Origin of the sequence: Mesorhizobium sp. B2-4-12 (assembly GCF_006441575.1) — a bacterium.
Lineage (GTDB): Bacteria > Pseudomonadota > Alphaproteobacteria > Rhizobiales > Rhizobiaceae > Mesorhizobium.
Genome location: NZ_VFVC01000037.1, coordinates 1 through 52,780 on the forward strand (window position 1 = coordinate 1; position 52,780 = coordinate 52,780).

General features: G+C 63.4%; 63 protein-coding genes and 2 pseudogenes (1 of these 65 cut by a window edge). 25 read left to right on the forward strand and 40 right to left on the reverse strand.

What is annotated here, in order from left to right; all coding sequences use genetic code 11:
* Positions 1-145 precede the first annotated feature (145 nt).
* Positions 146-1,093: a substrate-binding domain-containing protein gene (locus FJ934_RS20435; protein WP_140611754.1), complete on the reverse strand. Its 948-nt coding sequence runs from the start codon at positions 1,091-1,093 to the stop codon at positions 146-148.
* Between the two features lie 342 nt (positions 1,094-1,435).
* Here FJ934_RS20435 and FJ934_RS20440 point away from each other — a divergent pair, with 342 nt between their 5' ends.
* The 3 genes from FJ934_RS20440 (at position 1,436) to FJ934_RS20450 (ending at position 2,820) form a co-directional block, all read left to right on the forward strand.
* Positions 1,436-1,624 (forward strand): type II toxin-antitoxin system HicA family toxin, encoded by a 189-nt coding sequence (locus FJ934_RS20440; protein ID WP_140611756.1) that lies wholly within the window; start codon positions 1,436-1,438, stop codon positions 1,622-1,624.
* A 5-nt stretch (positions 1,625-1,629) separates the two neighbouring features.
* Positions 1,630-2,031 (forward strand): type II toxin-antitoxin system HicB family antitoxin, encoded by a 402-nt coding sequence (locus FJ934_RS20445; protein WP_140611758.1) that lies wholly within the window; start codon positions 1,630-1,632, stop codon positions 2,029-2,031.
* A gap of 90 nt (positions 2,032-2,121) precedes the next feature.
* On the forward strand, positions 2,122-2,820 hold the full coding sequence (locus FJ934_RS20450; RefSeq protein WP_140611760.1) for a RibD family protein: 699 nt from the start codon (positions 2,122-2,124) through the stop codon (positions 2,818-2,820).
* An 18-nt stretch (positions 2,821-2,838) separates the two neighbouring features.
* Here the strand turns inward: FJ934_RS20450 and FJ934_RS20455 are convergent, their stop codons facing one another.
* Positions 2,839-3,723, reverse strand: coding sequence for an SDR family oxidoreductase (locus FJ934_RS20455; RefSeq protein ID WP_140611762.1), 885 nt, complete (start codon positions 3,721-3,723; stop codon positions 2,839-2,841).
* A 97-nt stretch (positions 3,724-3,820) separates the two neighbouring features.
* Between FJ934_RS20455 and FJ934_RS20460 the strand changes: the two genes are divergently transcribed.
* The 3 genes from FJ934_RS20460 (at position 3,821) to FJ934_RS20470 (ending at position 5,741) form a co-directional block, all read left to right on the forward strand.
* Entirely contained in the window at positions 3,821-4,675 is an 855-nt protein-coding gene (locus tag FJ934_RS20460; protein ID WP_140611764.1) for a helix-turn-helix transcriptional regulator, read from the forward strand.
* Positions 4,676-4,725: 50 nt separating this feature from the next.
* Positions 4,726-5,205, forward strand: coding sequence for a DUF2127 domain-containing protein (locus FJ934_RS20465; RefSeq protein ID WP_140611766.1), 480 nt, complete (start codon positions 4,726-4,728; stop codon positions 5,203-5,205).
* A 152-nt stretch (positions 5,206-5,357) separates the two neighbouring features.
* Complete coding sequence (locus tag FJ934_RS20470; protein WP_140611889.1) at positions 5,358-5,741, forward strand: YkvA family protein; 384 nt, start codon at positions 5,358-5,360, stop codon at positions 5,739-5,741.
* A 25-nt stretch (positions 5,742-5,766) separates the two neighbouring features.
* On the opposite strand, the gene FJ934_RS20475 is transcribed toward FJ934_RS20470, so the two are convergent.
* Entirely contained in the window at positions 5,767-6,537 is a 771-nt protein-coding gene (locus tag FJ934_RS20475; protein WP_140611768.1) for an IclR family transcriptional regulator, read from the reverse strand.
* A 104-nt stretch (positions 6,538-6,641) separates the two neighbouring features.
* On the opposite strand from FJ934_RS20475, the gene FJ934_RS28490 reads away from it, so the two are divergent.
* From FJ934_RS28490 to FJ934_RS20495, 4 genes are read left to right on the forward strand one after another with little or no spacing between them, the layout of a single operon-like run.
* The gene (locus FJ934_RS28490; RefSeq protein WP_246671578.1) at positions 6,642-6,791 is read left to right on the forward strand and encodes a hypothetical protein; all 150 of its coding nucleotides are present in this window, start codon (positions 6,642-6,644) and stop codon (positions 6,789-6,791) included.
* A 38-nt stretch (positions 6,792-6,829) separates the two neighbouring features.
* Positions 6,830-7,726 (forward strand): hypothetical protein, encoded by an 897-nt coding sequence (locus FJ934_RS20485; protein WP_140611770.1) that lies wholly within the window; start codon positions 6,830-6,832, stop codon positions 7,724-7,726.
* Positions 7,723-8,007: a hypothetical protein gene (locus tag FJ934_RS20490; RefSeq protein ID WP_140611772.1), complete on the forward strand. Its 285-nt coding sequence runs from the start codon at positions 7,723-7,725 to the stop codon at positions 8,005-8,007. Before FJ934_RS20485 ends, FJ934_RS20490 begins: the two co-directional genes overlap by 4 nt.
* An 8-nt stretch (positions 8,008-8,015) precedes the next feature.
* Complete coding sequence (locus FJ934_RS20495) at positions 8,016-8,525, forward strand: hypothetical protein (RefSeq protein ID WP_140611774.1); 510 nt, start codon at positions 8,016-8,018, stop codon at positions 8,523-8,525.
* Between the two features lie 134 nt (positions 8,526-8,659).
* On the opposite strand, the gene FJ934_RS28085 is transcribed toward FJ934_RS20495, so the two are convergent.
* The gene (locus FJ934_RS28085; RefSeq protein ID WP_181165700.1) at positions 8,660-8,812 is read right to left on the reverse strand and encodes a hypothetical protein; all 153 of its coding nucleotides are present in this window, start codon (positions 8,810-8,812) and stop codon (positions 8,660-8,662) included.
* A 64-nt stretch (positions 8,813-8,876) separates the two neighbouring features.
* On the opposite strand from FJ934_RS28085, the gene FJ934_RS20500 reads away from it, so the two are divergent.
* Positions 8,877-9,209, forward strand: a complete 333-nt coding sequence (locus FJ934_RS20500) for a hypothetical protein (RefSeq protein WP_140611776.1) — start codon at positions 8,877-8,879, stop codon at positions 9,207-9,209.
* A gap of 64 nt (positions 9,210-9,273) precedes the next feature.
* On the opposite strand, the gene FJ934_RS20505 is transcribed toward FJ934_RS20500, so the two are convergent.
* From FJ934_RS20505 to FJ934_RS20530, 6 genes are all read right to left on the reverse strand, one after another.
* Complete coding sequence (locus FJ934_RS20505; protein WP_140611778.1) at positions 9,274-9,870, reverse strand: class I SAM-dependent methyltransferase; 597 nt, start codon at positions 9,868-9,870, stop codon at positions 9,274-9,276.
* A gap of 120 nt (positions 9,871-9,990) precedes the next feature.
* Positions 9,991-10,413 (reverse strand): arsenate reductase (glutaredoxin), encoded by a 423-nt coding sequence (gene arsC / locus FJ934_RS20510; RefSeq protein WP_140611780.1) that lies wholly within the window; start codon positions 10,411-10,413, stop codon positions 9,991-9,993.
* Positions 10,410-11,096, reverse strand: coding sequence for an MIP/aquaporin family protein (locus FJ934_RS20515; protein WP_140611782.1), 687 nt, complete (start codon positions 11,094-11,096; stop codon positions 10,410-10,412). The genes arsC and FJ934_RS20515 overlap by 4 nt, the downstream gene beginning before the upstream one ends.
* 10 nt (positions 11,097-11,106) lie before the next feature.
* Positions 11,107-11,439 carry a helix-turn-helix transcriptional regulator gene (locus tag FJ934_RS20520; RefSeq protein WP_140611784.1) on the reverse strand — a complete coding sequence of 111 codons (333 nt, stop codon included), beginning with the start codon at positions 11,437-11,439 and terminating at the stop codon, positions 11,107-11,109.
* 61 nt (positions 11,440-11,500) lie between these two features.
* Positions 11,501-13,414 (reverse strand): diguanylate cyclase, encoded by a 1,914-nt coding sequence (locus FJ934_RS20525; protein WP_140611786.1) that lies wholly within the window; start codon positions 13,412-13,414, stop codon positions 11,501-11,503.
* Between the two features lie 131 nt (positions 13,415-13,545).
* Positions 13,546-14,451, reverse strand: a complete 906-nt coding sequence (locus FJ934_RS20530; protein ID WP_140611788.1) for a LysR family transcriptional regulator — start codon at positions 14,449-14,451, stop codon at positions 13,546-13,548.
* Positions 14,452-14,545: 94 nt separating this feature from the next.
* On the opposite strand from FJ934_RS20530, the gene FJ934_RS20535 reads away from it, so the two are divergent.
* Positions 14,546-15,427, forward strand: a complete 882-nt coding sequence (locus tag FJ934_RS20535; protein WP_140611790.1) for an aldo/keto reductase family oxidoreductase — start codon at positions 14,546-14,548, stop codon at positions 15,425-15,427.
* A gap of 105 nt (positions 15,428-15,532) precedes the next feature.
* Entirely contained in the window at positions 15,533-16,321 is a 789-nt protein-coding gene (locus FJ934_RS20540) for a pseudouridine synthase (protein ID WP_140611792.1), read from the forward strand.
* A gap of 58 nt (positions 16,322-16,379) precedes the next feature.
* On the opposite strand, the gene FJ934_RS20545 is transcribed toward FJ934_RS20540, so the two are convergent.
* Complete coding sequence (locus FJ934_RS20545; RefSeq protein WP_140611891.1) at positions 16,380-16,649, reverse strand: cyclase; 270 nt, start codon at positions 16,647-16,649, stop codon at positions 16,380-16,382.
* Between the two features lie 203 nt (positions 16,650-16,852).
* Here FJ934_RS20545 and FJ934_RS20550 point away from each other — a divergent pair, with 203 nt between their 5' ends.
* Positions 16,853-17,254 (forward strand): VOC family protein, encoded by a 402-nt coding sequence (locus FJ934_RS20550; RefSeq protein WP_140611794.1) that lies wholly within the window; start codon positions 16,853-16,855, stop codon positions 17,252-17,254.
* A gap of 6 nt (positions 17,255-17,260) precedes the next feature.
* On the opposite strand, the gene FJ934_RS20555 is transcribed toward FJ934_RS20550, so the two are convergent.
* The 3 genes from FJ934_RS20555 to FJ934_RS20565 all read right to left on the reverse strand — a co-directional run bounded on the left by FJ934_RS20555 (position 17,261) and on the right by FJ934_RS20565 (position 22,254).
* Entirely contained in the window at positions 17,261-17,842 is a 582-nt protein-coding gene (locus FJ934_RS20555) for a histidine phosphatase family protein (RefSeq protein ID WP_140611796.1), read from the reverse strand.
* A gap of 82 nt (positions 17,843-17,924) precedes the next feature.
* On the reverse strand, positions 17,925-21,119 hold the full coding sequence (locus tag FJ934_RS20560; RefSeq protein WP_140611798.1) for an efflux RND transporter permease subunit: 3,195 nt from the start codon (positions 21,117-21,119) through the stop codon (positions 17,925-17,927).
* Positions 21,120-21,123: 4 nt separating this feature from the next.
* The gene (locus FJ934_RS20565; protein ID WP_140611800.1) at positions 21,124-22,254 is read right to left on the reverse strand and encodes an efflux RND transporter periplasmic adaptor subunit; all 1,131 of its coding nucleotides are present in this window, start codon (positions 22,252-22,254) and stop codon (positions 21,124-21,126) included.
* 299 nt (positions 22,255-22,553) lie between these two features.
* Between FJ934_RS20565 and FJ934_RS20570 the strand changes: the two genes are divergently transcribed.
* The gene (locus FJ934_RS20570) at positions 22,554-23,003 is read left to right on the forward strand and encodes a universal stress protein (protein WP_140611802.1); all 450 of its coding nucleotides are present in this window, start codon (positions 22,554-22,556) and stop codon (positions 23,001-23,003) included.
* A gap of 66 nt (positions 23,004-23,069) precedes the next feature.
* Here the strand turns inward: FJ934_RS20570 and FJ934_RS20575 are convergent, their stop codons facing one another.
* From FJ934_RS20575 to FJ934_RS20615, 8 genes are all read right to left on the reverse strand, one after another.
* Positions 23,070-23,546 carry a DUF6314 family protein gene (locus FJ934_RS20575; protein ID WP_140611804.1) on the reverse strand — a complete coding sequence of 159 codons (477 nt, stop codon included), beginning with the start codon at positions 23,544-23,546 and terminating at the stop codon, positions 23,070-23,072.
* The gene (locus FJ934_RS20580; protein ID WP_140611806.1) at positions 23,543-24,241 is read right to left on the reverse strand and encodes an RES family NAD+ phosphorylase; all 699 of its coding nucleotides are present in this window, start codon (positions 24,239-24,241) and stop codon (positions 23,543-23,545) included. The genes FJ934_RS20575 and FJ934_RS20580 overlap by 4 nt, the downstream gene beginning before the upstream one ends.
* Entirely contained in the window at positions 24,235-24,645 is a 411-nt protein-coding gene (locus FJ934_RS20585; RefSeq protein ID WP_140611808.1) for an MbcA/ParS/Xre antitoxin family protein, read from the reverse strand. The genes FJ934_RS20580 and FJ934_RS20585 overlap by 7 nt, the downstream gene beginning before the upstream one ends.
* A 419-nt stretch (positions 24,646-25,064) precedes the next feature.
* Positions 25,065-26,498 carry an aldehyde dehydrogenase family protein gene (locus FJ934_RS20595; protein ID WP_140611813.1) on the reverse strand — a complete coding sequence of 478 codons (1,434 nt, stop codon included), beginning with the start codon at positions 26,496-26,498 and terminating at the stop codon, positions 25,065-25,067.
* 169 nt (positions 26,499-26,667) lie between these two features.
* Positions 26,668-27,132, reverse strand: coding sequence for a GNAT family N-acetyltransferase (locus FJ934_RS20600; RefSeq protein ID WP_140611816.1), 465 nt, complete (start codon positions 27,130-27,132; stop codon positions 26,668-26,670).
* A 267-nt stretch (positions 27,133-27,399) separates the two neighbouring features.
* Positions 27,400-28,389 carry an aldo/keto reductase gene (locus FJ934_RS20605; RefSeq protein ID WP_140611818.1) on the reverse strand — a complete coding sequence of 330 codons (990 nt, stop codon included), beginning with the start codon at positions 28,387-28,389 and terminating at the stop codon, positions 27,400-27,402.
* A gap of 2 nt (positions 28,390-28,391) precedes the next feature.
* Positions 28,392-28,790 (reverse strand): carboxymuconolactone decarboxylase family protein, encoded by a 399-nt coding sequence (locus FJ934_RS20610; protein WP_226890662.1) that lies wholly within the window; start codon positions 28,788-28,790, stop codon positions 28,392-28,394.
* Positions 28,787-29,182: a cupin domain-containing protein gene (locus FJ934_RS20615; protein ID WP_140611820.1), complete on the reverse strand. Its 396-nt coding sequence runs from the start codon at positions 29,180-29,182 to the stop codon at positions 28,787-28,789. Before FJ934_RS20615 ends, FJ934_RS20610 begins: the two co-directional genes overlap by 4 nt.
* Positions 29,183-29,336: 154 nt before the next feature.
* On the opposite strand from FJ934_RS20615, the gene FJ934_RS20620 reads away from it, so the two are divergent.
* From FJ934_RS20620 to FJ934_RS20635, 4 genes and pseudogenes are all read left to right on the forward strand, one after another.
* A complete protein-coding gene (locus tag FJ934_RS20620; protein WP_140611823.1) occupies positions 29,337-30,230 on the forward strand; it encodes a LysR family transcriptional regulator in 894 nt (297 codons plus the stop codon).
* A gap of 80 nt (positions 30,231-30,310) precedes the next feature.
* Positions 30,311-30,687, forward strand: a pseudogene (locus FJ934_RS20625) (ester cyclase).
* Positions 30,688-30,970: 283 nt separating this feature from the next.
* On the forward strand, positions 30,971-31,978 hold the full coding sequence (locus FJ934_RS20630; protein ID WP_140611825.1) for a tetratricopeptide repeat protein: 1,008 nt from the start codon (positions 30,971-30,973) through the stop codon (positions 31,976-31,978).
* Positions 31,979-32,028: 50 nt separating this feature from the next.
* Complete coding sequence (locus tag FJ934_RS20635) at positions 32,029-32,796, forward strand: hypothetical protein (protein WP_140611827.1); 768 nt, start codon at positions 32,029-32,031, stop codon at positions 32,794-32,796.
* A 499-nt stretch (positions 32,797-33,295) separates the two neighbouring features.
* On the opposite strand, the pseudogene FJ934_RS20640 reads toward FJ934_RS20635, so the two are convergent.
* Positions 33,296-34,134 (reverse strand): annotated as a pseudogene (locus tag FJ934_RS20640) (IS1595 family transposase).
* 300 nt (positions 34,135-34,434) lie between these two features.
* Between FJ934_RS20640 and FJ934_RS20645 the strand changes: the two are divergent.
* Positions 34,435-35,499: a YeiH family protein gene (locus FJ934_RS20645; RefSeq protein WP_140611829.1), complete on the forward strand. Its 1,065-nt coding sequence runs from the start codon at positions 34,435-34,437 to the stop codon at positions 35,497-35,499.
* Between the two features lie 7 nt (positions 35,500-35,506).
* On the opposite strand, the gene FJ934_RS20650 is transcribed toward FJ934_RS20645, so the two are convergent.
* From FJ934_RS20650 to FJ934_RS20670, 5 genes are all read right to left on the reverse strand, one after another.
* The gene (locus FJ934_RS20650; RefSeq protein WP_140611832.1) at positions 35,507-36,004 is read right to left on the reverse strand and encodes a GAF domain-containing protein; all 498 of its coding nucleotides are present in this window, start codon (positions 36,002-36,004) and stop codon (positions 35,507-35,509) included.
* Positions 36,005-36,134: 130 nt separating this feature from the next.
* Positions 36,135-36,443, reverse strand: a complete 309-nt coding sequence (locus tag FJ934_RS20655) for a type II toxin-antitoxin system RelE/ParE family toxin (RefSeq protein ID WP_140611834.1) — start codon at positions 36,441-36,443, stop codon at positions 36,135-36,137.
* Entirely contained in the window at positions 36,440-36,697 is a 258-nt protein-coding gene (locus FJ934_RS20660; protein WP_140611895.1) for a CopG family ribbon-helix-helix protein, read from the reverse strand. Before FJ934_RS20660 ends, FJ934_RS20655 begins: the two co-directional genes overlap by 4 nt.
* Before the next feature lie 172 nt (positions 36,698-36,869).
* Positions 36,870-38,108, reverse strand: coding sequence for a CDF family Co(II)/Ni(II) efflux transporter DmeF (gene dmeF / locus FJ934_RS20665; RefSeq protein ID WP_140611836.1), 1,239 nt, complete (start codon positions 38,106-38,108; stop codon positions 36,870-36,872).
* Between the two features lie 8 nt (positions 38,109-38,116).
* On the reverse strand, positions 38,117-38,395 hold the full coding sequence (locus FJ934_RS20670; RefSeq protein ID WP_140611839.1) for a metal/formaldehyde-sensitive transcriptional repressor: 279 nt from the start codon (positions 38,393-38,395) through the stop codon (positions 38,117-38,119).
* A 269-nt stretch (positions 38,396-38,664) separates the two neighbouring features.
* On the opposite strand from FJ934_RS20670, the gene FJ934_RS20675 reads away from it, so the two are divergent.
* A complete protein-coding gene (locus FJ934_RS20675; RefSeq protein WP_140611841.1) occupies positions 38,665-38,898 on the forward strand; it encodes a hypothetical protein in 234 nt (77 codons plus the stop codon).
* A gap of 65 nt (positions 38,899-38,963) precedes the next feature.
* Positions 38,964-39,230, forward strand: coding sequence for a DUF1488 domain-containing protein (locus tag FJ934_RS20680; RefSeq protein ID WP_140611844.1), 267 nt, complete (start codon positions 38,964-38,966; stop codon positions 39,228-39,230).
* Positions 39,231-39,505: 275 nt separating this feature from the next.
* Here FJ934_RS20680 and FJ934_RS20685 read toward each other — a convergent pair whose 3' ends face one another.
* The 10 genes from FJ934_RS20685 to FJ934_RS20735 all read right to left on the reverse strand — a co-directional run bounded on the left by FJ934_RS20685 (position 39,506) and on the right by FJ934_RS20735 (position 46,394).
* Positions 39,506-40,567 carry a sensor domain-containing diguanylate cyclase gene (locus tag FJ934_RS20685; RefSeq protein ID WP_140611846.1) on the reverse strand — a complete coding sequence of 354 codons (1,062 nt, stop codon included), beginning with the start codon at positions 40,565-40,567 and terminating at the stop codon, positions 39,506-39,508.
* A gap of 142 nt (positions 40,568-40,709) precedes the next feature.
* Positions 40,710-41,819 carry an acyltransferase family protein gene (locus tag FJ934_RS20690; protein WP_140611848.1) on the reverse strand — a complete coding sequence of 370 codons (1,110 nt, stop codon included), beginning with the start codon at positions 41,817-41,819 and terminating at the stop codon, positions 40,710-40,712.
* Between the two features lie 372 nt (positions 41,820-42,191).
* Positions 42,192-42,590: a DUF1801 domain-containing protein gene (locus FJ934_RS20700; protein WP_140611850.1), complete on the reverse strand. Its 399-nt coding sequence runs from the start codon at positions 42,588-42,590 to the stop codon at positions 42,192-42,194.
* Between the two features lie 34 nt (positions 42,591-42,624).
* Positions 42,625-43,104, reverse strand: a complete 480-nt coding sequence (locus FJ934_RS20705; protein ID WP_140611852.1) for a DUF1801 domain-containing protein — start codon at positions 43,102-43,104, stop codon at positions 42,625-42,627.
* Between the two features lie 12 nt (positions 43,105-43,116).
* Positions 43,117-43,338: a hypothetical protein gene (locus FJ934_RS20710; protein WP_140611854.1), complete on the reverse strand. Its 222-nt coding sequence runs from the start codon at positions 43,336-43,338 to the stop codon at positions 43,117-43,119.
* Between the two features lie 38 nt (positions 43,339-43,376).
* Positions 43,377-43,769, reverse strand: coding sequence for a VOC family protein (locus FJ934_RS20715; RefSeq protein ID WP_140611856.1), 393 nt, complete (start codon positions 43,767-43,769; stop codon positions 43,377-43,379).
* 75 nt (positions 43,770-43,844) lie between these two features.
* Positions 43,845-44,276 (reverse strand): SRPBCC domain-containing protein, encoded by a 432-nt coding sequence (locus FJ934_RS20720; RefSeq protein WP_140611858.1) that lies wholly within the window; start codon positions 44,274-44,276, stop codon positions 43,845-43,847.
* Positions 44,273-44,596, reverse strand: coding sequence for a metalloregulator ArsR/SmtB family transcription factor (locus FJ934_RS20725; protein WP_140611861.1), 324 nt, complete (start codon positions 44,594-44,596; stop codon positions 44,273-44,275). Before FJ934_RS20725 ends, FJ934_RS20720 begins: the two co-directional genes overlap by 4 nt.
* 414 nt (positions 44,597-45,010) lie before the next feature.
* Positions 45,011-45,742 carry a gamma-glutamylcyclotransferase gene (locus FJ934_RS20730; RefSeq protein WP_140611864.1) on the reverse strand — a complete coding sequence of 244 codons (732 nt, stop codon included), beginning with the start codon at positions 45,740-45,742 and terminating at the stop codon, positions 45,011-45,013.
* A gap of 130 nt (positions 45,743-45,872) precedes the next feature.
* Complete coding sequence (locus FJ934_RS20735; protein ID WP_140611867.1) at positions 45,873-46,394, reverse strand: Hsp20/alpha crystallin family protein; 522 nt, start codon at positions 46,392-46,394, stop codon at positions 45,873-45,875.
* Between the two features lie 580 nt (positions 46,395-46,974).
* On the opposite strand from FJ934_RS20735, the gene FJ934_RS20745 reads away from it, so the two are divergent.
* Complete coding sequence (locus FJ934_RS20745; RefSeq protein ID WP_140611871.1) at positions 46,975-47,667, forward strand: DUF2270 domain-containing protein; 693 nt, start codon at positions 46,975-46,977, stop codon at positions 47,665-47,667.
* A gap of 192 nt (positions 47,668-47,859) precedes the next feature.
* Positions 47,860-50,073: a cation:proton antiporter gene (locus FJ934_RS20750; protein ID WP_140611897.1), complete on the forward strand. Its 2,214-nt coding sequence runs from the start codon at positions 47,860-47,862 to the stop codon at positions 50,071-50,073.
* Between the two features lie 24 nt (positions 50,074-50,097).
* Here FJ934_RS20750 and FJ934_RS20755 read toward each other — a convergent pair whose 3' ends face one another.
* Positions 50,098-50,241 carry a hypothetical protein gene (locus FJ934_RS20755; RefSeq protein WP_140611873.1) on the reverse strand — a complete coding sequence of 48 codons (144 nt, stop codon included), beginning with the start codon at positions 50,239-50,241 and terminating at the stop codon, positions 50,098-50,100.
* Positions 50,242-50,431: 190 nt separating this feature from the next.
* On the reverse strand, positions 50,432-51,877 hold the full coding sequence (locus FJ934_RS20760; RefSeq protein ID WP_140611875.1) for an adenylate/guanylate cyclase domain-containing protein: 1,446 nt from the start codon (positions 51,875-51,877) through the stop codon (positions 50,432-50,434).
* A 245-nt stretch (positions 51,878-52,122) separates the two neighbouring features.
* Here FJ934_RS20760 and FJ934_RS20765 point away from each other — a divergent pair, with 245 nt between their 5' ends.
* A protein-coding gene (locus FJ934_RS20765) for a class I SAM-dependent methyltransferase (protein WP_246671576.1) crosses the window boundary here: on the forward strand, positions 52,123-52,780 show its 5' portion. The gene runs 356 nt beyond the window's last position; 658 of the gene's 1,014 nt are visible here — the first part of the coding sequence; its start codon is at positions 52,123-52,125; the stop codon falls past the right edge of the window.

A 52,780-nucleotide genomic window follows, 5' to 3' on the forward strand; every position in this document is an offset into this window, starting at 1 on the left:
GGGGGCGCCAGCGCAGGAGCTTCTCCCTTCTCCCCGTCACTATACGGGGAGAAGGTGCCGGCAGGCGGATGAGGGGCAGCGCCAATGTCGGCGATTGGTCCTGCTCGCAGGACATCACCTCGCCAGCCTGCCCATTATGGCGCCCCTACTTCGTCTCGTTCAGCCTCTCGGCCTTGTCGAGATTGTCCTTGCCGATGACGATCGGCGTCAGCAGCACCAGTTTCTCCTTCGGCTCGGTCTTGCTCTTGGCGTAGGCGACCGCGATCTGCACGGCGGTGCGCGACTGCTGGCCGGGGAACTGCTCGACCGTGCCGGCGAGCTTGCCGTCGCGCACGGCCACCAGCGCTTCCGGCAGCGCGTCGAAGCCGTAGATCTTGACGTCGGTGAAATTGCGCGCGGCACAGGCTTCGAGCGCGCCGAGCGCCATGTCGTCATTGGCGCAGATGATGGCGTCCGGCTTGCCGTTGGCGGCAAGGCCGGCTTCCGTCACCGACAGCGCCTCGGCGCGGGCGAAGTTGGCGGTCTGCTCGAAGATGATCTGGTACTTGTCCTTCACGGGATCGAGCACATTGTGCACGCCCTTGTTGCGGTCGATCGCCGGGCCCGCGCCCGGCTGGCCCTGCAGGTGGAACAGCTTGGCGCCATTGGGGAATGCCGCCACCACGGCCTGCGCTTCCGCCTCGCCGCCCTTGACGTTGTCGGCGCCGACATGGGCAAGGATGCCCTGGACGCCATCGACGCGGCGGTCGATCGTCACCACGGGAACACCGGCCTTCACCGCTTCCTCGATGGCCGGCGCCAGAGCGTTGACGTCGAGCGGCGAAATGACGATGGCATTGACCTTCTGCACCAGCGCCGCCTCGATATCGGCGGTCTGCTTGGTGGCCGAATTCTGGCCGTCGCTCTCGGTCAGGTTGACCCCTTGAGCCTGCGCCTCGGCCTTGATCTCGTTCAGCATGTGCACGAAGAACGGAAAGCCGAGATTGGGCACCGAGCCCAATATGGTCAGCTTGTCCTCGGCGAACGCCGAACGTGCGGCCAGCACCAAGGCGCCCGCGGCCACGGACGTCATCAGGAATTCACGTCTGTTCATGGGTGATCCTCCTCCACAAGAACGCACGGCCCCGGAAACCGGGACCGGTTTCAGGAAGGATCATGCGTCGGTTCAAAGTGTTGGAGCATCCTCCTTGCGCCCGGTGGCGCATGCCGCTCCAGCCGACCGCCGCTTAAAATTCCTCCGATCGGCGTCAGCAAGAGGATGCTAACCCAGGGTCAACCATCTGTGCAACATCGATATAACAGTGCCCGATCGTGAATTATCGGAATTGTCTGAATTTTGGATTGTGGGGTATCCTTCGGCGGTTCGAGCCGGAAAGCGGGAGTGCCGTTTTCACGCCCTTGTTGAAATCCTGCCTTTCAATGTGTATAAATACACATGACTAGTGCCGAGATTATCCGCCTGCTGCAAGCTGATGGTTGGTTCGAGGTTGCCCGAAAAGGTAGTCATGCGCAGTTCAAACACCGCGACAAGCAAGGGCGGGTCACCGTTCCTCACCCCAAGCGCGATATCCCGACAGGCACTCTGCGCAGCATCGAAAAGCAGGCAGGACTGAAACTGAGGTGACGGACATGAAGCAGTATATCGGACTAATCCATAGGGATGCCGGCAGCGACTTCGGCGTGTCTTTCCCTGACTTCCCGGGCGTGATTACCGCGGGCAAGAATCTGGATGAAGCGCGGCTGATGGCTGAAGAGGCCCTCGCCCTCCATATCGAAGGCTTGATCGAGGATGGCGATGCAATTCCGGAGCCTTCCAGTTTGGAAGCTGTGATGGCGGACGCCGTTAATCGTGACGGTGTTGCAATCCTCGTCGCGGCCAAGACCGAGGCGAGGAAGACCGTGCGTATCAACGTGACGTTGCCGGACGACGTTCTCCAACGGATTGATGCCTTTGCCGAAGCCCATGGCTATACCCGGTCCGGGTTTCTCGCGAAGGCTGCCGAGAAAGTGATGGAGCTTGAGGCGGCTTGAGGTGGTCACTCAAGACGACGAGGCGCAATGCCGACGGGACGCACGACAACAGGACCTGAATTTTCAAAAGCCCATGAGTTGGAGAACTGCATGAAACCGCACATCATCTGCCATATGCTCGCATCGCTTGATGGCAGTCTCCATCCGAGCCGCTACACCACAAGCACGGACGGAACCCGGGCCGAATGGTCAGGCGTCTATGAACAGGTCCACGGGGATCTCGAAGGCGACGCCTGGATCGTCGGCCGTGTCACCATGGCCGAGATGAGCAAGGCCGACGCGCACCCGCCGGCGCATGCCGGCAAAGTCAAGCGGCCGCATCATTTCGCCCGACGCGACGTGGGCCGCTTCGCCGTGGCGTTCGATGCCTCGGGCAAGCTCCACTTTTCCAAGTCGGACATCGGCGGCGACCATGTCGTGGTGCTGCTTGGCCACGGCGTCGCCGACAGCCATCTGGCCGAGCTTGCCGGCGACGGCGTGTCCTATATCGTCTCGGAGACGACGGACATCGATCTCGCCGCCATGACCGACGTGCTCGGGCGTGAATTCGGCATCCGCCGGCTGTTGCTCGAAGGCGGCGCCGGCATCAACGGCTCCTTCTTCGCGGCGGGCCTCGTCGATGAACTCAGCCTTCTCGTTGCCCCCGCGCTCGATGCGCGGGTGGCAAACCAGGGTTTTGTCGAGTTCGGCGGGAGCGGCCTCGCCGGCAAGGTCCAGTTGTCCCTCACCGACTGCAAAGCCCTCGCGCACGGTCTCGTCCATTTGCGCTACGCCGTCACCTCCGGCTGAAGCGGATTTATAAGAGCGTCAGTATCGCATCGCGTCGAGATCGGCGATCAGCGTCGGCCCGGTCGGATGCCAGCCGAGCCGTGCCTGGGTCAGCGCGCTGGAGGCCGGCAGGTCCATGGGGGCAAACATCGCCATCCAGCCGAAATGCTCCGCCGCCTGTTCAGGCGCGATCGAAAAGACCGGCACGTTGAGGCCCCGGCCAAGCGCCTCGGCGATGGCGCGCACCTCGACGCCTTCCTCGCCGACGGCGTGATAGCGGGCGCCGGCCTGCCGCTTTTCCACGGCGAGCCGGAAAAGGCGCGCCGCGTCGAGAACATGGCCCGCGGAGAAGCGGTTGCGGCCTTCGCCGACATAGGCCGAGACGCCTTTCTGGCGTGCGATCTCGATCAGCGGCGTGATCAACCCCTGCTTGACCGTATCGTGGACCTGCGGCAGGCGCACCACGGACACGTTGATGCCGGCCTCCAGCAAGGCGTTGCCGGCGAGTTCCGAGGCGATGCGCGGATTGCCGTGGCTGGGATTGAAGACGTCCTCGACCGCCAGTTCGCCATGTCCGGGACTGCCCATACCGACGCCGGATGTGATCACCAGCGGCCGGTCGGAGCCGGCGAATGCCGCGCCAAGGGCTGCGATGACGCGCCTGTCCTTTTCGCAATTCTCGACAAATCGCGAAAAATCATGGTCGAACGCCGTGTGGATCACCGCTTCCGCCTTCGCCGCGCCGTCGCGCAGGCCGTCGGGATCCTCGAGGGTTCCGCGATGGACCTCCGCGCCTGCCGCGACGAGCGCCTCGGCGCCGGCGTCGGAGCGGGTCACGCCAATCACCTGATGGCCCGCCTGGATGAGTTCGGGAACAAGCGCCGAACCTATGAAGCCGGTCGCGCCGGTGAGAAAGATACGCATGCAAAATCTCCTGCACAGTTGCAGGCGCAGTATCCCCGATCTATTATTCCATTAAAGTAGTGACCTTATCATGGTATAGTTGCTAACAGGCTCGGTCATGCCCATCCATTCCGCCGGTTCGCTCGCAGCCTTCCTGAAAGACCGCCGCACCCGGCTCGATCCGGCATCGTTCGGCTTCTCCGGGCGCAGGCGCACGCCGGGGCTGCGCCGCGAAGAGGTCGCGCAGCGCGCCAACATAAGCCCGACCTGGTATACATGGCTGGAACAGGGCCGCGGCGGCGCGCCCTCGGCCGATGTGCTGAACCGCATCGCCAAGGGGTTGATGCTGACCGAGGCGGAACGCGAACATCTTTTCATGCTCGGGCTGGGGCGCCCGCCGGAGGTCCGTTACATCGGGGCCGACGGCGTCAGCCCTCGCCTCCAGCGCCTGCTCGACACGCTCGATGCCAGCCCCGCTCTCGTCAAGACCGCCACCTGGGATGTCGTTGCCTGGAACCGCGCCGCCGAAGTGGTGCTGACCGACTACGGCGCCCTGCCCGCCGGCCAGCGCAACATCCTGCGCTTCATGTTCCGCAGTCCCACTATCCGCGCCAAGCAGCACGATTGGGAAAACCTCGCCCGTTTCGTGGTGGGCGCGTTCCGGGCCGACGCGGCACGCGCCGGCGCGGTGTCCGAGGTCACCCAGTTGGTCGACGAACTCTGCAGCGTCAGCCCCGAATTCGCCGCCCTGTGGCGGGAAAACGACGTGCTCAGCCACGGCGACGGGACAAAGCGCCTGAAGCACCCGGAACTCGGCGACATCGAATTGGAATACTCGGCTTTCGCGGTCGACGGCCGGCCGGACCTGAGCATGATCGTCTACAACCCGCTGGACGGTGCGGTCGCCGACCGTATCCGCGACCTCGCCCGGCGGCCGAAGCCGCAGAAGCCTGACGATCACCCGGCGCCATGACGCCCGGCTGATTGAACGTCGAAGCGCCACGCAAGGGGACAGGAGACCGCATGAACGAGCAGCGTGTCCACCGGATTTTCGAGGTCAGCCTGCTGCTGAAGGGCGCACATGCGCTGGTCGAATGCGTCGGCGGCCTGCTGCTCGCTTTTGTCAGCACCAGCACGATCGTGTCGCTGGTGAACAGGCTGACACAGGAAGAGCTGACCGAGGACCCGAACGATTTCATCGCCAGCCATCTGATGCACGCGGCGAGCCATTTCTCCGTCGGCACGCAGCATTTCTACGCGTTCTACCTGCTCAGCCACGGCCTCATCAAGCTTGCCCTGGTAGTGGGCCTGCTGAGAGGCAAGCTATGGGCCTATCCGGCCTCGCTTGTCGCCTTGCTGTTGTTCATCGTCTACCAGCTCTACCGCTTCAGCTATACCCATTCGGCGGGGCTGATCGTGCTCACCCTGTTCGATCTCATCGTCATCTGGCTGATCTGGCATGAGTACCGCCTCGTTCGGCGGCACAAGGTGGCAAGCCGATAGAGGCGCCCGCCGGTCATCCGACCACGATCGGCCGTCCGCATCGATAGTGGGGCAATACATCTTGTGCGAATTCGTGCTTCTCTGCGTATTACCTGGCGATAGCCACTACAGCCACCGGCCGCGCGCGGCCCTTGCAAGAAGCGAGCGCTGGTTTGAGGATTTTGAATGCGACCAGACAATGGGCCAAAGCCATCAGGCGTGATGTCGTCGCCCTCTGGCTTGCCGCCCGCGACCCACGGGTACCCTGGCATGCCAAGGCGGTTGCCGGTGCGGTCGCAGCCTACGCGCTGAGCCCCATTGACCTGATCCCCGACTTCATTCCGATCATCGGCTATCTGGACGACCTCATCATTGTGCCGCTGGGGATCATGCTGGCGGTCAAGCTGGTGCCGGTTGATCTGATGCGGGAATTCCGGGATGAAGCGACCCGACGCGCCAAGCCGGTAAGCAAGGCCGGCCTGATATTCATGATCGCGGTCTGGATAGTCGCGGCAGCGGCGTTGCTCTGGCTATTCTGGCCGACTCACCCGGCTTAGATTCAAACTGACCCGTTACCTCCGGTCATTGCGATGGCTCCGGCGCCAGGACCAGCCTGATCTCCTCGGCCGCCTGCGCGGCGTGGCGGCGCACGGTGGCAAGGTCGAGCACGCTGTAGGTGGTCGCCACATAGGGTACGGTGAGTGCCGCGACCGAGTGGCCGAACGGCCCGATGACCGGAAAGGCAAGATCGATGACGCCCGGCTGCAGCCCGTCAGCCATCTCTTCATGGCCGGCGGCTCGGATGCGGGCGAGCGCCTTCAGAACATCGGCCTTTTCATCAACCGTACCAGCGGCTTGCAGCCATTGATTGACTCTGTCCCGCGGCTGGAACGCCATCGGCGTGCGTCCGGTCGCGGTGGTGAACAGCGGAAACTCGGCGCCGACGCGGACGCGAAAACCGAACGCCGCCGGGCTTTCCACCTGCGCCAGGATCAGCACCCTTCCGGCATTGTGGACGCCGAGATTGCAGGATTGCTGGATTGCGTCGGACAGCCGCCGCATCGAAGGCAGCGCCGCCTGGACGAGGCCGCGCAGCGGCTCGTGCCGGTGCGCCAGCTCGAACATGCGCGGCGACAGGAAATAGGGCCCGGCCGGGCGGTCGCGGAAGATATAGCCGCGCCGCTCCAGCGCCTGCAGCACGCGGTATATCTGGTGGATCGAGCGGCCGATCGCCTCGGAAATCTGGCCCTGGTTTAGGCCGTCCTTCTGGTCGGCCAGGAGTTCGATGATGTCGAACGCCTTTTCCAGGGCCGGCACCGAGTAATCCGGCGCTTCCGTGGTCTTGCCAGCCATGCCCCGCAATCCTTCCCGGACCAAAGCAATTCCAGGAAAAGTGTGAAAAAGAATGGGCGGAACGGGCCGCTCGCCACCTGAAGGTTGAGCTAAAGCGCGCTGACCTGACATATGACAAGCTGGCGGAACGGCTCAAAGAACACGGCTTTAATGAGACAAAGGCAAGCATCCCAACAAGCTTGCCCGCGCAACCGTTTCCGCGCATTTCTTTCTCGCGGCCCTTGCGGCCACTGGCAGTGAAGGTGTCAAACTAGAAGATATCTAGTTTCTTCAGGTCGGGGGATCGCTGGGGATGCAGAAGCCTACACCGCTGAGAATAATTGCTGTGCTTGCCGTTGTGAGCACGCTGCTGCTTTTGGCGACCTGGCAGTCAGGTCTTACGGGCCAGATATGCGAAAAAGCAGCAAATCAGCAGAATGAAGACTGCACTTCCTATAACCTTCTCTTTTTCGTCCTCATTAAGCTCAGAGAAATTGTTGACCACAACGATGGGTTTATTACCGCCCTCGCCACGTTGGCCATCGCAGCTTTCACCGCCACACTCTGGAAATCGACCCACGACTTGGGAGTGGCCGGCGAAGAGCAGATGCGCTTGATTGAGGCGAACGCCAAGCAGCAATCCATCGATATGCAGGCTTCCATCAAGGTTACGGAAGATACCGCCAAAAAAGAACTCCGCGCCTACGTTACGGTCGAGCCAGACGGCATCAATCAATTGATCGGCAGGATGGCTGTGATCGGCCAAGTGCGGTTGCGCAACGTTGGTCGGTTGCCAGCCCGCAAAGTGACGCTAATAGTCAAAATGAAAAGGTCCGCTCAACCCGAGGAAGACCCGTCCTGCCGAACGAGGGAGTTCGACGCGTCGGAAGACCGTAGCACCTACTCGGATAGGGTTGTTAACCCCGGAGGAGACATGTTGCAGGGGAGTGAGGACACCCTTCCGATAAGCGATCTCGCCGTTGAGCACTACAACGTCTATGTCTTTGGAATCGCCAAGTACGACAACGGTTATGGCGATCCCTGTTTTACTAGGTTTTGCCACCGATATTCGACGGACGGGAGGCTCAAAGGCCTCGAATTGAAAGAACCGCCGCCAGTTACCAGAAGTGTCATTGGACGCGAAAAGGCCCGCTATCACAACTACGGCAACAGCGCCGAGCTTCCAGATAAGGCGGAAGGTAATACATGATAGACGGCAGGGTAATCGCGATGGCATTTTCCTTGACGCTATGTGGCGTCGCGCAACCCGATCCATGGTGGCTTGAATCATCTCAGCCAACCCATCCACCAATTCAGCAACAAGCCGCCGCCGAAGACGCTACTAAAAACCGCGAAAATGAAGGTGGCGAAACCCTTTGGCAGCGGACGATAAGCGACCCGATCGCGCTCTATACCTTTGTCTTGACTGCCTTCACGGGGATTCTGGGCGTTTTCTTCTCTGGTGGGAAACTAGAAAAGGCGGCGAAATAAACCGGCGCTTGGCTATCGCCGCCGAATTGAGCGCCAAGGCGGCGATTGGGGTCGAACTGCCGATTTTTGCCATAAATGTGGAAGGTTTCGGTTACGGGTCTTCCCTCAATGCTGATGGGACAAGAAACCCATGGTGCACCAATAACCGCCTCATGTTGTTCAACCTCGGAAGGACACAAGCCTTCCCGTTGGAATTGGCTTGCGGATGGGCAGCGGGTGCCGATCTTCCCATGCCGCCAATCTATGCGTTCAGGAAAGAATTTCTTGCCGGGACTATAATTAAGCCCGACAGGAAGGTACCGGCGGTAGTGCACATCAGCGAATGTGCATTCGAGCATCCGTCTGTCACGAGAGAAATAATTTTGGCAGAAGAGGCAAAGCTCTGGTTCTACTGCTCTTTGGTTTACCTTGATTTCATGCAGACCCGACATGAAGCCCGGTTTTGTTGGCGGCGTGATGAAATCACTGGCGGCAGATTCCTCCCCGACCCAACTCCCGCATACAATCAAAAGACCTGATGCAATGCCGGCAAGCCGGCAGAGCTTTTGCCAAGTCCTATTTGAAAGAACGCTCATGCCGGCACCCCGCCAGCATGTGGGCTTAGCCCGTTCCGGCTCCTGTGGCGTTTGCGCCATAATACCGGAAATAAAGTTCAGACGAGCCGCTTGCCGGCGTCACCATCCTCTTTGGTGAACGGGCCGATGTCCGGATTGGAAGGAATCGAGCACCGCCAATCCAATCCGCATCCGAGGATGCCAATGCCGAAATGCGGCATCAGCAGGATCACCGACGGATCAAGCGCCACCGCACGAAATGCATGCGAAGCTGACATTTGAAGGAACATAAATCACGCAAGAAGCTTAGTAGCCATGAGCATGCGTGGCGTTCAACTGTTCACCAAAGCGGCCAGGCGGGATCGCCTATCCGAAGGTCCCGCGAAGAGCGAAGACATCGCCAAAAGAATTTTGAGCACGGCAGAAAAAGTTTCAAATCAAAATACCGGAGCCTCGGCGGTCGAAAATGACTTAACGCGCAACGACATCGGGGACTCTCAGGGGGATCACAAAAAAATCCACCCAATCGTGGCAGTCTTCGACAGCGATTTTTTCCCCGTCCTGCTGCTCCTTGCCATTTATACCCTCGCTGTATTCGCCGCGACGTTCGCCGTGTTTCTTTGGTGGGTGGGCATACTATGGGCGTGATCGAGCACACAATCCGGAGTCTTGGAACAGGCGCCCACCTCGCACTGGGCGGGGAGATTTCGTATCATTCCCTGTGTTCGAACACTGCCCCGTAGTGATACGGCGGTAGATCAACCATTCGCAAAAGCTGGAAACCATTGGCCTCCAAAACCGCCACCACAGCTTCGGGTGACATGCGCATCTCTGTCCCGGGGCCGCGCGGCTTGCCAAGCACGGTCGTCTGCTGTCGCGGCCGCTGATGCCAATTGACGAGCGCAAACAGACCGCGCGGCTTGAGCACACGGGCCACGACTTTGATAAGGGCCGGCTGATCGGACACGCCGTGGAAGGTATTGGCCATCAGCACAAAATCGATTTTTTCAGGCAAAAGTTCCGCAACTTCGCCGGCATCCGCAACAATCCATTTCAGGACCGAAACGCCGCGCTGCTTCACTTCGGCCTTGGCCGCCACGATCATTTCCGGGTCGAGGTCGAGCGCATAGACGCGCCCACCGACGATTTTCGCAAGCGGAGCGGTGAAATAGCCATCGCCGCAGCACAGATCCAGTGCCGTCATGCCGGGCTCGATACCTAACGACAGCAAAAGACCCGACGGCTCTGGCCAAAGCACCTCCCACCAATCTCGGTCAGGCATGGAGGTGGCGGGAAACATTCCAGTCATCGGGCGGAAGCTTTTGAATTGTGCTGCGGAGCAGTGTCGACCGGCAAGCCGCCAAAGGCAATGCCGCCATTGCCGATGGCATCGACTGGCGCAAGTTCCGAGACCGGCCGAAATAGGGACTCAGACAACCCGCTTGCCGCCGGCGTCAACGACGATCTCGCCGTCCTCCTTGGTGAACGGGCCGATGTCGGGGTTGGGCAGGAAATCGAGCACCGCCTCGGACGGCCGGGCCAGGACGACGCCGAGCGGGCTGACCACGATCGGCCGGTTGATCAGGATTGGGTGCGCCAGCATGAAATCGAGGATCTCGTCGTCGCTCCACTTGGGATCGCCGAGGCCGAGTTCGGCATAGGGCGTGCCCTTCTCGCGCAACAACTCGCGTGGCGTCATCGCCATCGCCTCGATCAGTTCGATAAGCCTGTCGCGCGACGGCGGCGTCTTCAGATACTCGATCACCTGCGGCTCCTCGCCGGACTGGCGGATGATCGCCAGCGTATTGCGCGAGGTTCCGCAGTCGGGGTTGTGATAGATCGTGATTGTCATGGCGCGGCTTTCATCGGGATAGGGGTCCTGGGGTCGGCCAGCAGCCAGCCTGCCAGCGACAGCGCAAGCAGCGCACCTGCCAATTCCGCGGCTATGAAGGCCGGGACATCGGATGGCCGGATTCCGGCAAACGTGCTCGAGAAGGCGCGGGCGATGGCCACCGCCGGATTGGCGAACGAGGTCGAGGCCGTGAACCAGTAGGCAGCGGTGATGTAGAGCCCGACCAGCCAGGGGATGGCGTTGTCCCGAAAGCGTAGACCGGCAAGGACGGTGAAGACCAGGCCGAAGGTCGCGACCAGTTCGGCCAGCCACTGCCCATGTCCGCTTCGCACCGTTGCCGAAATCTCCAGCAATGGCAGTTCGAACATGGCATGCGCCACCAGTGTGCCGACGAGGCCGCCGAGGACCTGCACGGCGACGTAAGCCAGCGCCGCGAACCAGTCGATTTCGCGCCGCAGCGCAAACACCAGCGTGACCGCCGGGTTGAAATGGGCGCCGGAGACCGGCCCCAGCGTTGCGATAAGCACCACCAGCATGGCGCCGCTTGGCATCGTGTTGCCAAGCAGCGAAAGCGCGGCGTCACCGGTCAGCCGACTGGCCATGATGCCCGAGCCGACCACCGTGGCAACCAGCATGGCGGTGCCCAGCGCCTCGGCCGCGAGACGGCGTCGAAGGTCGGTCATGGCTCCCACCTCAACATTTGCAGGTCACGGCCTGGATGATCGGCTGGCAAAGCTCCGGCTGGCCGTTGCAGCAATCCTCCATCAGATAGGCCAGGAGGTCGCGAAACCCGGTCATGTCGGCGGTGTAGCGAATGCTGCGCCCCTCGCGTTCGGCATGCACCAGCCCGGCTTGACCGAGGACCTTCAAATGCGCCGACATGGTGTTCTGCACCGCGCCCAGCCGCGTGGCGATCTCGCCTGCCGGCGTCCCCTCGGGCCCGGCGCGAACCAACAGCCGGAACACCTCCAGCCTAGTTTCCTGGCCGAGCGCGGCGAGCGCCAGCAATGCCGCTGTCTTGTCCATCAATCCATTTATCCAGATTTATGGATTAATCGCAGCGGACCATGACAAGCCTGTGACAGCCTCACGGCTTGCGCGCGGAACCGGTCGAGCGTGGCTCGCTGAGATGCGGGCGCCAGCCATGCACGCGGTCCCGTCCCGCGGCCTTGGCCCCGTACAGCGCCTCGTCGGCGCGCCTGATGAGATCGGCGATCTCGATCACCGCGCCGCCCTCGAAGGTACCGACGCCGATGCTGACGGTGACGATGCCCTTTTCGCTGCCGGCATGGGCGAGCGCGAGGTCGCGCACCTTGCTCCTGAGGCTTTCGGCAATGACGAAGGCGCCTCTCGCGTCGGTTTCAGGCAGGATGAGCGCGAACTCCTCGCCGCCATAGCGGGCTGCCGCGTCGACCGGCCGGCGGGCCGTCGCCTCGATGCAGCGGCTGACGGCGCGCAGGCATTCGTCACCCGCCGGATGGCCGTAATGATCGTTGAACCGCTTGAACCAGTCGACGTCGATGATGAGCAGGCTGAGCGGTTTCATGTTGCGCCGGCAGCGGGCGAACTCGCGCGACAGCGCGTCGTTGAAGGCCCGCCGCGTCAAGAGTTCGGTCAGCCCGTCGCGATGCGCCAGCAGATTCAGCTTCTCGTTGGCCTTCAGCAATTCAGCCTCGACTTGCTTGGCCTCGGTGATGTCGGAAAACACGCTGAGGCTTCCGCCGTCCCCGGTCGGCCGGGTCCGCACATCCAGCCAGCGCCCGTCGGCGAGCCGCACCTGGCGGTGGCTGGCAAGCATCTGCGAGGCCATCACGTCGGCGATCCAGTCCTCGACCGCCTCCGGCGGCGTGATCCCTTCGCCGCGCGCCGCCGAGGCGCGCAAGATATCGCGGTAGTCGGCACCAGGCACCCTGATGTCGGCCGTCTTCGGAAACATGGCGCGGTACCGGGCGTTGCACAGCACCAGCATGCCGTCGGGGTCGAACATCACCAGGCCATCGGCCATGTGCGTCAGCGCGTCTCCGAGCCTCGCCTGGCTTTCCGCCAGCTCGGTCTCCAGCTGCTTGCGTATGGTGATGTCACGGTTGTGCGTGATCAGCCCGACGACCGCCCCGGTCTTGTCGCGAAACGGCGCCTTCAGGGTCGCCAGCCAGCCGTCGGTCCCGTCCGCGTGGTGCAGGCGCTGTTCGATGGTGGAGGAGACGCCGGACGCCAGGACGGCAAGCTCGTCCTCGCGGAATTCCTGCGCCGTTTCGCGCGGATAGAAGTCGAAATCCGTCTTGCCGATCAGCGCCCTGGCATCAGGCGCATGCATCAGCTCGGCCGTTGCCGGATTGGCGATGATGAACCGCCCGTCGAGGTCCTTGACGTTGAGGCAGTCGGGCAAGGTCTCCACCACGGCCTTGAAGATGCGCCTGGACTGCAACGCTTCGAGACGACGCCGCTCCTGGTGAAGCGCAAGCCCCGACATCGCCACGGAGACGAAGATGAGCAGGGTGGAAGGCAGCGCCACCTCCGGCAGAACGGTCTGCAGGACGGCTCGCGGCAGGACGGAGAGGCCAAGCAGCGATCCGGCCGCGGCCGCCGCGCCAAGGATCATGATATCGGCCATGGCGGGCGGGCGCCCCCTGAGGGCAAGGTTGCCGGCAATGCCGATCAGCATGGTGGCCGCGATCCCGACCGCGCCGGCAAAGGCACCGATGCCGCCCTCGAAAGTCCGGAAGGCGCCGGCCATGATCCCGGCGACGATGCCGGCGACAGGACCGCCGAAGAAGCCGGCAAGCCCGATCATCGTCGTCCTGAGGTCGACCAGGACACCCGGCTGCAACTGCATGGGGGTCAGCATCAGGATGATGGCACCGGCGCCCATCAGCAGGCCGAAGGCCACCGCCTTCGCCATGGCCGGCCTGCGGTCCAGCCACACATGCGTGTGGATCCAGACCGAAACGAACATCGCAACGACCGCGAGATTGGCCAGCAATTCGGACCAGGGCGAACCCATCGCGCGCCTTTCCTCTTACCGGGCTTTCGCCGTATCGCCTCCTCGATAGACCCTCAATGACAACAAAGTGTTACATCGGGTATTTGACCTCCGGCGGAAGAGACAAGCATGCGGCGGCATGTCCGTTGCACTCACCCCCACCGCATCGTGCCGACGAAATCGATGAAGGCACGCAGGGGCGCCGGGATGAGGCGGCGGCCGGGATAGTAGAGGAACGGGCCTGAAAACTCCTGCCACCAGGGCTCCAGCACCGGTTCCAGCCTGCCGTCGTCGAAATAGGGACGCAGCCAGTCCTCGAACAGCGAGACGATGCCGCCGCCGGCGACCGCCACCTCGAGCGCGAGCGTCATCGCGGTGCCGGTGCTGACCAGCAGCGGGCCGGTCGGGTCGACGCTCACCACCTCGCCGTCGCGCTCGAACTCCCAGGGCGGCGTCACGCCACTGGCGAAGCGGCCGCGCAGGCAGGCGTGATCGAGCAGGTCGCGCGGATGGCCGGGCCGGCCGTGCCGGTCGAGATAGGCTGGCGCGGCGGCGGTGGCGAAACGCTGCCGGCGCGGGCCGATCGGCACGGCAATCATGTCCTGCTCCAGCCGCTCGTCATAGCGGATGCCGGCATCGCAGCCGCTCGCCAGTATGTCGACGAAACTGTCCTCGGCGGTCACTTCCAGCCGAATGTCGGGATAGGCGGCGAGGAAGGGCGGCAACAGGCGCGGCAGTACCAGTTTCGCGGCGACGACCGGCACGTTGAGCCGCAGCGTGCCGGCCGCACGGCCGCGAAAGCCGTTGACCACGTCGAGCGCCGCCTCGACCTCGCCGAGTGCCGGGCCGAGCCGTTCGAGCAGCCGCGCGCCGGCCTCGGTGGGCGCGACGCTGCGCGTGGTGCGGTTGAGGAGCCGCACGCCGAGCCCGCTCTCCAGCCGCCGCACCGTCTCGCTGAGGCTGGAGGCACTGACGCCGCTCACCCGGGCCGCTTCGCGAAAGCCGCCGGCGCGCGCCACCGCCATGAACGCCTGGAGGTCACCGAGATCCGCCGCCATTGTTCGCTCTTCCGCACAGGGTGTACCGATTGCACCATATTATCGTGCAGATGCTCGAAGTCTATATTGGGCCGATCCAAAAGGAGATGAGACCATGACCGACATCAGCAAGGCCGGAACTTACAAACTCGGCGACCGCACCGTGAAGCGACTGGGCTACGGCGCCATGCAACTGGCCGGACCCGGCGTGTTCGGCCCGCCGAAGGACCGCGACGCGGCGATCGCCGTGCTGCGCGAGGCTATCGCCAGCGGCGTCGACCACATCGACACCAGCGATTTCTACGGCCCGCACGTCACCAACCAGATCATCCGCGAGGCGCTGCACCCCTACCCCGCCAACCTCACCATCGTCACCAAGGTCGGCGCCCGGCGCGACGACAAGGGCGCGTGGCTTCCGGCCTTCGCGCCGGACGAGCTCAGGCAGGCGGTGCACGATAACATGCGTAATCTCGGCCTCGATGTGATCGAGGTCGTCAACTTCCGCCGCCATGACGGCCTGCATGAACCATCCGAAGGTTCGATAGCGAAGGAAGTGACGGTTCTGGCTGAACTGCAGCGGCAGGGCCTGGTCAAGCATATCGGGCTGAGCAACGTCACCCTCGCCCAGGTCGAGGAGGCGCGCCGCATCGTCCCGGTCGTCTGCGTGCAGAACCTCTACAACATCGCGCACCGCAATGACGACGCGCTGATCGATGCTCTTGGTGCCGACGGCATCGCCTATGTGCCGTTCTTCCCGCTCGGCGGTTTCACGCCGCTGCAGTCGGACACGCTGGCCAATGTCGCCCGCAAACTCGGCGCAACTCCAATGCAGGTGGCGCTCGCCTGGCTCTTGCGCCGCGCGCCCAACATCCTGCTCATCCCCGGCACCTCCTCGGTCGGCCATCTCGGGGAAAACCTGGCGGCCGCGGACCTCGACCTGCCGGCCGACGCGCTTGCTGTGCTGAACGGCATCGCGAACGAGAAGGCAGCCGCCTGAGGCAACGCGACCCGCCTTCTCCCTTGCCGGGAGAAGGCGACGCCATGTCTTGCACACGCCTCGCCGCTCATGCCATCAGTCGGCCCACCAACACCGGCGATCGGCATGCCACGACCAGGAACACCAAACAGCGGCGGGCGACCCGCCCCGCCAGGCGTCAGCCTGAACCGCGCGCTCTCAAAGCTCGGCCTGTGCTCGCGCACGCAGGCGCAGGTGCTGATTGCCGAGGGCCGCGTGCGTGTCGACGGCAAGGTGGTGCGCGATCCCGAGCAGCGCGTGGACATGAACCACGACAAGATCAGCGTCGACGGCGAAGAGGTCGTCGCCGAGCGCAAGGTCTACCTGATGCTCAACAAGCCGCGCGGACTGGTCACCACCCGCGACGACCCGCAGCAGCGCGGCACCGTCTATGCCTGCCTCGAAGGGCTCGACCTGCCCTTCGTCTCGCCGGTCGGCCGCCTCGACAAGGCGAGCGAGGGCCTGCTCCTGATGACCAACGACACCCGCTTCGCCAACCGGCTGATGGACCCGGCTTCGCATCTGCCCAAGACCTATCATGTGCAGGTCGGCATGGTGCCGAACGAGGCGATGCTGGACGCGCTGCGCGTAGGGGTGACCGTCGATGGCGAGACCCTGACGGCGAGCTCGATCGCGCTTTTGCGCAGCGGCGGCCGCACCGCCTGGCTGGAAATCGTGCTCGACGAAGGCAAAACCCGACACATCCGCCGCCTGCTTTCAGCGCACGGCATCGAGGTCAAGCGCCTCATCCGCATCGCCATCGGCCGGCTGCCGCTGGGCGACCTCGCCAAGGGCACCGCGCGGCATTTGACGCAGGAGGAATTGGTGCTGGTGGGTGGTGAACAAGCCTCCCCCGCCAGGCTGGAATTGCGTTAAAACAAGGGAATGGAGCGATTCGGCGTTTCCATGAAACAATGAACCGCTCCTGACCAAATCAGGCCTTGTTGGTGATCCACATGGTGGGCGCGCCGACCACGCCGGCGCTCGCCATCGCTTCTTTCAATTTTGGATTTTCGATGAAGGCGCGCGCGTCGGCGGCACTGGCGAAGTCATGGGTCACGGTGACGTCGTTGGGATTGTCCGCCGCCTGGTAGACGCTCTCAGCCTTTACGCCGCTGGCCTTCTGAACCGGGGCGAACGCGTCATAGACCTTGCGCCATGCCTTGTAATCGGACACGGCATGTCTCACGAACAGTGTCGTCATCATCCATTCCTTCCAGGCTGTTGTTGACGTTGCGCCCAAGCGATCGGCGATGGGCCTTCCAGTCTATTGCCCCAATCCTGGCTTTGGCAAACAGGCGAATGAATGACAGCCGGGCCGTCTCCTGACGGAAAGCTGTCAGGAGGCCTGGCCTATAGGTCGATCGGGAAGCCGGTCGCGGCTTCAGCGATCAAGGAGCCAAAGCGATGAATTTCGTCTCTGTCCGCATCATCACCTCGGATGTTCAGCGCCTCGTGCGCTTCTACGGCGAGATCACCGGCATGCCGGTGACGGTGTACACCGAAGACTTCGCCGAACTGGCGACGCCGGCCTGCACGCTGGCGATCGGCAGCACGCGCACCTTGATGCTGTTCGGCGGCGACATCGCCCGCCCCGCCGACAACCACACCGCCATCATCGAATTCCGCGTCGCCGACGTCGATGCCGAGTTCGCCCGCCTGTCGGACGTCATCAAGGCCACGACCGTGCAGGAGCCGACCACCATGCCCTGGGGCAACCGCTCGTTGCTGTTTCGCGATCCCGACGGCAATCTGGTGAATTTCTTCACGCCCGTGACCGCCGAGGCGATCCGGAAGTTCGACAAATAGAGCGCCCTACTTCAGGTTCCACTTGCGCACGACCGGCTCGCCGAGGTCGTGCTCGTAGCCGAGCACGCTGATGCTGGCCGTGTCGAGCACGAACAGCGCTCCGCCTTCGGGCGGCAGGCCGAGCCAGCGGGCGGCGAGCACGCGCAGGAAATGCGCGCTGGAAAAGATCAGTATGTCGGCATTGGCCTTGCGCAGGCGGTCGACGATCCTGTCGGCACGGGCGCCGACATCGGCCGCCGTCTCGCCCTGCGGGCAACCGTCGCGAAAGACGTTCCAGCCGGGCCGCTCGGCCAGGATATCCTTGGTCGTGCGCCCTTCATAGGCGCCGTAATCCCACTCCTGCAGATCGTCCATCTTGACGCTCCGCTCCCCAAAGCCGGCAAGCACGCTGGTGTTGTAGGCGCGCTGCGAGGGGCTCGACCATACGGCCGAAAACGTCAGGCCTTTCAGCCGCTCCGCCACGCCCCGCGCGGCCGCCTCGCCGGCCGGCGTCAGCGGCATGTCGGTGCGGCCGGTGTGCTGCCCCGAAAGGCTCCACGCCGTCTCGCCATGCCGGACCACGTGGATTTGGGGTAGTGCGCTGCTCATCCGCTCGGCCTTTCGTTGTGTCGGGCCAAGCTGTAGCGGTCCGCACGGCACGGGGAAAGTCCCGGCAGCAACGACACCCGCTTCAGCGCCGCTTCGCCGCCCGCTCGTGCGGCTTCGGTCGAGGCGGCATCTGCCGAATCTCCGCCCGTGGGCCCGCCGCCAGCGCCGGCCCGGCGGCGGGCACGACGATTTCGGGATCGGCCTTGCGGCGCCAGAACCACCTGAGACGGCTGAACCGGCTGAGATAGATGTAGATGACGGGCGTGGTGTAGAGCGTCAGGAACTGCGACAGCAGCAAGCCGCCGACAATGGCGATGCCCAGCGGCCGGCGAAGTTCGGAGCCGGCGCCGCTGCCCAGCGCCAGTGGCAGGCCGCCAAGCAGCGCCGCCATCGTCGTCATCATGATCGGCCGGAAGCGCAGCACGCAGGCCTCGTAGATGGCATCTTCCGCCGACAGGTTCCGCCGTCGCTCGCCCTCGAGCGCGAAGTCGATCATCATGATCGCGTTCTTCTTGACGATGCCGACGAGCAGGATGACCCCGATCAGGGCGATCAGCGAAAAATCATAGCCGAGCGCCATCAGCGCCAGGAAGGCGCCAACGCCCGCCGACGGCAGCGTCGACAGGATGGTGAGCGGGTGCACGAAGCTCTCATAGAGAATACCGAGCACGATATAGACGGCGATGATCGCCGCCAGGATCAGATAGGGCTGGTTGGCCAGCGACGACTGGAACACCTTGGCCGAGCCCTGGTAGCGCGTCGTCAGCGTCGGCGGCAGGATCATCGATCGTTCGAGCTTCTGGATGGCTGAAATGGCGTCGCCGAGCGAATGGCCGGCCGCCAGGTTGAATGACAGCGTCACCGCCGGGAACTGATCCTGGTGGTTGATCGTCAGCGGCGACACCGACGTCTCGTAATGCGCCAGCGCCGACAACGGCACCATCTGCCCGCTGGTGCTGGAGCGCACGAACAGGCGCGCCAGCGCCGACGCATCCTCCTGGAAGCGCGGCTGCAGCTCCATCACCACATGGTGCTGGTCGAGCTGGGTGAAGATCGTCGCCACCTGGCGCTGGCCGAAAGCGTCATACAGCGTGTCGTCCACGGCCTGCGGGGTGATGCCGAGCTGGCCGATCAGATCGCGGTCGATCTTGAGCGTCATCCTGGGCGCGCTCGCCTGCAAATCCCCTGTCACGTCCTGCAACTCGGGCAGGGTCTGCAGCTTGGACAGCATGATCGGCGCCCATTTGAACAGCTCGTTCACATCGGGATCCTGCAGCGTGTACTGGTACTGCGTCTTGCTGACCCGTGCGCCGATCTGCACGTCCTGCCGGGCTTGGCCGAACAGGGCGATGCCTTCCACCTTGGCCGCCGCCTTGCGCAGACGGTTGATCACCTGCGTCGCCGTCGCATGACGTTCGCTCAGCGGCTTGAGGTCAATCATCAGCCGGCCGCTGTTCACGGTCGGGTTGGCGCCGACCCAGTAATAGACGGTCTGCACATCGGGATCGGCGGTCACCACCTTGGCCAGTTCGTGCTGGCGCCGCACCATGGCGTCGTAGGAGATGTCCTGGGCTGCCTCGGAAGAACCGGAAATGGTGCCATTGTCCTGCTGCGGGAAGAAACCCTTCGGGATGATTTGGTAGAGATAGAAGGTGGCGCCGAGCGTCGCCGCCATGAACAGCAACATCACCGGCTTGTGGCGCAGCACCCAGCGCAAGCCGACCTCATAGACGTACAGCATGCCATTGAAGGCTGCTTCAAGGGCCCGCGACGCGATGTTCTCGCGGGCATCGCGGTCGATCGGTTTCAAGAGCCGGCCGCACATCATCGGCGTCAGCGTCAGCGAAATCAGGCCCGACATCATGATGGCGATGCTGACGGCGACCGCGAATTCGCGGAACAGCCGGCCGATCAGCCCACCCATCAGAAGCAGCGGGATGAAGACGGCGACCAGCGACAGCGTCATCGAGATGATGGTGAAGCCGATTTCGCGCGATCCGCCCAGCGCCGCCTGTAGCGGCGCTTCGCCATTCTCGATGTGGCGGATGATGTTCTCCACCATGACGATGGCGTCGTCGATGATGAAGCCGACCGCAATGGTCAGCGCCATCAGCGAGACGTTGTCGATCGTGTAGCCGAGCAGATACATCGCCGCGCAGGTGCACAGCAGCGACACAGGAATGGTGATGCTGGGAATGAGCGTGGCGCGCACATGCCGCAGGAACAGGAAGATGACCAGCACGACGAGGCCGATGCTGATCGCCATGGTGAACTGCACCTCGGAGACCGAAGCCCGGATTGTCTGGGTGCGGTCGCCCAGGATCTGCATCTTGACCGAGGGCGGCAGCGTGCGCTGAAGCTCCGGCAGCACGTTCTTGATCAGTTGCACCGTCTGGTTGATGTTGAAGCCGGGCTGCTTGTGGACGTCGATGATGACGGCGCGCTGGCTGCCGAGCCACGCCGCCTGCCTGATATCCTCGACGCCGTCTATGGCCGTGCCGATATCGCTGACCCGGACCGGTGCGCCGTTGCGATAGGCGACGATCACCGAGTTGAAGGCCGCCGCGGTGGACAGCTGGTCGGTGGCGGCCAGCGTCAGCGACTGCCGAGGCCCATCCAGGGTGCCCTTGGGCGCGTTGACGCTGGCTGTCGCTATCGCCGACCGGATGTCCTCCAGGCTGAGCCCGAGCGCGGCCGCCGCCGACGGGTTGACCTGGATGCGCACCGCCGATTTCTGCTCGCCATGGAAGTCGACGAGGCCGACGCCGGTGACCCGCGACAGCTGCAGCGCCAGGTAGTTCTCGACATAGTCGTCGACCTTGTCGATCGGCAGATCGGCGGAGGTGACGGCGATCGACATCAGCTGGGCGTCGGCCGGATTGGCCTTCTCATAGGTCGGCGGGCTGGGGAGGTCCTTCGGCAGATCGCCGCTGGCCGCGCTGATCGCGGTCTGCACATCCTGCGCGGCGCCGTCGAGGGTGCGGTCGAGGTCGAATTCGACCTGGATCGAGGTACGGCCGAGCGAACTGCTCGAACTGATGGACGTCACGCCCGAAATCAGCCCGAGCTGCCGCTCCAGCGGTGCCGCGACCGTCGTCGCCATCGTCTCGGCGCTGGAGCCCGGCAGGTGGGCAGATATCTGCAGCGTCGGGATGTCGACCTGCGGCACGCCGGCGATCGGCAGCAGGAAATAGGCGACGAGACCCACCAGCGTCACCCCGATGGCCAGCAGCGTGGTGGCGATCGGCCGGATGACGAAGGGCGCGGATATGTTCATGGAGCTAGTTCGCCGCCTGGGCCGGGCCGGTGACGTCGACCACATCTCCCTCCTGGATGCGGTATTGGCCGTCAGTGACGACGGTATCGCCGGGCTGGACGTCCTTCCCGACAACTGCCAGCTCGGCATTCGAATACGCTACCGTCACAGGCCGTTTGACGATGTGCCTGTCCTTGCCGACGACGAAAACATACGTCCCCTCGGGACCGCGCACAATCGCCGTCACCGGGACGGTGACCACCCCGCGCCGCAGATCCGCCTGGACGCGGACATTGACGAATTGTCCCGGCCACAGCCGGTCGTCGGCATTGTCGAAGACGGCGCGTATCCTGATCGTCGCGGTGGCGCCGTTGATCTGGTTGTCGACAACGCTCAGCCGGCCGGAGGCCAGTTGCTGGCCGCCATTGTCCTGCGCGACCACGGCGGCGTTGCCTGCCTTCATCACGGCCTGGATGCGCGGAAGGGCGTCGGACGGAAGCGAGAAATCCACCGCGATCGGGTGGATCTGGCTGATGCGGACGATGCCGCCCGTATCGCTGGCACGGACGATGTTGCCAGCGTCGACCATGTGGATGCCAACCCGTCCATCCAGCGGCGAGCGTATTTGGGTGAAGCCGAGCTGGATCTGCGCGATGTCGATGGCGGCCTGGTCGACCTTGTCGGTCGCCTCGAGCTGCGCCACGGTCGCCTTTGCCGTGTCCAGCACCTGTGTGGAGCCGACGCCCTTGGTGGTCAGGGTCTGCGCCCGGGCGAGGTCGAGCCTGGCATTGGCCAGCGACACGTCGTCCCGCGTCTTGGTGGCCTGCGCCTGCCCGAGCGCCGCCTGCAGGGGCTCCGGGTCGATCTCGGCAAGCAGGTCGCCGGCATGCACATCCTGACCATCGGTGAAGTCGAGCTTGACCAGCTGGCCGTCGATCCGGCTGGTCACGGTCACCGTGCGCAGCGGCGCGACGGAGCCTAGTCCAAGGAGGAACACCGGAACATCGGTCCGGCGCGCCACATCGGCGACAACGGGAATGGCGGCGCCCGCCGCCAGGGCGGAAACCACTGCCGGCCCGCTTCCCATACTCAGGATCAGAAAGCCTAAGGCAATGGCCCCAAGGGTTCGGAAGGCCTTGCGGCGGTCGGCGGTCATGCTCGGTCTCGTCGGTCCGGTTGGATGTCCACGATGGACATGCGGCGAGTTCCCTGGCAACCCACAGTCCCGTGACCGCCATCTTGCGGGGCCGACCTTACCGGCGTATCGCCGTCGCCTTACCGATCCGTAAGGTCGTGGAGTTGATGTCCACGCGCTTCGGGATGCCCTCGCCTGGCCCTGATCCGCATCGCGCTGGCCCTGTAAGGGCCTCAGCGGCGCGCCTATATCAGGATCAGTCCTTTTCGGGCTCCCGCCACCCCAGGGGCATCGGCCCTTGCACAACAGGTCAGATCATCATGTACAAACATCTGCTCATCGCCACCGACGGATCGGCACTGGCCGGCAAGGGCGTCGCCCACGGCCTCACGCTGGCCAAGGGCGTCGGCGCCACCGTCACCTTCGTCACCGTCTCGGAACAATTCCCGATCTTCGCCTGGGGCGGCGCCATGGCCGGCTATGCGGCGGGCGATGAATTGGCGGTCTTCCAGGAGGAAGCGCGCAAATACGGCAAGGAGGTTCTCGACAAGTGCAAGGCTTCAGCCGATGCGGCCGGCGTCTCCGCCGAGGTTGTCCATGTCGAGGATAAAAGGCCCGCCGAAGCGATCCTGGAACTGTCGCAGGCCCTGGGCTGCGACCTGATCGTCATGGCCTCGCATGGCCGCCGCGGACTGGGCAGGCTGCTTCTGGGCAGCCAGACGGCGGAAGTGCTCTCCTACACCGAGATCCCGGTGCTGGTGGTGCGCTGATCCGGAATGGCGGATGCCGATCGCGCCAGGGTGAGGACGGCTTCGCGACTTTCGCACGCGCCGGCCTCACGAACTGTATGATGCCCGAACCGCATCGTGGATGCGCCGAAAGCGCCCAAGACTCGCATAGTTCTTGTGCGCACCTTTGACGCGCCACGCCTCGGCCCATTGACCCGCGCCGCGAAAGAAGAAGCGCCCGACATAAAGGTCGGCGCCACACAGATGCCGGACGGTTTGCGCCGCTTTCGCCTCCAGTTCAATGAAGTCGCGGCCATCGGCGTGCAGGATGCGCGTCACCCCCTCGCCCGGCTCGAGCCGGTAGCGTCGGCTTGCAGGCATTTCCTGCGAGCCCACCCGCATGGTGCCGTGCTCGATGAAGGCGTCTTGCGTCACGATGACCTCGCCGGTGAACCGGTAGGTCGCGCCGGTCAGGTAATCGATCATTGTGCGGCTGACTTTCCAGTCGCCGACCAGACTGTCTCCCCGCTCGATCGGATCAGCCGGGATCGGCAACCATGCTTGTGCGGCGCCGTAGCCCATCATGTCACCGCCAGCACTTTGCCGGTATCGTGCTGGCGCACGAAATCCACGTGCCCGCCGTCCCAATGGTAGCTATAGTGCCGGCCCTGCACCGGCACGGTGATGACGTCGGGCCAGAAGATGCCGATGCATTGCCCGTCCGGCATGCGCACGCTGTTCCACACCAGCCCGTCGCTGCCCGCTGCCCGCAGCGCCCGCCCTTCCGCCTGCGAGACGGTGTAGTCGTCGGAGTCGAGCACGCCGGGCACCGCGTTGACGTCATCGAGGTCGCGGTCGACGCTGCCGACGAGCACGCGAAAGTCAGCCGTCCAGCCCGGATCCTCATTGGTGGCGCGCATGAAGTTCTGATGGTGGTGGATGGTCTCGGCCAGCGCCACATCCTCGCTGTCGCCGGCATAGTAGATGCCATAGCTGCCATCGGAAAACCGTCCGGGCCGCAGGGTGGAACAATGCACGAAGGGCGCCATGACGAAGCTGGCGCCGGGCCCGGAAACCCGCCTTGCCGCCGCCACCTTGCCGAGATCGCCGATCTCGAGCCTTATGCGCGGATTGGTCTTCTCCTCGACCGCGGCCAGCGCCTCCCAGTCGCGCGGGTCGGCAATGTCCTCGAAGAGGTCGATCGGCGGATGGATGGAGCGGATGATCCGAAAAGTCTGGGGCCAGTGGACGCGGCGCCGGACCGCGAGCCCACTCACCATGCACCACGCTCCGCGTCGAGCCATTCGCGCATCGCGGCAAGATCGGAGATTTCGCCGCGCAGCATCAGGTCGAGCGCCGACTGCCCGCCGAAAGTGGCGTTTGGCTTGCGGATCCAGGCATAGCCGCGCGCAGGCTCGGTGAAGAGATAGCGCAGGCCCTTGTGGATGCCCATCAGATGCGCCATGCGGGTGCGCAGGTCGCGGTCGATCCTGCCGATGCCGCCCTCCTTCCACCGCGCCCAGGTCCGCGCCGACATGCCGCCAAGCAGGATACAAGCTTCGAGGTCGGTCAAGTTCCACGCCTTGAACAGGTTGACCGTGGTGCGCGCCAAGGCGCCCGCCTCTTCATCCGAAATGGCGCTGCCGACCGTGGCCGGTGTGGTGACGATGGACTGAAGTTGCATTTTCCTGCTCCCGATTGGCAGATATATAGCATACATCTGCCAATTGGCAAGGAGTGGTCCCCAAAGCATCGGGAGCAACTCTTCGGAAATGATGGCAATTTTGGAAGCCGTCAATCACCCAAGGTTGGCGCCGCCCCTCATCTGCCTGCCGGCATCTTCTCCCCGTATAGCAACGGGGAGAAGGGCGCTAGGCCGGATGATTTCGCCAATCGCCAGCGTTGCAGGAAGAGGCGCCAGCGTCGCGGCAAGCCCCTTCTCCCCGTCACTATACGGGGAGGTGAGGCGTGGTCCGCGCAGCGGACGAAAAGCCAACTGCTTGGCTTTTCGAGCAACGAACGCCGGCACGGCGATGAGGGGCAGCGCCGCCTCGGGCGATTGGCTACTTGCGGCAAGTCGAGCGCCGCACGAGCACTCGATGCCTACTCAGCCGCCTCATAGCCCGCGATGCCCTTGATCTCGAGGAAATCCTCGAGGCCGTATTCGGCGTATTCGCGGCCGTTGCCGGACTGCTTGTAGCCGCCGAAGGGCAGGCCGGCGTCCCAGGTCGGGTAGTTGATGTAGACATTGCCCGATCGCATACGCGCGGCCACGTCGCGCGCCTTCTGGATGTCCTTGGCCTGGATGTAGGAGGCAAGCCCGTAGACGGTGTCGTTGGCCTGCTCGACCGCCTGTTCCACCGTGTCATAGGGCAGGATCGCCAGCACCGGCCCGAAGATCTCCTCGCGCGCGATACGCATGTCGTGGGTGACGTCGGCGAACACGGTCGGCCTGACGAAGTAGCCGCGGTTGAGTTCGGCCGGGCGGCCGACGCCGCCCGCAACCAGCGTCGCGCCTTCGTCGATGCCGGCCTGGATCAACTCCTGGATCTTGTCGAACTGGACCTGGCTGACGACCGGGCCGAGCTTGGTGTCGGCGCCGTCGGCCGGACCGACGGTGAACTTCTCCGCGGCGGCCTTGGCATAGCCGGTGGCCTCGTCATGACGGTCGCGCGGCACGAACATGCGAGTGGGCGCATTGCAGGACTGGCCGCTATTGCCGAAGCAGCCGGCGACGCCCTTGGTGACAGCCTTGGCGAGGTCGACATCGGGGAACAGGATGTTGGCCGACTTGCCGCCAAGCTCCTGATGCACGCGCTTGACGGTGTCGGCGGCGGCCTTGGCCACCAGGATGCCGGCCCGCGTCGAACCGGTGAACGACATCATGTCGACGTCGGGGTGGCTGGACAGCGCCTGGCCGACGCCCGGGCCGTCGCCATTGACGAGGTTGAACACGCCCTTCGGCACGCCGGCTTCGTCGAGGATCTCGGCGAAGATGATGGCGTCGAGCGGCGCGATTTCCGAGGGCTTCAGCACCATGGTGCAGCCGGCGGCAAGTGCCGGGCCGACCTTGCAGGTGATCTGGTTCAGCGGCCAGTTCCACGGCGTGATCAGGCCGACGACGCCGATCGGCTCCTTGACGATGAGCGACGACCCCTTTACGTGGCGGAACTGGAAGCTCTTCAGCACCTCCGCCATCTTTTCCAGATGCGCCTGGCCGACGCCGACCTGGCTGTCGAGCGCCATCTGGCGGGGCGCGCCCATCTCGCGCGACACGGCGAGCGCCAGGTCCTTGCTGCGCTTCTTGTAGACCGCGATGACGCGGTTGAGGATATCCAGCCGCTCCTCCACCGAGGTGAAGCCGTACGTGTTGAAGGCACGCCTGGCGGCGGCCACCGCCTTGTCGACATCGGCTTTGGAGCCGAGCGATATCTGCGCGAAGACGTCCTCGTTCGACGGATCGACGACATCGAGTGTTCTGGGCACTACCGGATCGACCCATGCGCCATCGATATAGAATTGCAGATTGTGTGACATGGTTTTCTCCTGGGTGCGCCGCATGGCCGTTCCGGCCGTGATATGGGGCTTGCAATAACGATGCGCAAACGGCGCTGTCAAACGCAATCCCCGAACTGGTTGAGCCAGCGAGCCCAGTCATTGAACCAGAGTCATTGAGCCAGGCAATCGGGACGAACGGCCGCCCGCTTCAGCCTGCCAGCCTCTTGCTCATATAGACCGTCGTTCCGTTCATGAACGGCTCCTCGCGGTCGATCGCATAGCCATGCCTCTTGTAAAGCGACACATTGGCTTCGAAGGCGCCATTGGTCAGCAGGCGAAGCTCGGGGCGGTCCGCTTCGAGCGCCTTCTGCTCGGCCCGCTGCAGCAACAGCCCGCCAATGCCCCTGCCCTGTGCCTGCGGCCAAACGCAGACATTCTCGATCCAGAGGTGGTCGTCGGCCAGCATGGTTTCGATCATGCCGACAATGCGATCCTCCTCCACCGCGAGGTCGAACGGATGCTCGCGGACAGCCTCGACGTAATCGGCGCGCATCGGCAGCGGCTCGCGGCCGATCACCGGCACCCATTTGGCATAGGCGGCCCGCACGATGTCGCGGATGGCGGCGGCGTCAGCGGGTTCGGCCGGCCGAAACCGGATGGACTTGTTTGTCATCTCAACACTCCAGACATCAAAAACCCCGCCGACCTGTTCAGGTGGCGGGGCTGGAAACGAACGAACCGGACTTTATTCTGCCGGTGTTCGTCGTCGCATGGTCAGCACCCCGCTCCGCATTGTGCGGGAGCGGCGTCGGGTGCTGGCGGACGCGAAAGCAATCATGGCGCCAAGCTGGAGCAGGAAGCGCGGGACGTCAATACCGGCTCATGGCGAATGCCGCCGTCCGGGCGAAAGAGATAGTCCGCGGGTAACCCGCGTTGCGCTTCAGCGATCGATTCTCGCCTGCTGTTGCGGGGAATAGCGCTCTCCCTGCACGGCAATCGCCGAGACCGCGCTTTCGATATTGGCGAGATCGCCCGCCGTCAGCGCGACAGCGGATGATCCGATGTTCTCCTCGAGGCGACTGAGCTTGGTCGTCCCGGGGATCGGAACGATCCACGGTTTCTGCGCCAGCAACCAGGCAAGCGCGACCTGTGCCGGGGTCACCTTCTTCTCCGCCGCGATCGCGGCGATAGCATCGACCAGTGCCTGATTTGCCTTCCTGGCCTCCTCCGCGAACCGCGGGACGGTGTTGCGGAAATCGCTGCTGTCGAACCTCGTATTGGCGTCGATGGCGCCGGTCAGGAACCCCTTGCCCAGGGGGCTGAAGGGCACGAAGCCGATGCCCAGTTCTTCGAGGACAGGCAGGATCGCCTCCTCGGGTTCGCGCCACCACAGCGAGTACTCGCTTTGAAGCGCGGCGACCGGCTGCACCGCATGGGCGCGACGGATGGTGCGTACGCCCGCCTCGGAGAGGCCGAAATGCTTCACCTTGCCTTGGCCGATCAGGTCCTTCACCGTGCCCGCCACCTCTTCGATCGGCACGACCGGATCGACACGGTGCTGATAGAGAAGATCGATGCGGTCGGTCCTCAGCCGCTTGAGCGAAGCCTCGACGACGTCGCGAATATGCTGCGGCCGGCTGTCCATGCCCTCGTGTCCGGCCGTGGCGGCGATGTCGATGCCGAATTTGGTGGCGATCACCACCTGGTCGCGGATTGGCTGAAGCGCCTCACCGACGACCTCCTCGTTCTTGAACGGCCCATAGACCTCCGCGGTGTCGAAAAAGGTGACGCCGCGCTCGAACGCGGAGCGGATCAGACGGACGGCGTCCGGCGTCGCCATCGGCTGCCCGTATGACTGGCTCATGCCCATGCAGCCGAGCCCGATGGCCGAAACTTCCAGGCCGCCCTTTCCAAGTGTGCGTTTTTGCATTGTCACTGTCCTTTTTTCTCGGCCTCGGCTTGCTCAAGAACCTTGCGGGCTATGCCGATCGCGGTGCTTGCCGGCGGCCAGCCGGCATAGAAGGCGAGATGGGTGATGGTTTCGATGAGCTCGTCCCGGGTCAGGCCGTTCTCGAGCGCCCGCTTCATGTGGAACGGCATCTCGTTGATCCGGTAGCCCGAGATCAGGCAGGCAATTGTGACGAGGCTGCGGTCGCGCGGCGAAAGGCCGGGGCGCTTCCAGACATCGCCGAACAGCACTTCGTCGGTGTATCTGCCGAGCGCCGGAGCGATGTCGGAGAACGGCCCTTTGGGAGCCGCCTGTGCATAGGTCATGATGGTCTCCTTCGTTGGATCGTCGGGTTCGGGCGTGGTGCCGATGGCTTCTGTCAAGCCCCGTACTGCGTGTCGGTGACATGCTCCATCCAGTCGACGGCCTTGCCGTCGAGCGCCTCGGCAATGGCGATGTGGCTCATCGCCGTGGCCGGCGCCGCGCCATGCCAGTGCTTCTCGCCGGGCGCGAACCAGACGATGTCGCCGGGGCGGATCTGCTCGATCGGCCCACCTTCGCGCTGCACCAGGCCGGCGCCGGACAGGACGATCAGCGTCTGGCCGAGCGGATGCGTATGCCAGGCGGTGCGCGCGCCGGGCTCGAAGGTGACCGTGGCGCCGCCGACGCGGGCGGGATCGCTGCCCTGGAAGGGCGCATCGATGCGCACCGATCCGGTGAAATACTCCGCCGGGCCTTTCGCCGAGGCTTGCGAGCCGCTTCGCTTGATTTCCATGATTTCATTCCTTCTCGATGCCGGTCGGGACATTGCCGCCGGGTCCGCGGGCCGCCGGCTTCGGGCCGCCCGTTGCGATGGTCTTAATCTAGCGCGTGCGATTGGCCCGGATTAGCTGCTATATACGGCATGTACTTATGAGGAGGATTCATGAATGCCGCGCGATAACATGAACGAGCTGACCGCTTTCCTCGCCGTCGCGCGGGAAAGGAGCTTCACCAGGGCGGCGGCCAAGCTCGGCGTTTCGCAATCCGCGCTCAGCCACACGGTGCGCGCGCTGGAGGAGCGGCTGGGCGTGCGGCTTCTCACCCGCACCACGCGCAGCGTCTCGCCCACCGAAGCCGGCGAACGCCTGGCCCGCACCATCGGCCCAAGGCTCGACGAGATCGAGATGGAGCTCGCCGCCCTGAGCGCGTTGCGGGAAAAGCCGGCCGGCACCATCCGCATCACCGCTGGCGAGCATTCCGCCGACACGATCCTGTGGCCGGCACTGGCAAAATTCCTGCCCGACTATCCCGACATCAAGGTGGAGATCATCGTCGACTACGGCCTGACCGACATCGTCGCCAAGCGCTATGACGCCGGCGTGCGGCTGGGCGAACAGGTGGCGCACGACATGATCGCGGTGCGCATAAGCCCCGACATGCGCATGGCGGTGGTCGGATCGCCGGCCTATTTCGCCAAGCGGCCGAAGCCGCGCGCGCCGCAGCACCTGACCGCCCACAATTGCATCAATCTGCGGCTACCGACCTATGGCGGACTCTATGCCTGGGAGTTCGAAAAGGCCGGACGCGAGCTGAAGGTGCGCGTCGAGGGCCAGCTGATCTTCAACACGGCCGGGCTGCGCATGAATGCCGCGCTGGCCGGTTTCGGCCTTGCCTACCTGCCCGACGACGAGGTGACGGCGCACCTGGCCGACGGCCGGCTGGTGCGGGTGCTGGCCGACTGGTGCCCGCCCTTCCCCGGCTACCACCTCTACTACCCCAGCCGCCGCCAGGCGACGCCGGCCTTCTCGCTGCTTGTCGACGCGCTGCGGTACAGGGGCTAGCCGCAGCCCATCTGGACTGCACCCGCGGTCGTTCTATCTTCCTGGCGGAGTATGATGAGACGAACCCCGGAGCCATCGACGTGACCGAGACCGACCTCTATCGAGGCTATATCGACTGCCTCAACAACCAGGACTGGCCAAGGCTGCACCGCTTCGTGCACGACGAGGTGCACTATAACGGCGACCGGGTCGGGCTGTCGGATATCGCGAGATGCTGGAGCGGGATTTCCGGGACATTCCGGACCTCTATTTCGACGTCCAGCTCATGATCTCCGAGCCGCCATTCATAGCCAGCCGCCTCCAGTTCAACTGCACCCCGAAGGGAACCTTCTTCGGCTTGCCCATCAACGGCAAGAAGGTCTCCTTCAGCGAGAACGTCTTCTATGAATTCCTGAACGACCGCATCAGAAACGTCTGGTCGGTCATCGACAAGGCGGCCATCGAAGCGCAGCTTTGATATCGCGGCGCTACGCAAAGGCCCATGAATCATACCGGCGGTCAGGGGCAGTCGCTTCGCGTGTTGAATTGCTATTCTGGAGACGTTTGCACCGCCCCTCACCTGCCTGCCGGCATCCTCTCCCCGTATAGAGCGGTTCAGGCATTGATTGAAACATTGAATCGGAGGTGATTCCTGGGAAGGTGATTTTGTAATTCAAGATGCTGGCTGGATCGGAGGCCGCGTTAGAAGTTAACGTCCAGCGAATGTTCGCCCCCCATACTAACCCAGGCGAAGGTCAAATATGGATCGCGACGAAGCACAAGAGAGAGTTCGGACCTTGACGTCCGGTATGGGGCAATCCCTCATGGACGGAGGAGGCGAAGCTTTTTGGAAGCCCCGCGCGAACGAAGCGCTTGCACTGTCGATTGTGGCATACGGTCAAGTCTCTCCCGAGACGGCAACAATCACACGCGCCCTTGCCGGTATAGAGGCGAAACTCGGGAATCATGAGGAAGCTGAAGGGCTATTTCAGCAAGCCCGCGAGATTTATGATGTATTGGAAGGGCCTTTGTCCGAAGGCAGCGTCTCCATGAATCTTGGGATGGCCCAGGAAAGATTTCTTCTTGGTGATAGCGATAAAGCAATAGGTATTTGCTTTGACCGCCAAAAAGAGATTGAGCGAGTGGTCGCCGACCATCCGATGAAAGTCCGTCAACCAGGGTCGAAGATTGATCAAGTTCGATCAGCTTATATGAGCCTGCTAAATTGGCTCCTGAAATTTGGAATGACAGATCAAGCAGTAATCCAGGCGGAGACAATTTATGGCTACGACCGAAAGCAAGAGTCACGCGACGATCTCTATCTTTCGAACAGCGCGTGGCGATTGGCGGGAGCGCTGAGGCGCGCCAGACGATTGGACCAAGCGGTTTCCTTTTATCGCGAAGCAATCGCGATTGGAACTGCACCTGGCTTCCCGGACTTTGGCGGGCATAGTCTTCACGTGGCTGACCTTGCCGAATGCCTATTTGAGCTGGGCCGTCTAGAAGAAGCTGAAGCACAGATGCGCGTTTCTATAGCCCTTAGTGATAGTAAGGGAGGTCCTTTCGCCAATTCTGTAAGGGTCGAAAAATTAGAATATCTTTCGAAGATTCTCGCAGCGAAAGGGGATTGGAAGGGCGCGCTTTCCGCTCTGCTGGAGGTAAAACAAAATCACGACCAAGTGGAGAAATGGGAACGACTTACTCCTGACTGGATTAAACGCGACCGCCGCATCCAAGCCCTGATAAGTGTAATGTCAGAAATAAGATAGCGAAGGACAATTTTCCTAGTTATATGCTTGACGTACCGGAAAATTTTCCTATGATTTACGCCGACTGGCCGGCACCAAATTCAGATAGCGTTCTTGAGGAGATTGACGGCTTCAACCGTCGCCGACCTGAGCGACCGGACGGTATCAAGGATGCTCTCACCCTCAAAGGGCTGTCCTTTGTCGAAAACTATCTTGAAGGCCGCCTTTGGATCGCCTTGAAGTACCGCCCCTGTTCCGCCTTGGAAGGAAATAAATTCGGCCTTCTGGGAATGCTCAACTGTGAGGCTAAGATTGTAGATGCCTCCCCCTGTTTTCGCGCCGGAGCTATCGACAAATTCAAGCCGTTCTATAGCCATGCGAGAGACGGTGGGAATAAGGACGATATGTTTGTCGGTGATGTCGAGCCTGTGGAGTCCGTACAGTCCGAACTTCCCTCCTTCGTAAGGCTGTATCTCATCCAAGATGACCGCGATGACCTCGTCGCTTGGCGTCAATCCCTTCTCTTTTTGTCCGTTGATGGAACCTTCAAGAGACTTCCTATCCTTGCCGAATGGGAAGCGTCGGTGTTCGCTGAAGTTGGCGGAGTTGGCGTCGGCGACGATGTGGTACGCGTGATCAAGGGCAACTCGCAGATTATGGAGCGCATCACCAAGGACTGTGGGAGTGTTTTTGGGAAACGTGGTTTGCCGTGGGGATTGCCCCGCCTTCAGCCTTCTGTGATTGCGCTCGGGCCGCAAACGCTTCACGTTATTACCGACGTAGTGCCGGAAAATGATTTCGAGTTGGCCGATGTGATAGTCGGCCCGTTCAACCTTTAGCAAGGGTCCATAGAAGTCCGCTTTTGCCATGTCTGAAACCCCAAAAGACAAAGACCAGGAAAGGGCGACGAGATTTTGCGCCGCCTATTGAAGACGCCGCCGAAGCCGCATGAGCCCAAGCTGGAGAAAAAGGATACGGATAGTGGTGACGAAAAGCCAAAGAAATAGGCGCGACTATCTTGCCGCTCCGGAAATGTCGGCGCGGTTTGCACTCATTGGGGAAGATCCGATGATTTCCGTTTCCCGCGCCGAATTGTTTCTGGACTTTATAGCTTCCTCGCCTGATTTGCGGCCACGTTCGTCACCTGTACGCGAAGCTGCTGAACCTCCAACTTCATTGCGCGCAACTCAGCGACAATCTCACGAAGGGCCTGTACCTTCGATTCCTCCATCGACTGTTCGATTGTAAGCCTATTGTCTGCCATCATATTCCCTCCTGTTGAAAATGACGGGATATTACTTCTTTTTTTGCAGACGCAAGAGTCGTTTCGCCTTTTGCTTAAGCGAGATCGGCTTCACCAATCCGCCGATGGGTAAGGCGCTTGTCACGGGCCATGCGAAGCAAATCTTCGGCACGTTCTGCATCTGACACTTTAAGCGCCGTGCGGCGGTTATAGCGAAAATCGAACTCGGCAAGGTAGCTGTGCAAGTGGGCTTCGCCGCAATGCTGATAGATGCCGACCAGAGGCGCGAGGAGTCGGTGTAGAGCGTCGAGTTGCGGTCAACGTTGCGGACCAGCACGTCACGCACGGTCGCCTTGGTGGCGTCGTTAAGGTGGAACATGCGGGCTTTGCCGCCGCGCTCGACCAGACCGACAACAATGCGTTCGTGTGCACCGCCGCCCTTGCCTTTCTTGGTGAATGGGCGGCCCTTGCGCTGCTCTGAAACGCGGGGCGTCTCGCGCTTGCCGATGTAGGTTTCGTCGGCTTCGACGGTTTTGCCTTCGCCGCCAAGCGGGCCAGATGACTTAACGTCTTCCTTCATGGCTTCGCGAATGCGGTGCGCTATGAACCAAGCGGTTTTGTAGGTGACGCCAAGCATTCGGTGCAGTTGGTGCGCGGACATGCCTTTCTTGGATGAGGCATATAGATGCGAGGCCAGCACCCACTTGTGCAGGCCGATCTTGGAGCGCTCAAACACAGTGCCAACGGTGACAGAGAACGGCAGGCGGCATTCGTTGCACTTGTAGACGCCGGGACGAGTGGACTTGCCCGCAAGCTTGGTGATGCGCTCCGGATTGGCATTGCCGCAATGAGGGCAGAACGGACCATGCGGCCAATGAATGGCCTCCAAATGCTCGCGGGCCTTGTCGGCGTCGTGGTAGATTTCGGCGGTCAGAGACGGGCAGAGGGGCGCTGTCGCCGATCATTTCGCCAATCGCCTACGCTAAAGAACAAGCGCCGAGTCGAAACTGCCCTTTCGTCCCTATACGGGGAGTTGAGAAGTGGTCCGCGCAGCGGACGAAAAAGCCGATTGCTTTTCGAACGACGAACACCCGGCAAGGCAATGAGGGCTGCGCTGGCGTCAGAAGGGTTTACGCAATCGTTCGTAAAAATCGATCATTATAACGAAAATAATTCGTTGGAAAGATTGATCGTGAAATGACATTTCTCCGGCACACTCGCCTGGAGAATTGCATTGTCTTCCCTGACCCGCATCGCGAACGATATTCCGAAAAGCACGATTTCCGCCGATCTGGCGGCCGGGCGCAAGCGCCTCGATTCGCTGTGGAACTGCATCATCCCCGGCATCGTGCTGGTGGCGATGATCACCGCCGTCGCCTTCTCGGCGCGCAATGTCTCCGGCTTTGCCCTGTTCAGCCCGATGATCCTGGCCGTCGTCGCCGGCATGGTCTATTCCAACGTGCTCGGCACGCCGGCGCATGCCAAGGCCGGCATCGCCTTCTCGCAAAAGCGCCTGCTTCGCTTCGCCATCGTGCTGCTCGGCTTCCAGCTGACGCTCGGCCAGGTCGTCTCGATCGGCGCTAGCGGCGTCGGCATCGTCGCGCTGACCCTTGGCGCGACCTTCCTCTTCACCATCACGCTTGGCCGGCTGATCGGCGTCGACGCCAAGCTGGCGCAGCTGATTGCCGCCGGCACCTCGATCTGCGGCGCCTCGGCGATCGTGGCCACCAACATCGTCACCGATGCGCGCGACGAGGACGTCACCTATGCCGTCGCTTCGATCACGCTGTTCGGCACCGTCGCCATGCTCGGCTTCCCGCTGCTGGCGCCGCTGCTTGGCCTCGACCAGCACGCTTTCGGCCTGTGGGCCGGCGCCTCGATCCACGAGGTGGCGCAGGTCATCGGCGCCGGCTTCCAGAACGGCACCCAGTCCGGCGAGATCGCCACCGTCGCCAAGCTGACACGCGTCGCCATGCTGGCGCCGATGGTCGTCGCGCTCGGCCTGATGGCGCGCCGAAGGAGCAGCGGCGACCAGTCGGCAGCGCGGCCGCCCATGCCATGGTTCGTCGCCGCCTTTGTCGCCGTCGTGGCGCTGAACAGCCTTGTCGCCATACCCGTCGAGCTGAAGCAGGCAATGGTGCTCGCCACCACCATCATGCTCGCCATGGGTCTTGCCGCCATGGGCCTGCAGGCCGACATTTCGCAACTGCGCTCGCGCGGCCTGCGCCCGCTGGCGCTGGCCTTCTCGGCCTTCCTGTTCATCGGCTGCTTCAGCCTGATGCTGGTGAAGCTGGTCTGAGCAGCCGTCAATCCTCGAACGAGCTCGCCGCGACATAGAGCGCCGCGAGCTTTTCGATGCCGGCCTGGTCTTCCCCGTCGAAACGGCCCGGCGTCGGGCTGTCGAGATCGAGCACGCCGAAGACGCCGTCATTGTCTTCCAGAAGCACGACCAGTTCCGAGCGCGAGTCGGCGTCGCAGGCGATGTGGCCGGGGAAATCGTGCACGTCCTTGATCAGCATCGAGGTGCCGAGCTCGACCGCGGTCCCGCACACGCCCCTGCCGACGGCGATGCGTACACAGGCCGGCTTGCCCTGGAACGGGCCGAGCACCAGTTCCTCGTCCGAGGCCAGGAAATAGAAGCCGGCCCAGTTGAGGTCGGGCACCATCTGGAAGATCAGCGCCGCGGTGTTGGCGGCGTTGGCGATCGAGTCCTCCTCGCCCTCGAGCAGCCCCTTCAGTTGCGCCGCCAGATCGCGGTAGAACGCCGGCTTGTCCGAGGTGTCGATGGCCTTGGCCGCAAACATGGCTTGTCTCCGTAGGAAATCAGCGGTTCCATTTCCGCAACTCTGCACCAAACGAGCACCGGATCATATAGCGCCACGCACGATCTGTGTTGATGTCATCGCACTGTGCCGCTTATATGTCAGTGCTGGTTCACTCCGGCCATTCTTCGGGCTGCCAGTCGCGCGACGTGTGGATTACCCGAACGATGGAAATGAACTCCCGCCCCGCCTGCATGGTGAGCGAATAAGCGATGATGTATGGCAAGCCGGTGACGACTTTCTCATAGCTGCCGGACACGCGCCCCGGCCGCCCGGTCGGCATTTTTCCAAGGGCTGTGCCGGCACCGCGAATAAGATCCGCAACACGGCGTGCGGCCACCGGATTGTCGGCGGCGATATAGGCAAGTTGCTGCTTGAGGTCGTCCAGTGCCTCGCGCGACCATTGAACGGGCCGAGTCATCCCTTGCCCTTGGCAGCATCGATGACGGCATGGAGCTCCGCCATCGCTTCATCATGGGGAACCACGCGACCGGCCGCGACATCAGCCATACCGCGTTTGATCCCGTCGACAATTGAAAGTTCTCGTTCGACATAGGCGGAAACGGCTTCGGCCGCGAGATAGGATTTGCTGCGTCGGGTGTTCGTCGCCAGCCGGCCGAGTTTTTCCTTGATTTCCGGCGTAACGCGGATCGTCATGGTGGTGCTAGCTGTCATAGTGAAAGCCTCGTGTTTAACTGTGTACATACTGGCGCAAAATGACTTTGAAAACCAGACCTGTGCCGACCGACGGCGAAATCCGCCGCTGACGCGCGATATGACGCTGGGCGCACGATGGCAGACCGATGAGCCGCCGTGCGGCTGACCGCCTCGCGAAAGGCCTGAAAGCCTACGCCGCCTTCCGGACCTCGATTGTCAGATGCGACAAGGACCGGAACCGCGCCAGCCGGCTGCGATAGTAATCCTGTTGCCGGCGCGTCCGCGTTACCACCGAGACGATGGCGCCGAGATGGCCCGGCCCGAGCCGCCACAGATGCAGGTCGGCAAGCTGGTCGCCTTCGCTCTCGATGGTCCGGCGCAGGCTTTCGGCCATGCCGCGGTCGGGATTCATGTCGAGCAGCACGGCGCTGGTATCCCGGATCAGCCCCAGCGCCCAGTTGGCGATGACCACCGCGCCGACAATGCCGGCAACCGGATCCATCCACAACCAGCCGAAGGCGCGGGCCAGGATCAGGCCGATAATGACCAGCACGGACACCGCCGCGTCGGCGATGACATGGACCACGGCGGCGCGCATGTTGTTGTCATGCGAGGCCTTGCCGTGCGCATGCTCATGTTCCTCGAACAGGACCGGATAGGTTCGTCCGCCGATCCTGACATTGGCCTCGAAGGCATGCGGCTCGGGAATCGCCTCGATGGATTCCAGGCCATCGCCCCGATCCCTGAAGGCGAAGCTCTGCCGGGCACCATCCGACCGCACCGTTTCTATCGAGACGGACGACGAAGCAAGCGCCACGCCCGATTGAGAATGCAGCCGGAAGCGCGGCGGCACGCCCTCCTCGAACACTTCCAGCACGACCTCGCCATCCGCCGTGGCGATCCGATGCGTCTCGTCATGCCCGTGCGCGGTCGCGTGCTCATGACCGTGGCCACGCCCATGATCATGTTCATGACCGCCGCCGAGCAGCCATGCGCTGGCAATGTTGACGGCAAGGCCAAGGCAGGCGACCGGGATGGCCTCGGCAAAATGGATCGGCACGGGCGTATGGAGGCGCATGACGGATTCGTAGCAGATCAGCAATGCGATCATGGCCAGGATGATGGCGCTGGTGAAGCCGGCGAGGTCGCCGAGCTTGCCGGTGCCGAAGGTGAAGCGCTGGTCGCCGGCATGCCGGCGCGCATAGGTATAAGCAAGCGCCGCCAGAAGCAGCGCACCGGCATGCGTGCTCATGTGCAGCCCGTCTGCGACAAGGGCGATCGAGCCGAACAGAAAGCCGCCGACGATCTCGGCCACCATCATGGCCGCGCAGAGCCAGATCACCGCCCAGGTCTTGCCTTCGCTCTTCCGGTGTTCCTCGCCCAGGAACATATGGCTGTGGAAAGCCGCTGCGCTGTTGGCTTCGGTCATGGCGGAACTCATTTCACGTAGGTGCGGACGACATCGAGCAACTGCTCGACCGCTTCGCTGTTGAGCGCGCCGGGGTGGCGCTCGGAATCGACCAGGTGCGTGCGCACATGATCCTCGATCACCTCGCCCATCAGCCCGGTCATTGCGCCGCGCGCGCCGGCGATGAGATGCATGACCGCCTCGCAGCCGGCCTCACTGTCGAGAGCCCGCTCGATGGCTTCGACCTGCCCCCTGATGCGGCGCACGCGCGCCAGAAGCTTCTGCTTTTCCCGGACCGTGTGTGTCATGCCGACCGGCTTAGCATAGCCCCCTACCCTATACAATGAGGCGAGCAGTCCGCCCTCGCAATCATGGTGCCCGGCATGCCGGGACTGATGGACAGGCGTGCCAAAATGATTTGCGACCGGCACGAAATATTTAAAAATATCATTTCGGCATCCGCTTTCCCGCGATCCGCGGACCGCCAAATATTTCAAAAATTTGAATTTTATCGGCCGAGCGCCTATTTATCCGACAAGTTTGTTTCCGCGATTTCTGCATGAAGGAGATTTGTTCGATGGCTGATGGCAATCAGACTCTAATGGCGAAAGCCGAAGCTCGTTTTGTCGACAAGCAGAAGAAGACGGCGGAGCGTAGCAAGGCGACCGCCGAATACATCTCCGAGGCGCGCGCCAGGGAGATCAAGACGGCAAGACTGAGGCAGTTGCGGCTGGCCAAGGAAGAGGCCGATCGGATAGCGGAAGCTGAGAACCCGGCGCCGAAGAAGAAACGGGCGGTGAAAAAGGCCTAGGAGGACTGCCAGAAGGGTGTGAAGCGCCCGGAATTGCGTCGGAGCATAGAGCCCAGGAGGCCAAGATGAGCCTGACCTTTCCCAATCGCAGCCGCAGCTATGACGAAGCCGGCAAGCGCATCCGGTTCGTCGGCCATGACGGCATGTTCCAGATATCCTTTTCCGTCGCCGCCGATGCGATGTCTAAGATAAAGCCGTCGACCGTGGCCAACGAAGCGGGCTACCTGGCCACGTTCGACGCCGAGGGCAGCGCCATCCGGGACGTGGCGTCGAAAGCCTACGACCGCACCCGCAAAAGCCTGTATGTGCTGACGGCCGATGATTTCCGCTGAGAATGTTGAACCGAGGCTTCAGAGATTTGCCGTCTCCAGCGTAGCCGCTCCGCCACGAGGCCATGACGATCGACCTAACGGATAAATGTTTGCGGAAAAGTTAAGCTCGAAGGCCTGTTTTGTCGGCACATTGCGAAATGTCTGCCAGGCGAACAATTGGCCAGCGAAACAGCGGCCCGGCGAGTCGGCCGCAGCTCTAATTCACAGCTCTAACTCTCTGTTTTTACGCAATTCCGGGCGCAAAACCGCTCTCACTTTCCGGGCGGGCTCCACCGTCACGCCGCGACACTGCGGCCATTCACGCCGGCTTCCGCCTTGAAGATGCGGAATGTGTTGCGGCCAGCCGCCTTGGCCGCATAGAGCGCGGTGTCGGCTTGTGCGAACAGGTCGGATGGCGTGTCCGTTCCGGCGAAGGCGATGCCGACCGAAGCGCCCAGTCTCAGCGACTGGCCGCGGACCGCGACCGGGCTGCCCATCGCCTCGACGATGCGGCGCGCCATGCCGGAGACGGCACCCCGGTCGAGATGCGGGCCAAGCAGCACCGCGAATTCGTCACCGCCGACACGCGCCACCAGGTCCGCCTCGCCGCAGCCGCCGGCAAGCCGTTCGGCGGCTGCCTTCAGGCACTCATCGCCGACGACATGGCCGAACGTGTCGTTGACGGCCTTGAAGCCGTCGAGATCGATCAGAAGCAGCGCGCCGAGCGGACGGTCTTCGTCGGCATGCGCGAGCCGCGCCTGGAAGCGGGCGCGATTGGCGAGCCCGGTCATGGCATCGAATTCGGCGAGGTAGCGCATCCGGTCTGACAATATCTTCTCCTCGGTGATGTCCTGCTTCATGCCGAAGATACGCACCGGCACGCCGTCCTCGCACTCGACCGTCGCGGTGATGCGGATCCAGCGGCTGCGGCCGGCGAAGGTGGTGATCTCGGCGTCGAGGGTGAAGCCGCTGCGCTCGACAATCGCGCGGCTGCGCAGGCTGTCCAGTGCCTTGCGTGACTCCGCCGGATAGCACTTGATGATCTCGCTCCGGTCGAGTGCGGCGCCGCGCGGCAAATCGAACAGATCATAGACCACATCGGTCCAGTGCAATTGTTCGCCGGGCAGGCTGCACTCCCACACGCCGAGGCGCGCGGCGACCGATGCGCGGTCGAAAATCTTGCGGCTGTGCGCCAGCGAAACCTCCTGCCTGGCGATCAGTGCGGCCTGTGCCGCGACTTCCGCCTTGAGGCTGGCGATGGTGGCGGCATCGCGGCGGCGCTCGCCGGCACTGTCACGCCCTCCCCGGCTGCCGGGCTGCGATGCCGGGCCTTTGGGAGTGTATGACGTATTGGACATGGCTTAGCTCCTGGCGGGCCACCACCATGGCGCAACAGCCCTTAAAACTTCGCTGACGGCGAATTGGTCTCGGAGACCTCACTGAGTTCTAACTCCGGGACGGCTGAGGCGGCCGCAACGCTTCGGGCCGTTTGGAGCTCGGCTACTTCGGGCTCGATTGGGCGATGGCGGCGGACAATGCCGGTTTGGGCGCGACTGCGCTCGGTGCCGGTTGCCGAGCGCTCCCGTCGATATGCGCCCAGCCCGGCCGCTCGAACAGGAACATGCCGAAACCGATGCGTTTGACGATGAAGTAGAGAACGACCGGGCTGATGGTCGAGACCAGAAGCACCGCCAGGCCGAGCATGCCTGTGTCGGTCAGGAGGCCGCTTGCCAGCGCCGCGCCGCGGAAGAGCGACATCGGGATGGTGAAGGCGACATAGACGACCAGCGAATGTTCGCCGAGCCACCGCAGCCATTCCATGGCCGGGAATTTGGACAGGAAGCCGCCGAGCACGCAAAGCGCCACCGCGCCGGCGACGGCCAGGGTGAGGTGCAACGGCGGCCACGCCGCCAGGCCCATCTGCATGCCGACCGGCTGAAGGGCATAACCCGGTGAATAGACGAAGAGGCCGTTCACGATCGCCCACAGAACCAAGCCGGCCACGGCCAGCGCCGGGCGGGCTTGCGTCCATTCGACGAGCCGGAACACCAAGGGCGCCATCACGAAGCCGAGGTAGAAGAACACGAAATAGGCCGCGAATTGTTCAAGCGCATAGCTCTCCGGATGGGGCGCCCACATCTGCAGGGTGGCAGCGATCGGGATGACGATCCAGGCGGGCACGCGAAACTGCAGCAACAGCTTCGCCACCAGGCCGAACACCGCCAGCATGTAGATGAACCACAGCACGCCATAGGGCTGGACGACAGCCATTGCCAGGTCGTGCAGCATGCCGCCGGGATCCCGGCTGAAGATGCCGATCTTCAGCCCGATCGAGATGATCGCCCACAGCACGTAGAAATAGAGATAGTGGACGACGCGGCGATCGATATAGCGCCGCCACGCCCGGTCGATCACCTGCGACAGGAAAAGCCCGGAGATCAGGAAGAATTCCGGCATGCGAAACGGCGTCGCGAAGCCGATGACATAGTGGAGGAAGCCGACGCCGCCCGTGTACTCGCCGGTGTTGTAGGCCGAGTACATCATCACCACGAGGATGATCGAGAGGCCTTTGGCCGTGTCCACCCACGGCATGCGCATCGGGCTGTTCATGGCGAATCCATCCGGAGCCGGCCAATCCGGCCAGCCATCATCCGGCGATATCTAGCACCATCAAGCTTCCCAGATCGTAAACGCCGGATCACTATTGGCCGCTGCCGTCCGGCACGTCCGATAATTTGCGGAGTCGTTGGCAATCCTCCGCTGTCGGCGCTGCCCCTCACCTGCCTGCCGGCATCCTCTCCCCGTATAGGGACGGGGAGAGGGGCCCCCTCGCTGCTGCTTTCGCCAATCACTGGCTTTGCAAGAAGAGCGACGAGATCGCGGCCAGCCCCTCTCTCCCCGTTTTACGGGGAGAGATGTCCGGCAGGACAGTGAGGGGCAGCGCCGGCGGGACCGCTTTGACAGGCCCATGGCGCGGCAGAACTACTTCCGCGCTTTCGACTTGTTCAAGGCGATGGCGGCGCGCACCAGTGCCTTGAAAGCGTCCTCGTTGATCTCCTCGCCCTGCTGGAAGTCGATGGCGCGCCGCGTGTTGCCTTCGAGGCTGGAGTTGAACAGCCGCGAGGGGTCGGGCAGCGCCGCGCCCTTGGCGAAGGTCAGCTTGACGACGCTCTTGTAGGTCTCGCCCGTGCAGATCATGCCGTCATGTTCCCACACCGGAACACCGCGCCATTTCCACGTCTCGACCACGTCCGGGTCGGTCTGCCGGATCAGGGCGCGCAGCCGCCCCAGCATCTCGCCGCGCCAGTCGCCGAGTTCCTTGATCCTGCCGTCGATCAGTTCGGAGGCGGATTTGCTCTCCTGCGATCCGGTGGTCGTCATGCCGCTTCTCCTTTGCGCCTGATATGTAGAATGCTTACATCCGTTCGCCAGGCAATTGGCTGGCCTGCTTCACCCAGGCGCTGAACTGGGCCTCGTCGAACGGGTCGTCCTCATGGATGTTGAGGTAGCGCGTGTCCCGGCTCTTGGATTGGCCCGGCGGCACCGGCTCCAGCGACTGGCCGCGGAAGAAAGCCACCTTGATGTATTTGGTGAAGCAATGGACGCCGAGGAACCAGCCCTCGCCTTCGATGCCATAGAGCGGCGAGTTCCACTTGACCGCCTTGTGGACGCCGGGCACGGCGCGCTCGACGAGCGCGTCGAGACGTTGGCCCATCTCGCGCTTCCAGCCGGGCATGGCCGCGATATAGGCCTGCACGGGAGCATCGCCATAGCCCTTGGCGACCTGCGGATTGCCGACGGAAAGCAGCTTCGGCTGAGCTTCGTCGGCGGAATTGGTCGACTTGGGCTTGGTCGACTGGGGTTTGGTCGACTGGGGTTTGGTCAACTGCGCCATACCCTCACACTCCTATCCGGTGGCCCTCTGCGCGGCGCGTCCCTTCGCAACATAGGGCAGCACGAACATATAGAGGCCGCTGAACAGCAAAAGAAAGAGTGGCGGGAGTGGCGAATAGACCACCCAGGCCGGCGGCTGCCCAAAGGCCATTGTGGCGAAGTTCGCGGCGACGGTTGCGGTAAAGATGATCGACAACCAGCGATGCGTTTGCCGGATCCACTTGCTCCAGTCCAAGACGACCTCCTTTGGAAACATGCTGAAATCGGCCGCTGCTACCAGCGCGCCAGCTGGGTGATCTGGATGAGATTGCCGCAGCCGTCATCGAGCTGGGCGATGGTCGAGCCGGTCACCTCGGTCGGCGGCATCTTGAAACTGGCGCCGCGCGCCGCAATGCGCTCGCACTCGCCCTTGACGTCGTCGGTGAAGAACATCACCGCGGGCTGGCCCTGCTGGAACATCGCCTGCTGGTAGGCCTTGGCCGCCGGGTTGTCGTTGAGCGCCAGCTGCAGCTCGGTGCCCTCGGGCTCGTCTGGCGAGGCGACCGTCAGCCAGCGGAACGGCCCGTTGCTGAAATCGGCCTTCTTGGTCAGGCCGAGCACGCCGGTGTAGAAGGCAAGCGCCTTTTCCTGATCGTCCACGTAGATGCTGGTCAGTTTGATCTTCATCGTAATCCTCCATAGGTCTTGCTGGCGGTGGACCGCCCGGTGAAATCAGTGTGGCGTTCAATCGGCCGGCGGACCTCAGTCCGTCCGGTCAAGCAGTTGTTCCAGCTTCTCGAGAAACTGCGGCCAGCCGGTTCTGGCGCCGCCATAGGCCCGCCTTTGATCGGGCCGGAAGCCGGACTGCTCCATGCGCAGATGCGTTCCGGTTGGTGTCGGCGTAAGCGTGAAGGTCACCACGCTCCTGAGATCGAAGGCCGGATCGTGATGCGCGAAGTTCCAGGTGTAGGACAGCGTCTTGTTCGGCTCGACCGCCAGCACCTCGCAGTCCAGCACGCCGCCCCAATCGGCGCTGATGTTGAAGCGATGGCCGACGACCGGATTGAAATCGTTCTTCATAAGCCACTCCTCGATCAGGTGCGGTTGCGTCAGCGCGCGCCAGAGCTTTTCGGGCGGATGGGAAATCTGGCGTTCGACGACGACCGTGCGGTTTTCCGTGACACTATCGTTCACTGGTCCATCCTCTTGAGCAAATCTTCCAGGTCGTCGAACCGGCTCTCCCAGAACCCCGCCATCTCGCGTGTCCAGTCCATCAGCGGCGTCAGCGCCCCAAGCTGCGCGCTGTAATGCGTCTGGCGGCCTTCATGGCGATCGCGCACCAGCCCGGCCTGCTTGAGCACGCCGAGATGCTTCGACACCGCAGGCTGCGAGACGCCGGACTGCGTCGTCAGCGCCCCCACTGTCTGCTCGCCCTGGCGGCACAGCCGTTCGAAGATCGCCCGCCTGGTCGGGTCGGCGAGCGTCCTGAAGAGCATGTCGTGAGCGTCCTGCATTCGCAATCCATAACCCGATGGCTATTGGTTAATGTATAACCACAGAGATATATGTTCGTCAAGGGGTAGACTGGAGAGGTGCGCCACGCTGTGCACCTCGATCGTCGAGGGCCGCTATGGCGACATCTCAGGACTTCGCCTGCTGATAGGCGACATCATGGATTGGCGGAAACATCAATCGCTTCGTCATCCTGGGGCGTAGCAAGGAGCGCAGCGACGCAGCGGAGACCCTAGGATCCATGCCGCGATTTTAGAGCGTTGCAACGGTCTAGAATTCTGCTCCGCTGCACTCCACGGCAAAGGTCGCGGCATGGATCCCAGGGTCTCCGCGACGGAGCTTCGCTCCTGCTTCGCCCAGGGATGACGACTTTGGAAAGCTTCGGCTGATCTCTCGCCAAGGCAGGCGATCCGTCGCTAGATGGCACCGTGCGTGCGGCCGATCTCTTCGGCCACCAGTTCCTGCAACAGCCACAGATTGCGGTCGCGTATGCCGCAGGCATCGAGATGGCGGATCGTCTCGAACAGATATTCGGCGCCCGACCCCCAGTGCCCGACGGCGCGGGCGAGCGTCGCCGCGACCGCAGGCTTGTCGAGCTTGCCGGCGTAGCGCGGATTGGCGGGATCGACGACGAAGCCGAGCGCCCGGTCTGCCCCACCATCGGTGGTGACCTGCAGCCAGCGCGGCACGTTGACGGCGGGCAGGATGGTCATCTCGCGTCGTAACAGCGCCTCCAGATTGGCGGCGATCGGCTCCGCGATCTCGAACACCATTCCTTGGCACTGGCCGCCGCGGTCGAGCGCCATCATCAGGCCAGGTTGATCGAGCGTGCCGCGAAAGCGCTGCACGGTGAAGCAGAACGATCGGTGCCAGCCTCTCGCCACCGCCCGTTCGCCACCCCTCACCTCGCCGGCCGGCTTCCACAGCAGCGAGCCATAGGCGAACAGCTTCAGCGGCCCCGGTGGCGCGCTGGCCAGGATCTCGTCGCGAAACCGCGCATAATCGGCGTCGCGCATATAGACCATGCCCGGTGTCGGCCCGGCATCCTCGACCACGCGCAAGGTGCGCGCCACCAGCGCCTCGGTCAGCGCCATCGGCGATTTGCGCGGTACGGACTTTCGCGGTGCGGTGGAAATGGCCTTGCTCATCCTTGCGCTCCCCAGCCTTGCCGGCATGTTGCCGAAGGCTGGGGGATTCTCAAGAGGGCCGTGCGGCCGGTGGCGAAATCCGCCGGCTGATGCCGGACGTGCGCGTCGCGCCCGCCCGGCTGGGTCTGCTCTAGTGCTTGGTGCTCTTGCCGCCGATGGGGATGCGCTTCGCCTTGCTCTGCGCCTTCTCGGACTTCGGCAAGGTCACGGACAGGACGCCGTTGCGGAAATCGGCCGCGACCTTGTCCTCTGCGACTTCGAAGCCGATCGGGATGCGACGTTCGAAGCGGCCATAGAACCGCTCGGAGAACTGGCGCTCCTTGTCGTCGGTTTCGGCGTGTTTTTCGCCCCGCAACGTCAGGACGCCGTCATCGAGCAGCACCTCGATATCCTTCTCGTCCATGCCGGGTATCTCGGCTGTCACGCGGACCTCCTTGTCCGTTTCGGTGATTTCCATGCTGGGCCAACCGGTGCCGGCCGAAGAGAACCTGCCCATGGAGGGAAGCCGCGAATTGAAGCCGCGGAACATGTCGTCGACCAGGCGGCTCATCTCGCGATGCAGGCCCATGAACGGGTCCCGGTCGTCTTCGCGAAAGAGGGTCGGAGACTGGCTGGTATCGCGGCCCCACGGCATGAGATCACGAATGGTCATTGCACTTTCTCCTTTCTTGATCCTGTTTCTGGTACGCTTGCATGCTCTGGCTGCCATGCTCCGGGGGGACAATGCGCCGTCAGACGCAGGCATCGCTGCCGACCCCATTTGCGCTCGCTGTTTTCGCCCTGCTTTTGGTCCGATCCGCTCCACCTTTGGGAACGCTTTTGCCCGGTCGCGGTCCTCGCGAGGCGTCACCGCCTCCGGCACATGATGCCCCGAGTTCGATGGTCACAAGACCATCGCCCGACGCCGCCCACGAAGCTGGCGCGCGTCCGCACCGGCCCCATCTGGCGCCGGCACGGTCGATCTGGGGTCCGTTGCGGCGGGTTCAAGACCTGGTAATGCAATGTGATCGTCGCCAGCGGCTGTCGGCGAAGGCGCCCGGCGAGACGATTCCAAAGCCGTGGCCACGCGCACCAGCGGCATCCGAGATCGACGGCCTCCATCCCAGCCTGGAACGGCAGCCGCGCGGCCTCGAAGCCAATCGGCGGCTCGCCGTGCCAATCCGTTCGCGGGGCGGCTTGCGGCAGGGAACGATGTTGCCGGCAAACGGTTATAGTCCTGGCCGGAGGATGCCATGAACGACGCGTCGGCAAAACCCGCGGGCCCCGTCCTGTCATCGACGGAGCGCGTGAACACGCTGTCGCATTTCCACCGCGCCGAGATCGCGCGCATGGCTGGATGGCGCGATCGGCTCGACAGGACGACCAACTGGGCGATCACCGTGGTGGCGGCGATGCTTTCCGTGTCGCTGTCGGCGGCCAGCGCGCATCATGGCGTGCTGCTGTTCGCCATGCTGCTGATCCTGCTGCTTCTGTGGATCGAGGCACGCCGCTACCGGTTTTTCGACTTCTACCGGTCTCGCGTGCGTCAGTTCGAACGCCACTATTTCGCGCAGATCTTCTCCCCACAACCCGATTTCGCCTCGGATTGGCTGCTTATCGTTGGCGAAGGCCTGCGCGCGCCGAAGTTCCTGCTGTCTCATCGCGCAGCCCTGGCGCGTCGCCTGCGCCGGAATTACATCTACCTGTTCCTGATCCTGCTGCTGGCATGGGTGCTGAAGATATCAACGCCCAGCCTTCAAACCGTGGGTGTGCGGACCGGCTTCGTCGGTTCGCTGCGCGAAGCGGTCGACAGCGCCGCCCTTGGCCCCATTCCCGGTGTAGCGATCGTGATCGTCGTGGCGGCATTCTATGCCAGCCTGTTCGCCATCGTCCTTTTCTCGGCCGCCGACGACGGCGAACTTTCCTTTGGCGACGTCCACGTCTGACGACAACGGCTGCAACGCAAACGCCGGCCGCGCGTTGTGATGGTCAGTCCGCAGCGGCGTTTGAGGGAGCCCATGAACCGTCAACCGGCAACGGCGTCACGCAGCGTTGTGGCCGCTGTCCTCCTGGCCATCCTTGCCCTGGCTCCGGCAAGCCGCGCCCTCGCCGCGCAGCCCGCCGGCCATGCCTCGGGCATGGGCGGCTCGGCCGAGGGGCTGTTCGTCGCCGAAATCGTCCTTCTGCTTCTGGTCGGGCGCGGGCTCGGCGAAATCTTCCAGCGCTACCGCCAGCCGGCGATCATGGGCCAGTTGATCGGCGGCATCCTGCTCGGCCCATCGCTGTTCGGCTTGATATGGCCTGGCGCCCAGCACATGATCTTCTCCAGCGACCCCGCCCAGAAAAGCATGATCGACGCCGTCTCGCAGCTCGGCATCCTGCTGCTCCTGCTCTTGACCGGCATGGAGACGGATTTGCGCCTGGTGCGCCGGGTGGGTGCGGCCTGCTTCTCGATCTCGATCACCGGCGTCGTCGTGCCCTTCGTCTGCGGCTTCGCGCTGGCGCAGTTCCTGCCCGGCTCCCTGCTGCCCGACCCGACGCAGCGCGTCGTCGCCGGGCTGTTCCTCGGCACCGCGCTATCGATCTCCTCGGTCAAGATCGTCGCCATGGTGGTGCGCGAAATGAACTTCATGCGCCGCAATCTCGGCCAGATCATCATCTCCTCGGCCATCATCGAGGACACGATCGGCTGGCTGATCATCGCCGTCACCTTCGGCATCGCCACCAACGGCAGCCTGCAGGTGCTGCCGCTTATCGCCACGGTGGCCGAGGTGGCGCTGTTCATGGTGTTCTCCTTCACCATCGGCCGCCGTTTGGTGTTCACGCTGATCCGCTGGAGCAATGATTCTTTCCGCAGCGAATATGCCGTCATCACCGTCATCCTGATCATCATGGGCGTGATGGCCCTGATCACCAACCTGATCGGCGTCCACACGGTACTCGGCGCCTTCGTCGCCGGCATCCTGGTCGGGGAATCGCCGATCCTGTCCGACCACATCGAGAGTCAGCTGCGCGGCGTCATCACCGCGCTTTTCATGCCGGTCTTCTTCGGCATGGCCGGCCTGTCCGCCGACCTCACCGTGCTTGCCGACCCGACGCTGGCATTGCTGACATTGGCGCTGGTGGTGATCGCCAGCATCGGTAAATTCTCGGGCGCCTTCGTCGGCGGCCGGTTCGCCGGCATGTCGCTGAAGGAAGCGACCGCCGTCGGCAGCGCCATGAACGCGCGCGGCTCGACCGAGGTCATCGTCGCCAGCATCGGCCTGTCGATGAACATCCTCTCCCACGATCTGTTCACGATGATCGTCACCATGGCCGTCATCACCACGCTGGCCATGCCGCCCATGCTGCGCTGGGCGCTCGGCCGCCTGCCCGTCGGCAATGCCGAGAAGCAGCGCGTCGACCGCGAACTGCTCGACGAACGCAGCTTCGTCTCCAAGCTGGAGCGGCTGCTGCTTTTGGTCGACGACAGCCCGGTCGGCAAGTTCACCGCCTATCTGGCCGGGCTGGTCGGCGGCGGCAGCGGCATGCCGACCACGCTTCTTCATCTCGAGGGCGCGGAACTGCCCGGCCCTGCCCGCGAGAGAGGTCCGGAGCGGGCCTCGAACCAGGTCAAGAAGGGTGCCGCCAGGAGCGCCAGGGCCGTCAGCAAGGCCGAGGACACGCCCGTCGACAAGATGCATCTCACAGCCCGCACCGAGCTTGAAGCCACCACCGAGACGATCGCCGCGGAAGCCCGCAAGGGTTACGGGCTCCTGCTGGTCGGGCTGGAGAACGCGCTGACCGACAACGGCACCTTCAGCGGCACGCTGAACGACATCACCAGCGGTTTCGACGGCCCGCTGTGCCTGGTGCTGAACGGCGCCAAGGACACCGGCAAGATGCCGATGCTGCGCGCTGGCGCAACGGTTCTGGTCCCGGTCAACGGCACCGAAGTCGCGCGGCGCGCCGCCGATTTCGCCCTCGCTTTGGCGCGTCCGCACCGAGCCCGCGTCAAGGTCCTCTATGTCTCGCAGGCCCGCAAGGGCAGCCCGCCAAGCTCGGTTTCGCACCGCCGCGAGGAAGCCGTGCTGAAGGACGTCGCCGATCTCGCCGATCGCTACGGCGTTACGGTCGACACCGCCATCCGCGCCCGCGCGACGCCCGACAGGGCCATCGCCAGGGAAGCGGCCAAGGGCGCCGCGATGGTGGTGATGGGTGTCACGCAACGGCCGGGCCAAGAGCTGTTCTTCGGCGACACCGCCACGGCGGTGCTGGCCGCCGTCGGCTGTCCGGTCGTGCTCCTGGCCAGCGAGCGCGTCAGACGTAGCGAGGCCCAGGCCGAAGAGGCGAAAGCCGAGACCGGCGCCTGATCCGTCTTCGCCGCAATTGTAATCCTATATGCCGAAGAACTGCCTGCCGATCATGTAGCCAAGCGCCACCACGACCAGCGGAAACAGTGCCGGCGCAACCTTGCCCAGCATGGAGCTCTGCTGCTCCTTCGCCGGCGTGTAGAGTGCATTGCCGAGATTCTTGGTCATTGCGTACCCCCGCGGACCCATCCGTTTTTACGCATGTCGTTATCCCAAAACCGCTGAGCAGTTTTGGGTCGAATGTATTAGAAGTCGCTTATTTACAGCATGGCCGGATTAACGAGTTGCAAAGAAATTCGTTCGAATAGCCGAGCATTGCGCGGCGAGGCCTATTCCAGCCGACTCTCCGCAATCGTGTCTACCCCCGCATAATGCGATAGACAGTTGCATCACCCTCCACACCTCGAAGAGGCGCATCGAAAGCCACGACACGATGGCCCGCAAGCATTTCGCTAACCCCGGGCGCGGAATGGAGCGCCTCGGAAATGCAGACCTGTCCGGCGTCCGCCAGGGACTGCACGCGCGCGGCGACATTCACGGTCTGGCCGAAATAGTCGAGGTTGTCGTTGAGCGTCACGGCGATCGAAGGTCCACAGTGGGCGCCGATCTTGATGATGATCCCCGGCCCGTGATGATCGCTGTTGAAGCGATCGATTTCTTCAAAGATGTGGAGTGCGGCCGAAATCGCATCCGACGGCTGCGAGAATGCGGCCATCACGGCATCGCCGATCGTCTTGACCACCGCTCCGGAATGTTGCTGAACCGCCGCGTTGACCAAAGCGAAATGCTCGCGGACCAAAGCATAGGCGTTGAGGTCGCCCAGGCGCTCGTACATGGCGGTCGAACCCTTGAGGTCCGTGAACAGGAAGGTGATCTGCCGGATGCCGAGCCCCTCCTTCTCGTCGACACGTTCGGACCGGAAGAGCTGGCGGAAGGTTTGCCGCGCAAGCAGCGCTCCACCGGAAACATAAGGTTCGAAATCGAGCGCCGGCTTGGTAGTCAGCGCGACGAGCTCGGGCGGCCAGTTGATGACAAGCAACGAACCGCGTGCTGGCCCCCTGTTCGCGACCTCGATGACAATCGGACCAGGTGGCACCGCTGGCAGCGCCGGCAAGAAGCGTTTGCCGTCATAATCGATCTTCAGAAGTGTCGGCGCCAACGCCGGATCGCCTGATATTGGCACGGCGAATGCGGCCTGCGTCCGCACGTTGACGCCCGCGAGAGCGCCCGGTCCCAGGTCGGCGCGGAGCACCGTGGTGGTGCCGGGCGGCAGAAACGTCATGCCCCGAACGAAGCCGCGCAGAACGTCGAGAAAGCGAACGCCTTGCCCCGGCAGCCGCCCGTCATGTCCGAAGTGGAGCTTCCAGTGGAAATCCTCGACGGGCAGCGTCTCGGGATCGTGGTACGGCAGGCGCCGTAACTTCGGCGATACCGAGAAGGTGACCTCGATGAAGTCGTCGAGGTCGGTGTCGCCCGATACGTCGCACAGGCCGCAGACATAGTGGGTCTTCAGCGTGCGCAGGGCGCCGAAACTGTCGAGCACCATCCCGGACTGCGGACAGAGCACATCCCAGCTCATGTCGAACAGGCCACAGCGGGCGGCATGAAGGAAGAGGTCGATTGCTTCGGGCTCGGCGATTGCGCGGTCGCGCGCAAAGCTCCGCGGATTGACCCGATAGAGCGAGTGGTCGTCGGCATCCCTGATCAGCGTCTCGAATTTCGAGATGACGCGTGGGCTCCAGGCTCGCGCCTGCTCCACCTTGGTCATCTTGCTTTCGAGAAGACGATCGTTGATTGCCGTCATGCCGGATCCTCAACCTTGTCTCGCGACAGCCTACTAAAAAACGAGCGCGATGCGAATGGATGAATTCCTTTGTTGTACGACGGTCTGTCCAGGAGCCTCAGAAACGGCGGGCGGCGCACTGGAGCAGACGCCGTTCTTGAGCTGGCACATTGGCTCTGATGCGCTGGCCGGGCCGCGCTCGCCGAGAATTCCCAGGTGTCGGTCACGTTGCTGACCAGGAGAAACTGGAGGCGCTGCTTGGAAAGATGATCGGCGATCTGGGCGCCATCACCACCGGAGCTGCGGTGCTGCTGGGCGACAGGCTCGGCTTGTTCGCGGCCATGAGCGGGGGCGGCGAGATGACCGCCGGGCAGCTTGCCAAAAAGACCGGCACGCAGGAGCGGCTGGTCCGCGAATGGCTGTCGGCGCAGGCGGCGGCCGGCTATGTCGAATATGACGAGGCCGGCGACAGTTTCTACCTCAGCCCCGAGCAGGAGCAGGTTTTCGTCAACGAGGACAGCCCCGCCTTCATGGCCGGCGCGTTCGAGGCCGTCTCGACGCTGTGGCTCGACGAGGAGAAGGTGCGGGAGGCTTTTCGCTCCGGCAAGGGGCTGGGCTGGCACGACCACAGCGCCTGCCTGTTCCGCGGCACCGAACGCTTCTTCCGGCCAGGCTACAACGCCAATCTGATCGGCTCCTGGCTGCCGGCGCTCGACGGCGTTGTCGAGAGGCTGGAGAGCGGCATGGACGTCGCCGATGTCGGTTGCGGCCACGGCGCCTCGACGGTGCTGATGGCCAGGGCCTACCCGAACTCGCGCTTCACCGGCTTCGACTATCACGCCCCGTCGATCGAGCGCGCCCGTGCCGCCGCAAGGGAGGCCGGCGTTGCCGGCAACACCCGCTTCGAGGTTGCGGCGGCCAAGG

Excerpts from the sequence above, each read along its gene's own strand:
- FJ934_RS20435 (WP_140611754.1), bottom strand. The coding sequence starts at position 1,093 with ATGAACAGACGTGAATTCCTGATGACGTCCGTGGCCGCGGGCGCCTTG.
- FJ934_RS20440 (WP_140611756.1), top strand. The coding sequence starts at position 1,436 with ATGACTAGTGCCGAGATTATCCGCCTGCTGCAAGCTGATGGTTGGTTC.
- FJ934_RS20445 (WP_140611758.1), top strand. The coding sequence starts at position 1,630 with ATGAAGCAGTATATCGGACTAATCCATAGGGATGCCGGCAGCGACTTC.
- FJ934_RS20450 (WP_140611760.1), top strand. The coding sequence starts at position 2,122 with ATGAAACCGCACATCATCTGCCATATGCTCGCATCGCTTGATGGCAGT.
- FJ934_RS20455 (WP_140611762.1), bottom strand. The coding sequence starts at position 3,723 with ATGCGTATCTTTCTCACCGGCGCGACCGGCTTCATAGGTTCGGCGCTT.
- FJ934_RS20460 (WP_140611764.1), top strand. The coding sequence starts at position 3,821 with ATGCCCATCCATTCCGCCGGTTCGCTCGCAGCCTTCCTGAAAGACCGC.
- FJ934_RS20465 (WP_140611766.1), top strand. The coding sequence starts at position 4,726 with ATGAACGAGCAGCGTGTCCACCGGATTTTCGAGGTCAGCCTGCTGCTG.
- FJ934_RS20475 (WP_140611768.1), bottom strand. The coding sequence starts at position 6,537 with ATGGCTGGCAAGACCACGGAAGCGCCGGATTACTCGGTGCCGGCCCTG.
- FJ934_RS20485 (WP_140611770.1), top strand. The coding sequence starts at position 6,830 with ATGCAGAAGCCTACACCGCTGAGAATAATTGCTGTGCTTGCCGTTGTG.
- FJ934_RS20490 (WP_140611772.1), top strand. The coding sequence starts at position 7,723 with ATGATAGACGGCAGGGTAATCGCGATGGCATTTTCCTTGACGCTATGT.
- FJ934_RS20500 (WP_140611776.1), top strand. The coding sequence starts at position 8,877 with ATGAGCATGCGTGGCGTTCAACTGTTCACCAAAGCGGCCAGGCGGGAT.
- FJ934_RS20505 (WP_140611778.1), bottom strand. The coding sequence starts at position 9,870 with ATGACTGGAATGTTTCCCGCCACCTCCATGCCTGACCGAGATTGGTGG.
- arsC (WP_140611780.1), bottom strand. The coding sequence starts at position 10,413 with ATGACAATCACGATCTATCACAACCCCGACTGCGGAACCTCGCGCAAT.
- FJ934_RS20515 (WP_140611782.1), bottom strand. The coding sequence starts at position 11,096 with ATGACCGACCTTCGACGCCGTCTCGCGGCCGAGGCGCTGGGCACCGCC.
- FJ934_RS20520 (WP_140611784.1), bottom strand. The coding sequence starts at position 11,439 with ATGGACAAGACAGCGGCATTGCTGGCGCTCGCCGCGCTCGGCCAGGAA.
- FJ934_RS20525 (WP_140611786.1), bottom strand. The coding sequence starts at position 13,414 with ATGGGTTCGCCCTGGTCCGAATTGCTGGCCAATCTCGCGGTCGTTGCG.
- FJ934_RS20530 (WP_140611788.1), bottom strand. The coding sequence starts at position 14,451 with ATGGCGGCGGATCTCGGTGACCTCCAGGCGTTCATGGCGGTGGCGCGC.
- FJ934_RS20535 (WP_140611790.1), top strand. The coding sequence starts at position 14,546 with ATGACCGACATCAGCAAGGCCGGAACTTACAAACTCGGCGACCGCACC.
- FJ934_RS20540 (WP_140611792.1), top strand. The coding sequence starts at position 15,533 with ATGCCACGACCAGGAACACCAAACAGCGGCGGGCGACCCGCCCCGCCA.
- FJ934_RS20545 (WP_140611891.1), bottom strand. The coding sequence starts at position 16,649 with ATGACGACACTGTTCGTGAGACATGCCGTGTCCGATTACAAGGCATGG.
- FJ934_RS20550 (WP_140611794.1), top strand. The coding sequence starts at position 16,853 with ATGAATTTCGTCTCTGTCCGCATCATCACCTCGGATGTTCAGCGCCTC.
- FJ934_RS20555 (WP_140611796.1), bottom strand. The coding sequence starts at position 17,842 with ATGAGCAGCGCACTACCCCAAATCCACGTGGTCCGGCATGGCGAGACG.
- FJ934_RS20560 (WP_140611798.1), bottom strand. The coding sequence starts at position 21,119 with ATGAACATATCCGCGCCCTTCGTCATCCGGCCGATCGCCACCACGCTG.
- FJ934_RS20565 (WP_140611800.1), bottom strand. The coding sequence starts at position 22,254 with ATGACCGCCGACCGCCGCAAGGCCTTCCGAACCCTTGGGGCCATTGCC.
- FJ934_RS20570 (WP_140611802.1), top strand. The coding sequence starts at position 22,554 with ATGTACAAACATCTGCTCATCGCCACCGACGGATCGGCACTGGCCGGC.
- FJ934_RS20575 (WP_140611804.1), bottom strand. The coding sequence starts at position 23,546 with ATGATGGGCTACGGCGCCGCACAAGCATGGTTGCCGATCCCGGCTGAT.
- FJ934_RS20580 (WP_140611806.1), bottom strand. The coding sequence starts at position 24,241 with ATGGTGAGTGGGCTCGCGGTCCGGCGCCGCGTCCACTGGCCCCAGACT.
- FJ934_RS20585 (WP_140611808.1), bottom strand. The coding sequence starts at position 24,645 with ATGCAACTTCAGTCCATCGTCACCACACCGGCCACGGTCGGCAGCGCC.
- FJ934_RS20595 (WP_140611813.1), bottom strand. The coding sequence starts at position 26,498 with ATGTCACACAATCTGCAATTCTATATCGATGGCGCATGGGTCGATCCG.
- FJ934_RS20600 (WP_140611816.1), bottom strand. The coding sequence starts at position 27,132 with ATGACAAACAAGTCCATCCGGTTTCGGCCGGCCGAACCCGCTGACGCC.
- FJ934_RS20605 (WP_140611818.1), bottom strand. The coding sequence starts at position 28,389 with ATGCAAAAACGCACACTTGGAAAGGGCGGCCTGGAAGTTTCGGCCATC.
- FJ934_RS20615 (WP_140611820.1), bottom strand. The coding sequence starts at position 29,182 with ATGGAAATCAAGCGAAGCGGCTCGCAAGCCTCGGCGAAAGGCCCGGCG.
- FJ934_RS20620 (WP_140611823.1), top strand. The coding sequence starts at position 29,337 with ATGCCGCGCGATAACATGAACGAGCTGACCGCTTTCCTCGCCGTCGCG.
- FJ934_RS20630 (WP_140611825.1), top strand. The coding sequence starts at position 30,971 with ATGGATCGCGACGAAGCACAAGAGAGAGTTCGGACCTTGACGTCCGGT.
- FJ934_RS20635 (WP_140611827.1), top strand. The coding sequence starts at position 32,029 with ATGATTTACGCCGACTGGCCGGCACCAAATTCAGATAGCGTTCTTGAG.
- FJ934_RS20650 (WP_140611832.1), bottom strand. The coding sequence starts at position 36,004 with ATGTTTGCGGCCAAGGCCATCGACACCTCGGACAAGCCGGCGTTCTAC.
- FJ934_RS20655 (WP_140611834.1), bottom strand. The coding sequence starts at position 36,443 with ATGACTCGGCCCGTTCAATGGTCGCGCGAGGCACTGGACGACCTCAAG.
- FJ934_RS20660 (WP_140611895.1), bottom strand. The coding sequence starts at position 36,697 with ATGACAGCTAGCACCACCATGACGATCCGCGTTACGCCGGAAATCAAG.
- dmeF (WP_140611836.1), bottom strand. The coding sequence starts at position 38,108 with ATGACCGAAGCCAACAGCGCAGCGGCTTTCCACAGCCATATGTTCCTG.
- FJ934_RS20670 (WP_140611839.1), bottom strand. The coding sequence starts at position 38,395 with ATGACACACACGGTCCGGGAAAAGCAGAAGCTTCTGGCGCGCGTGCGC.
- FJ934_RS20675 (WP_140611841.1), top strand. The coding sequence starts at position 38,665 with ATGGCTGATGGCAATCAGACTCTAATGGCGAAAGCCGAAGCTCGTTTT.
- FJ934_RS20680 (WP_140611844.1), top strand. The coding sequence starts at position 38,964 with ATGAGCCTGACCTTTCCCAATCGCAGCCGCAGCTATGACGAAGCCGGC.
- FJ934_RS20685 (WP_140611846.1), bottom strand. The coding sequence starts at position 40,567 with ATGTCCAATACGTCATACACTCCCAAAGGCCCGGCATCGCAGCCCGGC.
- FJ934_RS20690 (WP_140611848.1), bottom strand. The coding sequence starts at position 41,819 with ATGAACAGCCCGATGCGCATGCCGTGGGTGGACACGGCCAAAGGCCTC.
- FJ934_RS20700 (WP_140611850.1), bottom strand. The coding sequence starts at position 42,590 with ATGACGACCACCGGATCGCAGGAGAGCAAATCCGCCTCCGAACTGATC.
- FJ934_RS20705 (WP_140611852.1), bottom strand. The coding sequence starts at position 43,104 with ATGGCGCAGTTGACCAAACCCCAGTCGACCAAACCCCAGTCGACCAAG.
- FJ934_RS20715 (WP_140611856.1), bottom strand. The coding sequence starts at position 43,769 with ATGAAGATCAAACTGACCAGCATCTACGTGGACGATCAGGAAAAGGCG.
- FJ934_RS20725 (WP_140611861.1), bottom strand. The coding sequence starts at position 44,596 with ATGCAGGACGCTCACGACATGCTCTTCAGGACGCTCGCCGACCCGACC.
- FJ934_RS20730 (WP_140611864.1), bottom strand. The coding sequence starts at position 45,742 with ATGAGCAAGGCCATTTCCACCGCACCGCGAAAGTCCGTACCGCGCAAA.
- FJ934_RS20735 (WP_140611867.1), bottom strand. The coding sequence starts at position 46,394 with ATGACCATTCGTGATCTCATGCCGTGGGGCCGCGATACCAGCCAGTCT.
- FJ934_RS20745 (WP_140611871.1), top strand. The coding sequence starts at position 46,975 with ATGAACGACGCGTCGGCAAAACCCGCGGGCCCCGTCCTGTCATCGACG.
- FJ934_RS20750 (WP_140611897.1), top strand. The coding sequence starts at position 47,860 with ATGGGCGGCTCGGCCGAGGGGCTGTTCGTCGCCGAAATCGTCCTTCTG.
- FJ934_RS20755 (WP_140611873.1), bottom strand. The coding sequence starts at position 50,241 with ATGACCAAGAATCTCGGCAATGCACTCTACACGCCGGCGAAGGAGCAG.
- FJ934_RS20760 (WP_140611875.1), bottom strand. The coding sequence starts at position 51,877 with ATGACGGCAATCAACGATCGTCTTCTCGAAAGCAAGATGACCAAGGTG.